This window comes from Micromonospora sp. NPDC049151 (genome assembly GCF_040648395.1).
Taxonomy (GTDB): domain Bacteria; phylum Actinomycetota; class Actinomycetes; order Mycobacteriales; family Micromonosporaceae; genus Micromonospora.
On sequence record NZ_JBEZDP010000007.1, the window covers coordinates 112,664 to 168,089 of the forward strand.

At 73.2% G+C, this 55,426-nt stretch carries 59 protein-coding genes and 1 riboswitch (2 of these 60 cut by a window edge); of the genes, 40 read left to right on the forward strand and 19 right to left on the reverse strand.

All coding sequences use genetic code 11. The annotated features are described in order from the left end of the window. From eccCa to AB0B20_RS10945, 7 genes are all read left to right on the forward strand, one after another. On the forward strand, positions 1–2,291 hold the 3' portion of the coding sequence (gene eccCa / locus AB0B20_RS10915; protein WP_357469901.1) for a type VII secretion protein EccCa. The gene continues 1,675 nt to the left of window position 1, outside the view; 2,291 of the gene's 3,966 nt are visible here — the last part of the coding sequence; the start codon falls outside the window, past its left edge; it ends in the stop codon at positions 2,289–2,291. 74 nt (positions 2,292–2,365) lie between these two features. Then, positions 2,366–2,776, forward strand: coding sequence for a YbaB/EbfC family nucleoid-associated protein (locus AB0B20_RS10920; protein ID WP_357469903.1), 411 nt, complete (start codon positions 2,366–2,368; stop codon positions 2,774–2,776). A gap of 18 nt (positions 2,777–2,794) precedes the next feature. Next, positions 2,795–3,088, forward strand: coding sequence for a hypothetical protein (locus AB0B20_RS10925; protein ID WP_357469906.1), 294 nt, complete (start codon positions 2,795–2,797; stop codon positions 3,086–3,088). Positions 3,089–3,119: 31 nt separating this feature from the next. Then, positions 3,120–3,848, forward strand: a complete 729-nt coding sequence (locus AB0B20_RS10930; RefSeq protein ID WP_357383260.1) for a hypothetical protein — start codon at positions 3,120–3,122, stop codon at positions 3,846–3,848. A 12-nt stretch (positions 3,849–3,860) separates the two neighbouring features. Then, on the forward strand, positions 3,861–4,130 hold the full coding sequence (locus AB0B20_RS10935) for a hypothetical protein (protein WP_357383262.1): 270 nt from the start codon (positions 3,861–3,863) through the stop codon (positions 4,128–4,130). Positions 4,131–4,342: 212 nt separating this feature from the next. Continuing rightward, positions 4,343–4,651, forward strand: a complete 309-nt coding sequence (locus AB0B20_RS10940) for a WXG100 family type VII secretion target (protein ID WP_354868205.1) — start codon at positions 4,343–4,345, stop codon at positions 4,649–4,651. Positions 4,652–4,679: 28 nt separating this feature from the next. Next, positions 4,680–4,961 carry a WXG100 family type VII secretion target gene (locus tag AB0B20_RS10945; RefSeq protein ID WP_013283773.1) on the forward strand — a complete coding sequence of 94 codons (282 nt, stop codon included), beginning with the start codon at positions 4,680–4,682 and terminating at the stop codon, positions 4,959–4,961. A gap of 60 nt (positions 4,962–5,021) precedes the next feature. Here AB0B20_RS10945 and mycP read toward each other — a convergent pair whose 3' ends face one another. After that, positions 5,022–6,260: a type VII secretion-associated serine protease mycosin gene (mycP, locus tag AB0B20_RS10950; RefSeq protein ID WP_357469909.1), complete on the reverse strand. Its 1,239-nt coding sequence runs from the start codon at positions 6,258–6,260 to the stop codon at positions 5,022–5,024. Positions 6,261–6,316: 56 nt separating this feature from the next. Further along, positions 6,317–6,658: a MarR family winged helix-turn-helix transcriptional regulator gene (locus AB0B20_RS10955; RefSeq protein WP_135243016.1), complete on the reverse strand. Its 342-nt coding sequence runs from the start codon at positions 6,656–6,658 to the stop codon at positions 6,317–6,319. A 165-nt stretch (positions 6,659–6,823) separates the two neighbouring features. On the opposite strand from AB0B20_RS10955, the gene AB0B20_RS10960 reads away from it, so the two are divergent. After that, entirely contained in the window at positions 6,824–7,477 is a 654-nt protein-coding gene (locus tag AB0B20_RS10960; protein ID WP_357469913.1) for a carbonic anhydrase, read from the forward strand. Positions 7,478–7,536: 59 nt separating this feature from the next. On the opposite strand, the gene AB0B20_RS10965 is transcribed toward AB0B20_RS10960, so the two are convergent. The 4 genes from AB0B20_RS10965 to AB0B20_RS10980 form a co-directional block, all read right to left on the reverse strand. Beyond that, complete coding sequence (locus AB0B20_RS10965) at positions 7,537–8,565, reverse strand: hypothetical protein (protein ID WP_357383271.1); 1,029 nt, start codon at positions 8,563–8,565, stop codon at positions 7,537–7,539. Positions 8,566–8,568: 3 nt separating this feature from the next. Further along, positions 8,569–8,700, reverse strand: a riboswitch (cyclic di-AMP (ydaO/yuaA leader). 154 nt (positions 8,701–8,854) lie between these two features. Continuing rightward, the gene (locus AB0B20_RS10970; RefSeq protein ID WP_357383273.1) at positions 8,855–10,129 is read right to left on the reverse strand and encodes a YibE/F family protein; all 1,275 of its coding nucleotides are present in this window, start codon (positions 10,127–10,129) and stop codon (positions 8,855–8,857) included. A gap of 149 nt (positions 10,130–10,278) precedes the next feature. Then, on the reverse strand, positions 10,279–10,488 hold the full coding sequence (locus AB0B20_RS10975) for an SHOCT domain-containing protein (RefSeq protein ID WP_210895789.1): 210 nt from the start codon (positions 10,486–10,488) through the stop codon (positions 10,279–10,281). Between the two features lie 126 nt (positions 10,489–10,614). Continuing rightward, complete coding sequence (locus AB0B20_RS10980) at positions 10,615–10,914, reverse strand: metal-sensitive transcriptional regulator (protein WP_013283780.1); 300 nt, start codon at positions 10,912–10,914, stop codon at positions 10,615–10,617. 80 nt (positions 10,915–10,994) lie between these two features. Here AB0B20_RS10980 and AB0B20_RS10985 point away from each other — a divergent pair, with 80 nt between their 5' ends. The 10 genes from AB0B20_RS10985 to AB0B20_RS11030 all read left to right on the forward strand — a co-directional run bounded on the left by AB0B20_RS10985 (position 10,995) and on the right by AB0B20_RS11030 (position 17,591). After that, entirely contained in the window at positions 10,995–11,201 is a 207-nt protein-coding gene (locus tag AB0B20_RS10985; protein WP_357383276.1) for a heavy-metal-associated domain-containing protein, read from the forward strand. Between the two features lie 37 nt (positions 11,202–11,238). Continuing rightward, a complete protein-coding gene (locus tag AB0B20_RS10990; RefSeq protein WP_357469917.1) occupies positions 11,239–12,219 on the forward strand; it encodes a hypothetical protein in 981 nt (326 codons plus the stop codon). Between the two features lie 17 nt (positions 12,220–12,236). Further along, the gene (locus AB0B20_RS10995; protein ID WP_357469920.1) at positions 12,237–14,492 is read left to right on the forward strand and encodes a heavy metal translocating P-type ATPase; all 2,256 of its coding nucleotides are present in this window, start codon (positions 12,237–12,239) and stop codon (positions 14,490–14,492) included. 67 nt (positions 14,493–14,559) lie between these two features. Then, entirely contained in the window at positions 14,560–14,733 is a 174-nt protein-coding gene (locus tag AB0B20_RS11000) for a CsbD family protein (RefSeq protein ID WP_116511121.1), read from the forward strand. Between the two features lie 175 nt (positions 14,734–14,908). After that, complete coding sequence (locus AB0B20_RS11005) at positions 14,909–15,325, forward strand: YbaB/EbfC family nucleoid-associated protein (RefSeq protein WP_357469923.1); 417 nt, start codon at positions 14,909–14,911, stop codon at positions 15,323–15,325. Then, positions 15,325–15,648, forward strand: coding sequence for a hypothetical protein (locus AB0B20_RS11010; RefSeq protein WP_357383285.1), 324 nt, complete (start codon positions 15,325–15,327; stop codon positions 15,646–15,648). The genes AB0B20_RS11005 and AB0B20_RS11010 overlap by 1 nt, the downstream gene beginning before the upstream one ends. A gap of 2 nt (positions 15,649–15,650) precedes the next feature. Next, entirely contained in the window at positions 15,651–16,145 is a 495-nt protein-coding gene (locus AB0B20_RS11015; RefSeq protein ID WP_357383287.1) for a hypothetical protein, read from the forward strand. A gap of 6 nt (positions 16,146–16,151) precedes the next feature. Continuing rightward, positions 16,152–16,676, forward strand: a complete 525-nt coding sequence (locus tag AB0B20_RS11020) for an EndoU domain-containing protein (RefSeq protein ID WP_357383289.1) — start codon at positions 16,152–16,154, stop codon at positions 16,674–16,676. Positions 16,677–16,681: 5 nt separating this feature from the next. Further along, on the forward strand, positions 16,682–17,116 hold the full coding sequence (locus tag AB0B20_RS11025) for a hypothetical protein (RefSeq protein ID WP_357383566.1): 435 nt from the start codon (positions 16,682–16,684) through the stop codon (positions 17,114–17,116). A 31-nt stretch (positions 17,117–17,147) separates the two neighbouring features. Continuing rightward, entirely contained in the window at positions 17,148–17,591 is a 444-nt protein-coding gene (locus AB0B20_RS11030; protein ID WP_357469926.1) for a hypothetical protein, read from the forward strand. Between the two features lie 10 nt (positions 17,592–17,601). Here AB0B20_RS11030 and AB0B20_RS11035 read toward each other — a convergent pair whose 3' ends face one another. The 3 genes from AB0B20_RS11035 to AB0B20_RS11045 form a co-directional block, all read right to left on the reverse strand. Then, positions 17,602–18,861, reverse strand: a complete 1,260-nt coding sequence (locus AB0B20_RS11035; RefSeq protein ID WP_357469928.1) for a sigma-70 family RNA polymerase sigma factor — start codon at positions 18,859–18,861, stop codon at positions 17,602–17,604. Then, entirely contained in the window at positions 18,858–19,217 is a 360-nt protein-coding gene (locus tag AB0B20_RS11040) for a YciI family protein (protein ID WP_357383568.1), read from the reverse strand. Before AB0B20_RS11040 ends, AB0B20_RS11035 begins: the two co-directional genes overlap by 4 nt. A 102-nt stretch (positions 19,218–19,319) precedes the next feature. Then, positions 19,320–20,510 (reverse strand): DUF2786 domain-containing protein, encoded by a 1,191-nt coding sequence (locus tag AB0B20_RS11045; RefSeq protein WP_357383295.1) that lies wholly within the window; start codon positions 20,508–20,510, stop codon positions 19,320–19,322. A gap of 126 nt (positions 20,511–20,636) precedes the next feature. Here AB0B20_RS11045 and AB0B20_RS11050 point away from each other — a divergent pair, with 126 nt between their 5' ends. Further along, the gene (locus AB0B20_RS11050) at positions 20,637–21,482 is read left to right on the forward strand and encodes a DUF3152 domain-containing protein (RefSeq protein ID WP_357383297.1); all 846 of its coding nucleotides are present in this window, start codon (positions 20,637–20,639) and stop codon (positions 21,480–21,482) included. Positions 21,483–21,495: 13 nt separating this feature from the next. Here the strand turns inward: AB0B20_RS11050 and AB0B20_RS11055 are convergent, their stop codons facing one another. Further along, positions 21,496–21,921: an ATP-binding protein gene (locus AB0B20_RS11055; protein ID WP_357383299.1), complete on the reverse strand. Its 426-nt coding sequence runs from the start codon at positions 21,919–21,921 to the stop codon at positions 21,496–21,498. 38 nt (positions 21,922–21,959) lie between these two features. Further along, positions 21,960–22,715, reverse strand: coding sequence for a class I SAM-dependent methyltransferase (locus tag AB0B20_RS11060; protein ID WP_357383301.1), 756 nt, complete (start codon positions 22,713–22,715; stop codon positions 21,960–21,962). 84 nt (positions 22,716–22,799) lie between these two features. Between AB0B20_RS11060 and AB0B20_RS11065 the strand changes: the two genes are divergently transcribed. Continuing rightward, positions 22,800–23,018, forward strand: a complete 219-nt coding sequence (locus AB0B20_RS11065; RefSeq protein ID WP_026267975.1) for a hypothetical protein — start codon at positions 22,800–22,802, stop codon at positions 23,016–23,018. A gap of 8 nt (positions 23,019–23,026) precedes the next feature. Here the strand turns inward: AB0B20_RS11065 and AB0B20_RS11070 are convergent, their stop codons facing one another. Both AB0B20_RS11070 and AB0B20_RS11075 read right to left on the reverse strand, forming a co-directional pair. Continuing rightward, the gene (locus AB0B20_RS11070; protein WP_357383303.1) at positions 23,027–23,737 is read right to left on the reverse strand and encodes a GAF and ANTAR domain-containing protein; all 711 of its coding nucleotides are present in this window, start codon (positions 23,735–23,737) and stop codon (positions 23,027–23,029) included. Between the two features lie 145 nt (positions 23,738–23,882). Next, positions 23,883–24,332, reverse strand: coding sequence for an STAS domain-containing protein (locus AB0B20_RS11075; protein ID WP_357383305.1), 450 nt, complete (start codon positions 24,330–24,332; stop codon positions 23,883–23,885). Positions 24,333–24,530: 198 nt separating this feature from the next. On the opposite strand from AB0B20_RS11075, the gene AB0B20_RS11080 reads away from it, so the two are divergent. The 10 genes from AB0B20_RS11080 to AB0B20_RS11125 all read left to right on the forward strand — a co-directional run bounded on the left by AB0B20_RS11080 (position 24,531) and on the right by AB0B20_RS11125 (position 36,275). Continuing rightward, entirely contained in the window at positions 24,531–25,235 is a 705-nt protein-coding gene (locus AB0B20_RS11080; protein WP_357383307.1) for a GAF and ANTAR domain-containing protein, read from the forward strand. A 313-nt stretch (positions 25,236–25,548) separates the two neighbouring features. Beyond that, on the forward strand, positions 25,549–25,638 hold the full coding sequence (gene kdpF / locus AB0B20_RS11085) for a K(+)-transporting ATPase subunit F (protein WP_357323899.1): 90 nt from the start codon (positions 25,549–25,551) through the stop codon (positions 25,636–25,638). After that, positions 25,638–27,293, forward strand: a complete 1,656-nt coding sequence (gene kdpA, locus AB0B20_RS11090; protein WP_357469931.1) for a potassium-transporting ATPase subunit KdpA — start codon at positions 25,638–25,640, stop codon at positions 27,291–27,293. The genes kdpF and kdpA overlap by 1 nt, the downstream gene beginning before the upstream one ends. A 20-nt stretch (positions 27,294–27,313) precedes the next feature. Then, positions 27,314–29,497 (forward strand): potassium-transporting ATPase subunit KdpB, encoded by a 2,184-nt coding sequence (gene kdpB / locus AB0B20_RS11095; protein ID WP_357383311.1) that lies wholly within the window; start codon positions 27,314–27,316, stop codon positions 29,495–29,497. Next, positions 29,497–30,378: a potassium-transporting ATPase subunit C gene (locus AB0B20_RS11100; protein WP_357383313.1), complete on the forward strand. Its 882-nt coding sequence runs from the start codon at positions 29,497–29,499 to the stop codon at positions 30,376–30,378. The genes kdpB and AB0B20_RS11100 overlap by 1 nt, the downstream gene beginning before the upstream one ends. Before the next feature lie 80 nt (positions 30,379–30,458). Then, a complete protein-coding gene (locus tag AB0B20_RS11105) occupies positions 30,459–33,005 on the forward strand; it encodes a DUF4118 domain-containing protein (protein ID WP_357469934.1) in 2,547 nt (848 codons plus the stop codon). Beyond that, on the forward strand, positions 33,002–33,682 hold the full coding sequence (locus AB0B20_RS11110) for a response regulator (RefSeq protein WP_357469937.1): 681 nt from the start codon (positions 33,002–33,004) through the stop codon (positions 33,680–33,682). Before AB0B20_RS11105 ends, AB0B20_RS11110 begins: the two co-directional genes overlap by 4 nt. 58 nt (positions 33,683–33,740) lie before the next feature. Further along, entirely contained in the window at positions 33,741–34,847 is a 1,107-nt protein-coding gene (locus AB0B20_RS11115) for a magnesium and cobalt transport protein CorA (RefSeq protein ID WP_357383319.1), read from the forward strand. Positions 34,848–34,935: 88 nt separating this feature from the next. Next, a complete protein-coding gene (locus tag AB0B20_RS11120) occupies positions 34,936–35,895 on the forward strand; it encodes an ion transporter (RefSeq protein ID WP_357383321.1) in 960 nt (319 codons plus the stop codon). 110 nt (positions 35,896–36,005) lie between these two features. Continuing rightward, positions 36,006–36,275, forward strand: a complete 270-nt coding sequence (locus tag AB0B20_RS11125; protein WP_357383323.1) for a GlsB/YeaQ/YmgE family stress response membrane protein — start codon at positions 36,006–36,008, stop codon at positions 36,273–36,275. 67 nt (positions 36,276–36,342) lie between these two features. On the opposite strand, the gene AB0B20_RS11130 is transcribed toward AB0B20_RS11125, so the two are convergent. From AB0B20_RS11130 to AB0B20_RS11140, 3 genes are read right to left on the reverse strand one after another with little or no spacing between them, the layout of a single operon-like run. Continuing rightward, positions 36,343–37,932: a DUF4139 domain-containing protein gene (locus tag AB0B20_RS11130; RefSeq protein ID WP_357383325.1), complete on the reverse strand. Its 1,590-nt coding sequence runs from the start codon at positions 37,930–37,932 to the stop codon at positions 36,343–36,345. 36 nt (positions 37,933–37,968) lie between these two features. Then, positions 37,969–38,805, reverse strand: coding sequence for a hypothetical protein (locus tag AB0B20_RS11135; protein WP_357383327.1), 837 nt, complete (start codon positions 38,803–38,805; stop codon positions 37,969–37,971). Next, on the reverse strand, positions 38,802–39,227 hold the full coding sequence (locus AB0B20_RS11140; RefSeq protein ID WP_357383570.1) for a SigE family RNA polymerase sigma factor: 426 nt from the start codon (positions 39,225–39,227) through the stop codon (positions 38,802–38,804). Before AB0B20_RS11140 ends, AB0B20_RS11135 begins: the two co-directional genes overlap by 4 nt. Before the next feature lie 298 nt (positions 39,228–39,525). On the opposite strand from AB0B20_RS11140, the gene AB0B20_RS11145 reads away from it, so the two are divergent. Then, positions 39,526–39,882 (forward strand): STAS domain-containing protein, encoded by a 357-nt coding sequence (locus AB0B20_RS11145; RefSeq protein ID WP_357383329.1) that lies wholly within the window; start codon positions 39,526–39,528, stop codon positions 39,880–39,882. Positions 39,883–39,885: 3 nt separating this feature from the next. On the opposite strand, the gene AB0B20_RS11150 is transcribed toward AB0B20_RS11145, so the two are convergent. Continuing rightward, entirely contained in the window at positions 39,886–41,130 is a 1,245-nt protein-coding gene (locus AB0B20_RS11150; RefSeq protein WP_357469940.1) for a PP2C family protein-serine/threonine phosphatase, read from the reverse strand. A gap of 203 nt (positions 41,131–41,333) precedes the next feature. Between AB0B20_RS11150 and AB0B20_RS11155 the strand changes: the two genes are divergently transcribed. The 5 genes from AB0B20_RS11155 to AB0B20_RS11175 are packed head-to-tail and all read left to right on the forward strand — an operon-like array spanning position 41,334 to position 46,476. Further along, positions 41,334–42,956, forward strand: a complete 1,623-nt coding sequence (locus tag AB0B20_RS11155; RefSeq protein ID WP_357469943.1) for an ABC transporter substrate-binding protein — start codon at positions 41,334–41,336, stop codon at positions 42,954–42,956. Next, positions 42,953–43,945 (forward strand): ABC transporter permease, encoded by a 993-nt coding sequence (locus AB0B20_RS11160; RefSeq protein ID WP_357469946.1) that lies wholly within the window; start codon positions 42,953–42,955, stop codon positions 43,943–43,945. Before AB0B20_RS11155 ends, AB0B20_RS11160 begins: the two co-directional genes overlap by 4 nt. Next, positions 43,938–44,804, forward strand: a complete 867-nt coding sequence (locus AB0B20_RS11165; protein ID WP_357383337.1) for an ABC transporter permease — start codon at positions 43,938–43,940, stop codon at positions 44,802–44,804. The genes AB0B20_RS11160 and AB0B20_RS11165 overlap by 8 nt, the downstream gene beginning before the upstream one ends. Beyond that, positions 44,801–45,769, forward strand: coding sequence for an ABC transporter ATP-binding protein (locus AB0B20_RS11170; RefSeq protein ID WP_357383339.1), 969 nt, complete (start codon positions 44,801–44,803; stop codon positions 45,767–45,769). Before AB0B20_RS11165 ends, AB0B20_RS11170 begins: the two co-directional genes overlap by 4 nt. Further along, complete coding sequence (locus AB0B20_RS11175; protein ID WP_357383341.1) at positions 45,766–46,476, forward strand: dipeptide/oligopeptide/nickel ABC transporter ATP-binding protein; 711 nt, start codon at positions 45,766–45,768, stop codon at positions 46,474–46,476. Before AB0B20_RS11170 ends, AB0B20_RS11175 begins: the two co-directional genes overlap by 4 nt. A 7-nt stretch (positions 46,477–46,483) precedes the next feature. Here the strand turns inward: AB0B20_RS11175 and AB0B20_RS11180 are convergent, their stop codons facing one another. After that, positions 46,484–46,924: a hypothetical protein gene (locus tag AB0B20_RS11180; RefSeq protein ID WP_357383343.1), complete on the reverse strand. Its 441-nt coding sequence runs from the start codon at positions 46,922–46,924 to the stop codon at positions 46,484–46,486. An 84-nt stretch (positions 46,925–47,008) separates the two neighbouring features. Continuing rightward, entirely contained in the window at positions 47,009–48,166 is a 1,158-nt protein-coding gene (locus tag AB0B20_RS11185) for a peptidoglycan DD-metalloendopeptidase family protein (RefSeq protein WP_357469949.1), read from the reverse strand. 179 nt (positions 48,167–48,345) lie between these two features. Between AB0B20_RS11185 and AB0B20_RS11190 the strand changes: the two genes are divergently transcribed. From AB0B20_RS11190 to AB0B20_RS11205, 4 genes are all read left to right on the forward strand, one after another. Continuing rightward, a complete protein-coding gene (locus tag AB0B20_RS11190; protein ID WP_357469952.1) occupies positions 48,346–48,822 on the forward strand; it encodes a TspO/MBR family protein in 477 nt (158 codons plus the stop codon). A gap of 404 nt (positions 48,823–49,226) precedes the next feature. Then, positions 49,227–52,100 (forward strand): AAA family ATPase, encoded by a 2,874-nt coding sequence (locus AB0B20_RS11195; protein WP_357383349.1) that lies wholly within the window; start codon positions 49,227–49,229, stop codon positions 52,098–52,100. Positions 52,101–52,251: 151 nt separating this feature from the next. Continuing rightward, positions 52,252–53,271 carry a hypothetical protein gene (locus AB0B20_RS11200; protein WP_357383351.1) on the forward strand — a complete coding sequence of 340 codons (1,020 nt, stop codon included), beginning with the start codon at positions 52,252–52,254 and terminating at the stop codon, positions 53,269–53,271. Positions 53,272–53,408: 137 nt separating this feature from the next. Then, positions 53,409–55,426: the 5' portion of a TOMM precursor leader peptide-binding protein gene (locus tag AB0B20_RS11205; protein ID WP_357383353.1), read on the forward strand. Its footprint extends 259 nt past the window's final position; 2,018 of the gene's 2,277 nt are visible here — the first part of the coding sequence; it begins with the start codon at positions 53,409–53,411; its stop codon lies off the right edge, out of view.

Consider the following 55,426-nt stretch of genomic DNA (forward strand, 5'->3'; position numbering starts at 1 on the left):
GGGCGGCGGGCAACTACGTCTCCCGGTACGACTACGAGAAGGCGCGGGCCGCCGGTGAGCAGCTGGAGCCGATGCCCAGCCTGCTGATCATCTGTGACGAGTTCTCCGAGCTGCTGGCGGCCAAGCCGGACTTCATCGACCTGTTCGTGATGATCGGCCGGCTCGGCCGGTCGCTCGGCGTGCACCTGCTGCTGGCCTCGCAGCGGCTGGAGGAGGGCAAGCTACGCGGCCTGGACACGCACCTGTCGTACCGGATCGGTCTGCGTACGTTCTCGGCGGTGGAGAGCCGGATCGTGCTCGGCGTGCCGGACGCGTACGAGCTGCCCAGCGCGCCCGGTCACGGCTACCTGAAGACCGACACCGCGACCATGCTGCGGTTCCGCGCCGCCTACGTGTCCGGCCCGTACCGGGCGCCGGGGCAGGTGCAGCGCTCCACCCGGGCGCAGGTGCAGCGCCGGATCGTCCCGTACGGCATCGACTACGTGCCGGCGCCCGCGACGCCCAGCCCGGCGGAGGCGACCCCGGAGCCGGAGCAGGCCGGCGACGGCAAGGCCGTGGCGATGCTGGACGTGCTGATCGGCCAGCTCAAGGGCCGCGGCAAGCCGGCGCACCAGGTGTGGCTGCCGCCGCTGGCGGAGCCGTCCGGGCTGGCCGAGCTGCTGCCGAAGTTGAGCGTGCACCCGACGTACGGCCTGACCACCGCCGACTGGCCGGGGCGGGGCCGGCTGGCGGTGCCGGTGGGCATCGTGGACCGGCCGTACGAGCAGCGCCGCGATCCGATGATGGTGGACCTGGCCGGGGCGGGCGGCAACGTGGTGATCGTGGGGGCGTCGCTGAGCGGCAAGAGCACGATGCTGCGGTCGATGCTGGCGTCGCTGGCGCTCACCCACACGCCGCGCGAGGTGCAGTTCTTCTGCCTCGACTTCGGCGGCGGCGCGCTGCGCAGCCTGGAGGGGCTGCCGCACACCTCGGGTGTGGCGGGGCGGCGGGACACCGAGGCGGTCCGGCGGACGGTGGCCGAGGTGGTCGCGGTGATCGACGAGCGGGAGAACCGGTTCACTCAGCACGGCATCGACTCGGTGGCCAGTTACCGGCGTCGCCGGGCGGCGGGTGAGTTCGCCGACGACCCGTTCGGTGACGTCTTCCTCGTGGTGGACGGCTGGAACACGCTGCGTCAGGAGTACGAGGAGCTGGAGCAGACGATCACCAACCTGGCGAACCGGGGCCTGGGCTTCGGTGTGCACGTGGTGATCACGGCGGTGCGGTGGGCGGAGATCCGGATCAACATGCGGGACCTGCTCGGCACCAAGCTGGAGCTGCGGCTCGGTGATCCGTCGGAGTCGGAGATCGACAGGCGGGCGGCGCAGAACGTGCCGGTGGGCGCGCCCGGTCGCGGTCTGACCCGGGACAAGCTGCACTTCCTGACCGCGATCTCGCGGATCGACGGCAAGCGTGACATCGAGGACCTGACCGAGGCGTCGGTGGCGCTGGCCGGTCACGTCGCGGCGAACTGGCCGGGACAGCCGGCGCCGAAGGTGCGGCTGCTGCCGCGCAGGCTGACGGTGACCGAGCTGGCGAAGGTGGTCGACAGGTCCGCCCCGGGCATCCCGATCGGCGTCAACGAGTCGGCGCTCGCCCCGGTCTACCTGGATCTGGCGGGGGAGCCGCACCTGACCGTGTTCGGCGACGCCGAGTGCGGCAAGACCAACCTGCTGCGGCTGATCGCCCGGGGGATCGCCGAGCGGTACACCCCGGCCCAGGCGCGGCTGGTCATCGCCGACTACCGGCGTGGTCTGCTGGGCGCGGTCGAGGGGGATCACCTGCTCGACTACGCGCCGTCGAACCAGGTGTTCAGCCAGGGGCTCGGGTCGATCCGCAGCGCCCTGCAGAACCGGCTGCCCGGCCCGGACGTGACCACCGCGCAGCTGCGCGACCGGAGCTGGTGGAAGGGCCCGGAGCTGTACATCCTGGTGGACGACTACGACCTGGTCGCCTCCGGTGGCAGCAACCCGCTCAGCGCGCTGCACGAACTGCTGCCGCAGGCGCGGGACATCGGCCTGCACCTGATCATCACGCGCCGGGTCGGCGGTGTCGCCCGGGCGCTGTACGAGCCGGTGCTGCAACGCCTGCGCGAGCTGGACTCGCCGGGCCTGCTGATGTCCGGCAGCCGGGAGGAGGGAGCGGTCTTCGGCAACCTGCGGCCGACCCCGCAGCCGCCGGGCCGGGGCACGCTCGTGCGCCGCCGCGACGGTCAGCAGCTCATCCAGACCGCGTGGACGGAACCCGCCTGACGGGACGGACGGCGGGAGTCCGGTCCGGTAGCGTCGGCCCGATCGATCGTCGCGAGTGGGAAAGGGGCGCGTAGGTGAGCAGCCCGTCGGGTTTCGGTGCGGCAATGGAGGGCCTGCTGCGCCAGGCGCAGGAACAGCAGCGCCGGCTGGCCGAGCTCCAGCGGCAGCGCACGGAGCTACGGGTCACCGGGGAGAGCCCGGACGGGCTGGTGCGGGTGACTGTGGACGGCGACATGAAGGTCGGCGACGTCGAGCTGAACGCGCGGGCGATGCGGCTGGACAGCTTCTCCCTGGCCGAGTCGATGCAGGCCGCGATCGACGCGGCGTACACCGCCTTCGAGCAGCGGCAGCGCGAGATGCTGAGCGAGATGCTCGGCGACTCCGAGATGGTCCGCCAGGCGCAGAACGGCACGCTCACCCCCGAAGACTGGTTCCGCCGCTTCGGGGTGGACCTGTCCGACCCGACCCGCAACCTGCGGCGCTGAACGAGAGGAAGGCCGACGATGCCGAACACCGTCGACGTCGACGCGATCCGGAAGGCCGGCCAGCGGCTCGACGCCCCGGACGGCCCGATCCAATACCTGCGCAACGTCGAGACGCTGCTGGCCGAGGTCAAGCTGCCCGGCACTGCGCTGAGCTGGTTCGGCACCGGGGCGGTGGAGCGGCACAACGCGGCTGTGGACGGGCACCTGGCCAACGTCCGCAGCGGTGTGGAGCATCTGCGCAGGGCCGCCGAGCAGCTCGAACAGAGCGCGAAGAACTGGGAGAAGTCGGATCAGCCCTGGGTGGTCAAGTGACCGGCCGGGTCCGCCACGGAAGGGACGCCTGATGCCACCGGAGATCCTCATCGCCAACGCCTCGGGGACGGTGACCGGCTCGGTGTCGGTCGCGCAGACCACGGCTCCGGTCCGCTCGGCGGCGGCCATCGCCAAGGGCAACCTGGTCTGGATCGCCGCCTCGGCGGCGCTGATCGGCACGATCCTCTATCTGGAGTCGTTCGACAACCAGCAGGTGAACGAGTCGATCAAGAAGTGGGACGAGGCGGCCCGCCTGCTCGGCGCGGACCAGTTCGGCGCGGCCATGGCGGCGGTTCCGCCGGACGCGGCGGAGTGGGACTTCGACGACCGGGACGCGTTCGACCTGTTCCTCCGCAAGCTCGGCGCGGAGATCAACTCGCTGGCCGAGGCGTTCGCCGCCAACCGGGACACGCTCACCGCGGCCCGCGACGCGTACAACGACGCGGTCTCCGGCCTGGCCCAGGCGCTCATGCCGATCCTGGTCGCGGTGATCGCCTCGATCGCGCTCCAGTTCTTTCCCGCCACCACGGCGCTGGCCCAGGCCATCGGCATCGCCGGCCTGGCCGCGACGGCCGCCATCCTGGTCCTGGTCTTCGGCGAGATCAGCGCGCTGCTGCACGCGCTGCTGGCCGCCTTCCACACCGACGACCGGTTCACCTTCACCGCGGACTCCCGTCCCGGCTGGGCGCCGACCGGCTCCGACCCGGACATCAAGGACATCAAGATCGACTGGGTGCGGGACTCCAAGTTCTACGGGTGACGGGAGCGACGCGTGGAAACCCTGCTCTTCTCGCTGTTGCTGTACGTGCTGCTGACCATCCCGGTCTTCGTGGTCCTGATGCTGTTCGCCGGGCTGACCCGCTCGGCGAAGCTGCGGCGGGCCGCCGAGGTGGTGGCGTTGAGCACCTGCGCGGCGCTGCTGGTGCTGGCGTTCCAGCGCGCGTTCACCAAGCCGGTGCTGTGGGTCGTGGTGGTGCTGCTGATCGCGGTGCTGGCCTTCGGCGTGTCGACGATCGTCAGATCCACACGGGAACGTCCCTGACCTCGGCGGCGACCGTCCACCTCGTACGGAGGACGCCGGATCGCGTTGCCGTTGAGGGCTGTCGGAATACGTCGATGGGTCATCAGGGCTGCGCGGGTTGGACGTCGTCCGCTACGGTTCGGATGAAGTGTCCGTCGGTGGGGTGTGTACGCCTTGCCGCGGGGGAGGGCGCGGCGGAACCGCCGCCACAAGATGACGGAAGGGTGTGAAGCATGGCGTTCGAGGTCAGTGCAGCGACTCTGCACACCGCCGCGAGTGACGTGCGGTCCACGCGCAGCGACGTCGACGGCGAGCTCAAGAAGCTGTGGAACGTGGTCGACGACCTGGCGATGGCCTGGAAGGGCCAGGCGTCCACGGGCTTCCAGGGCCTGATGAACCGCTGGAACGAGGACACGGCGAAGCTGCTGACCGCGATGGACAACATCGCGGACCTGCTCGACAAGTCGGGCACCACGCACCAGGTGAACGACGAAGAGCAGCAGCAGATGCTGGACAAGTTCCACGCTGCTCTCAACCCGTGATCCGCGAAGACAGGCAGAGGAGGAATCGATGAGCATCAAGGTTGATTACGCTGTTCTGGAGAGCAGCAACCAGCAGATGCAGGCCATCTCGCGGACCATCGACGAGAAGCTGGACACGCTGCGGGCGATGCTGACCAAGCTCGAGTGGGAGGGCCAGGACCGGGCCGCCTACCAGCAGCACCAGGCCCAGTGGGACGCCGCCGTGCGGGACATCAACAAGGTCCTGAACGAGATCGGTGGCGCGGTGGGCATCGCGCGCGAGAACTACATGACCACGGAGATGAGCAACTCCAAGGTCTGGGGCAACTGACCCCGACCGGTCCACAGCGGCTCCGCTCCGGCTCGTGCCGGGCGGAGCCGTCGTGCATCGTCAGGCGTCCTGCGGGACGTCGCGCCGGCCCGGCCGCCACCCGCGCCGCCGTCCGCGTACCAGGATGGGCCGCAGCGTCAGCAGGACGCCGGCCAGCAGCGCGCCCACGACGGCGACCCAGATCGCGACCGGGCGCTGCCAGGCCAGCGGGTCGGCCGGCGGCGCCGGTGGCGGCATCGCGCCCAGCGGCGGGTCGTTCCGGGTGCCGAGCAGGCTGGTGACCGCCCGGTACGGGTTGACCATCCCGTAGCCGACCTCGGCGTTGTGCCCGTCGGGCGGGTTGTCGGCGGTGCGGGTCAGCCGGTAGGCGACCTCCTCGGCGCTGATGTCCGGGTGGGCGGCCCGCACCAGCGCCGCCGCCCCGGACACGTACGCGCTGGCGAAGCTCGTCCCGCCCTGCGGCTCGGCCCGGTAGCCCGTTCCCTGCGGCGCGGGCCCGACGATGTTCAGGCCGGGGCCGGCGATGTCCACATAGTCGCCGCTGACCGAGCTGCCGACGTGCCCGCCCTGCTCGTCGATGCCGGCGACGGCGATGACACCCGGGTACGCCGCCGGGTAGGCCGGCCGGTCCTCCCGGTTCTCCTGCCGGTTGCCGGCGGAGGCGACGACGACCACGTCCTTGCCGAGCGCGTACTGCACGGCGGACTTCAGCGCCGGGTCGTCGAGCGTGACCAGAGACAGGTTGATCACGTCGGCGTCGTTGTCGACCGCCCAGCGGATCGCCTTGCCGATCTCGGCCGGCACGTTGGGGTCGAAGTTCTCCTTGTTCTCGGCCAGCACCCGCAGCGGCAGGATCTTCGCCTCCGGCGCGATGCCGGTGTACGGCGAGCCGGTGCCCTCCCGGCCGGCGATGATGCCCGCGACCATGGTGCCGTGGCCGACCAGGTCGCACTGCCCCTTCAGGCGGACGAGCTGGTTGAAGTCCTCACCCGGCAGCACCCGTCCCCGTAGCAGCGGGTGGGCCGGTGAGACCCCGGAGTCGATCACCGCGACGGTGATCCCGGCGCCCTTGCCGACCCGCCACGCGGCAGCCGGGTCGAGGCGGCTGATCGCCCAGGGCACCTCGGTGGGGGCGGGGCCGCCGGTCGGGCCGCACTTCGGGGCGGCCAGCGCGGGCGCGGGCACCGCGAGCGCGCCGCCGAGCAGGGCGGCCACCGCCGCTCCGGAGAGGACGGACCTGATCCGGTGTCCGGCCCGGACGCGTCCCGTGGTCGCGCCCGGCCGCAAGCTGTCGCGCACGCGCTGAGATTACCCGCCGCGCCCGCTCGCGCGGGCACACGTGGTGCCCGGCCGGGTCACCTGCCGGCGGTGGCGTCCCCGGCCGGCTCGGCGGCGAAGAGGGCCAGCAGGGCGCCGACCTGCTGGTCGGCCTCGGCCGGGTGCCGGAAGCGGCCCTTCGGGTTGATCGTGTACTCGTTGCGCCGTCCCACCCGCGTACGCCGCAGGTAACCCCCGGCCTCCAGGTCGGCGACGATGGCCTGGGCCGCCCGCTCGGTCACGCCCACCTCGTCGGCGACGTCACGCAGCCGGGCGGTGGGGTTGCGTGCGATAGCCAGCAGTACGTGGCCGTGGTTGGTGAGGAAGGTCCAGTTACGGCGGCTCCCGTCCTCAACTGGTGTGGTCGCCATGGTGGTCATGCTATGGCCACCGCCGCCACCTGCCGAATCGGCGCGGTCCGGAGGCGGGCGGCGACGGAAAGTATGAAATGCGTATCACGAATCTTGACGGCTCCCGAGGGGCGTGTGAACGTTGGTCGCGAGGCCGTCCGGCCTGGTAGTTCCCTGGTAGACGAGGTGAGCGACATGACGCCGAGGACCCCGGAGCAGGCACTTGCCGAACTGCGTGCCGGTAATCACCGGTTCGTCACCGGCGTCCCCCAGCATCCGAATCAGGACGCCGGCCATCGGGCGGCTGTCGCCGACGGCCAGCACCCGTTCGCGGTGATCGTCGGCTGCTCCGACTCGCGGCTCGCCGCCGAGATCATCTTCGATCGCGGCCTCGGTGACCTCTTCGTGGTGCGTACCGCCGGGCACACCGCCGGGCCGGAGGTGCTCGGCAGCGTCGAGTACGCCGTCACCGTGCTGGGCACTCCGCTCGTGGTGGTGCTCGGGCACGACTCGTGCGGCGCGGTCCAGGCCGCCCGCGAGGGGGTCCGGACCGGCGCCGCCCCGGCCGGGCACCTGGGCGCGGTGGTGGACGCGGTCTCGCCCAGCCTGCTGCGCGCCGCCCGCCAGGGCGTCGAGGACCTCGACGGCATCATCGACGTGCACATCGCGCAGACCGTGGAGACGCTGCTGGCCCGGTCCGGCGTGCTGGCCGAGCGGGTGGCGGCGGGGCGGTGCACGGTGGTCGGCATGTCGTACCGGCTCGCCGGCGGCGAGGTGCGGACCGTGGCGCAGGCCCCGGCCCCGCTGCCCGCCCCGGCGGCGCCCGCAGACCCGGCGCTGGCGAGCTGATCCACGGGGAAGACGAAAGGGGCCGCCCGAGGGCGGCCCCTTCTTCGTGGTGTCCGGCGTCAGAGCAGCGACATGTGGACGTGGTCGGTGTGGTTCGACGGCCCGCTGTAGGAGCGCCAGCCGGTGGCCGGGAACCAGATCTGCCGGTTCCAGATGACGTAGTAGATGCCCAGCCGGTCGGCGTTGCGGATGAGGAAGGCGGCCACCTCGTTGCCGTACCTGCGGGTGTCGTTGTTGTGCCAGGGTGCGAAGCCGCTGTTCTGCAGCGACCAGTCGCACGCCTTGCCCTTGGGGTGCTCCCACGGCCCGCCGGACCGGTAGCAGCCCACGAAGCGCTTGAAGCCCGCGCGCCGGACCTCCTTGTACGCGTGCAGCGTGCGCGGCGTGACGCAGCCCGAGGTGGTCGGGTCGTCCTCGCTGCACGACTCGGCCTTCCACCCGCCGTCGGCGGTGCGGCCGGGGGCGATCTTGGCGACCGGTGAGGTGGCGGAGACCAGTCCGCCGGTGAAGCCGAGGCCGCCGACGAGCTTCAGCGCGCGCTCGGCCTGCACCTTCTCGCGCTCCATCGCGTTCTTCTGCTTCTCCTGCTCGCGGACCTCGGCGTCCATCGCGATCTTGGCCTGCTCGGCGCGGGTCTTGACCGCGTTGATGGCGGCCAGGCGCTGCGCGTTGAGGAGGTTCAGCTCGTCCAGGGCGTTGACCCGGCGGACGAACGAGTCGGGGGAGTTGCTCTCCAGCAGCATCGCCATCGCGCCCATCCGGCCGGTCCGGTAGGACTGGGCGGCGAGCTGGTTGACCTGCGGGCTGAGCGCGTCGAGTTCGGCCTGTGCCGTCTTCACCTCGGCCGCCAGCCGCCGCTGGCGGTCCTGCGACTTGGCGAGCTTCGCCTTGGCCTGGAGGAAGTTCCGGTTGGCGGAGTCGATCGCCTCGGTGATGAGCGGCGGTTCGCCGTCCTCCTCGTGGCCCGAGGGGTTGCCGGGTGCCGCCGCGGCGGGGGCCGCGGTCGCCGGCGTCGGCCCGGCCAGCACGGCCAGTGAGGCCAGCACGGCCACCACGGGTGTCAGCCAGCGGCGCAGGGGTGCCGTCACAGTGTTCCCTTCCGTCGGCCGCCGACCGGGTTAGCTGACGGGTTCGGGACGGAAGTGGCCCCTACCGCTGTCGCGGATTCACCCCATGTACCTGGTTCCCCGGCTCGCCCGTGGGCGATTGGGCGGCGGCACCGCTGGCGCCGGTGCGCGCCTTCGGCGGTGACCGGCAGCGAGGTTACCCGACAGCACTCGTGAGGATCTACGTCCGGAAGCCGACCAATAGCGAGATTTCGCCGTGGCGCACCGTGACCAGCGTCGCGTTTGAAATCGATGGTCACGCTGCGGAGTCTCACCATGCGGCCTCCGTACTCCTTCCGCCGCCGAGCGCCTCCAGCGCGTCGTCCCGTCCGGCCGGCGGCCGGGGCGCGGGCGGCGCCGGCTCCGCGCCGCGCGGGCGCCGCCCGGCGGTGGTCACGATCGCGGCCAGGCCGGTGGTCAGCGGTACGGCGGCGATCAGGCCGAGCGTGGCCACCGCGCTGCGGACGATCTCCTGGGCGAGGAACTCGCTGGTGAGGATCTCGCTGACCGGGCGGGAGTCGGCGACCAGCAGGAGCAGCAGCGGCAGCGAGGCGCCCGCGTACGCCAGCACGATGGTGTTGACGGTGGACGCGATGTGGGCCCGGCCGACCCGGGTCGCCGCGCGGTAGAGCTGCCGCCGGGACAGCCCGGGGTTGGCGTGCGCCAGTTCGGTGACGGTGGCCGCCTGGGTGACCGTGACGTCGTCCAGCACGCCCAGCGAGCCGATGATGATGCCGGCCAGCAGCAGGCCGTGCAGGTCCACGTCGGCCTGGAACATGGACAGCGTGGTGGCGTCCTCGCTGCCGAAGCCGGTCAGGTGGGTGGCGGACGTGGCGAGCAGGCCGAGCACGCCGGTGATCACCAGGCTGCCCAGCGTGCCGAGCACCGCCACCGACGTCTGCGCGGTGATCCCGTGGGTCAGGTAGAGCACCACGAACATGATCAACGCGGCGCCGACGATCGCCACCAGCAGCGGGGGCTGGCCGGCGCCGATGCCCGGCAGCACGAAGCCGAGCAGGATGGCGAAGCTGGCCGCCAGGCCGGCGAGCGCGGCCAGCCCGCGCCAGCGGCCGAACGCCACGATCGCGGCGGCGAACAGCACCATCAGCCAGATCAGCGGTGTGCCGCGCTGGTGCTCGGCGATGTTGTAGGACTTCACCGCCGGGTCGGCCGGGTCGGTCAGCTCGACCAGGACCACCTCGTCGCCGACCGCGACCCGGGGCGCGCCGGGCCCGGCCGGGATCGGCGTCTCGACCTGGCGGCCCGCGTCCGGACCCTGCTCGGCGGTCACCGTCACGGTGCCGCAGGGGCCGCCCCCGCCGTCCGGGGCCTCCGGGGTCGGCGGGCAGGGCTCGGTGACCACCCGGGTCACCGTGCCGTGGTAGCGGGGGACGTCCGCGCCGCCCACCGGCTCCCGGTCCTGCCGGGGCCAGAGGACCAGCGCCGCGATCACGGTGAGTGCGAACAGCGGCACCACCACTGCGACGAGCAGCCGGCGTACGCCCGGCGGCGCGGCGGGTGCGGGGCGGGTGTGGTCGGCACCCATGGCGTCTCCCAACGGTCGGGGCGACGCCTGGTCCGCCGGACCGGTCTGGTCACCCGGGCGGCGCGGACGTGTCGACCACGTCCGGGTCGTCGCCCGGCCATGGTAGGCAGCCTGACCTCACCGGGACCGGTGACGCTCGCCTCGCGTGATCAGGTCAGACCGGCCCGGCGTCGCCGGTACTCGTCCTCGTCGATCTCGCCGCGCGCGTACCGCTCGTCCAGGATGCGCCGGGCCGTCGTCGGGCCCAGGTACTGGGGGCCGGTCCACCGCACGGCCGCCCAGACGAGCCCCGCCAGCACCGCGAGCACCAGCAGGGACCAGATCCACATCCAGCCCATCATCGGGCTCTGCCACATCATCGGGCCGCCCTCCGTCCGTCGCCGCGGGTCCGCCGGGGTCGGCCTGCCCGCCACTTCGACGGTACGACCGGCCCGACGCGTCGGCGCGGGTCGATGTGCCTGGTTCCGGGGGCCGGAGGTCCCCGCTCAGCCGCGCTTCATCAGGCGGCCGACGGCGGCCATCATCTCGGTCGCCATCTCGTCGGCCCGGCCCTCGGCGGCGCCCTCGTGCATGCAGTGCCGGGCGTGGCCGTCGAGCAGGCCGAGGCCGACCTTGTCCAGCGCCGCCTGGATGGCCGAGATCTGGGTGAGCACGTCGATGCAGTAGCGGTCGTCCTCGACCATCTTCTCGATGCCACGGACCTGACCCTCGATCCGGCGGAGCCGGGCGAGGAGTTGGTCCTTGCTGGCGGTGTAGCCCCGGGTCGGGCTGGACGGCGCGGTCATGGAAACGAGGATAGCGTACCCCTCGGGGGTATGCTAACGTCTCGAACGTACCCCTGGGGGGTATAAGATCGGAGGGCGAGATGGAGAGCACCTACCAGGTGAGCGGCATGACCTGCGGGCACTGCGTCAACTCGGTGAGCACCGAGCTGAGCGCGCTTCCGGGCGTCACCGACGTCCAGGTCGACCTGGCCGGCGGCCGGGTCACCGTCACCAGTCAGGACCCGCTGGACGTGGACGCGGTCCGCGCGGCGGTCGACGAGGCCGGCTACGACCTCGTCGGTGCGTGACGGGTCCGACGGACCCGCGGAAACCGAGGAGACACCAATGAACACGGCGACGAAGCTCAGTGGCTTCGCCCTCGGCCTCGTGGCGGTGTTCGGCGCGGCGTACGGGATCGGCAACCTGGCCGATCCCGTCGCCCCGGCCGCCGAGACCCGCCACGACGACAGCGACAGCGACCACGGGGCCGGCGACGCCGGCCACGGCGACGAGAGCCAGGCGGGCGGCGCTTCCGCGCACCTGCCCGGCGGCCTGCTCGTCTCCGAACGCGGCTACACCTTCCAGCCCGCCGCCGCCCCGGCGGGGCAGTTCGCCTTCCGGATCACCGGCCCGGACGGCGCACCCGTCACCCGCTACGAGGTGGCCCACGACAAGCGCATGCACCTGATCGTCGCCCGGCGGGACCTCTCCGGCTTCCGGCACGTCCACCCGGAGATGGACGGCGACGGCACCTGGCGCGTCGCCTCGCCGGTGGACGGCCCCGGCGTCTGGCGGGCGTTCGCCGACTTCACCCCGGGCGGCGGGGAGCCGCTCACCCTCGGCCTGGACGTCACCGTCCCCGGCGAGCTGGCCGCCCGGCCACTGCCGGCACCGGCGACCAGCACGACTGTCGACGGCTACACGGTCACCCTGACCGGCACGCCGGAGCCGGGCCGGACCAGCCGGCTCACGCTCTCCGTCAGCCGCGACGGGCGGCCGGTCACCGATCTTCAGCCCTACCTCGGCGCGTACGGGCACCTGGTGGCACTGCGGCAGGGCGACCTGGCGTACCTGCACGTGCACCCGGAGGGCACGCCCGGCGACGGGCGCACACCCGCAGGCCCGGCGGTCACGTTCGCCGCCGAGGTGCCGTCGGCCGGGGCGTACCGTCTCTACCTGGACTTCCGGCACGGCGACGCGGTGCACACCGCCGAGTTCACCGTCCTGGCCGGCGACCAGACCGCGCCTGCGCCCGCCGCGCCGGCATCCACCCCCGCACCGACCCCGGACGCCGGACACGGCACCCCGGGGCACGGGCACAGTTGAGCGCCGGAGGTGCCGCGATGACTGCCACGGGAAAGGCGCTGCCCACCGCGCCGAACCTGATCGAACTGGCGATCGGCGGGATGACCTGCGCGTCCTGCGCCGCCCGGATCGAGAAGAAACTCAACCGGATGGACGGCGTCGAGGCGACGGTGAACTACGCCACCGAGAAGGCCACCGTCCGGTACGCCGACGACATCGCGCCGGCCGACCTGATCGCCACGGTCGAGAAGACCGGCTACACCGCAGTGGTGCCGCCGCCGCCCGAGCAGGCGGAGGCGGCAGCGGCCGGGGAGCCGGTGGACGAGCTGCACGCGGCGCGTACCCGGCTCTGGGTCTCCGCCGTGCTCACCGTGCCGGTGATCGTGCTCGCCATGGTTCCGGCCTGGCAGTTCGACTACTGGCAGTGGGCCTCGCTCACGCTGGCCGCCCCGGTGGTGGTCTGGGGCGGGCTGCCGTTCCACCGTGCCGCGCTGGTCAACCTGCGGCACGGCGCGGCGACCATGGACACGCTCGTCTCGCTCGGCACGCTGGCCGCGTTCGGCTGGTCGCTCTGGGCGCTGTTCCTCGGCGACGCCGGCATGCCCGGCATGAAGCACCCGTTCAGCTTCGACATCACCCGCGGCGGCGGCGCCGGCAACATCTACCTGGAGGCCGCCGCCGGGGTGACCGTGTTCATCCTGGCCGGCCGGTACTTCGAGGCCCGATCCAAGCGCACCGCCGGCTCGGCGCTGCGCGCCCTGCTCGAACTCGGCGCCAAGGACGTGGCGGTGCTGCGCGGCGGGCAGGAGACCCGGATCCCGGTCGGGCAGCTCGCGGTCGGGGACCGGTTCGTGGTCCGGCCCGGCGAGAAGGTCGCCACCGACGGTGTGGTCGAGGAGGGCACGTCGGCTGTCGACGCCAGCATGCTCACCGGCGAGTCGGTGCCGGTCGAGGTGGGGCCGGGCGACGCCGTGGTCGGCGCGACGGTGAACGCCGGCGGCCGGCTGGTGGTGCGCGCCACCCGGGTCGGCGGGGACACCCAGCTCGCCCAGATGGCGCGGCTGGTGGAGCAGGCACAGACCGGCAAGGCGGCGGTGCAGCGGCTCGCCGACCGGATCTCCGGCGTCTTCGTGCCGATCGTGATCGCGCTGGCCGCCGGCACGCTCGGCTGGTGGCTCGGCACCGGCTCCGGTACGACCGCCGCGTTCACCGCCGCGGTGGCCGTGCTGATCATCGCCTGCCCGTGCGCGCTCGGCCTGGCCACCCCGACCGCGCTGCTGGTCGGCACCGGGCGCGGCGCGCAGCTCGGGGTGCTGATCAAGGGGCCGGAGGTGCTGGAGTCCACCCGCCGGGTCGACACCGTGGTGCTGGACAAGACCGGCACCGTGACCACCGGGCGGATGGCGCTGGCCGAGGTGCTGCCCGCCGACGGCGAGGACGCCGCCGAACTGCTCCGGGTGGCCGGCGCGCTGGAGGCCGCCTCCGAGCACCCGATCGCGCGGGCCGTCGCCGAGGCCGCGGCCGAGGCCGGGCCGCTGCCGCCGGTCGGGGGTTTCGCCAACGCCGAAGGGCTGGGCGTGACCGGCACCGTCGACGGCCGGACCGTGGTGGTCGGCCGGGCGCGGCTGCTGCGGGAGCGGGGTCTCGACGTACCCGAGGAGGTCGTGCGGGCCGCGACCGGCGCGGAGGCCGCCGGGCGGACGGCGATCCTGGCCGGCTGGGACGGGCGGGCCCGGGGCGTGCTCGCGGTGGCCGACGCGGTGAAGCCGACCAGCCGGGCAGCCGTCGCCCGCCTGCGTGAGCTGGGCCTGAAGCCGGTGCTGCTCACCGGCGACAACACCACCGTGGCGAAGGCGGTGGCCGCCGAGGTCGGCATCGACGAGGTGATCGCGGAGGTGCTGCCCGCCGACAAGGTCGCGGTGGTCGAGCGGCTCCAGGGCGAGGGCCGGGTGGTCGCCATGGTTGGCGACGGGGTGAACGACGCCGCCGCGCTGGCCCGGGCCGACCTCGGCCTGGCCATGGGCACCGGCACCGACGCGGCCATCGAGGCGGCCGACCTGACGCTGGTCCGGGGCGACCTGATGGCCGCCGCGGACGCGATCCGGCTCTCCCGGCGGACGCTGGCGATCATCAAGGGCAACCTGTTCTGGGCGTTCGCCTACAACGTCGCGGCGCTGCCGCTGGCGGCGGCCGGACTGCTCAACCCGATGCTCGCCGGGGCGGCGATGGCGTTCTCGTCGGTCTTCGTGGTGGGCAACAGCCTCCGGCTGCGGCGCTTTCGCCCGATCGGGTGAGGGGATTACGCGGACCGGCGACGGGGTAACCAGTTGTCGTCAGGCAACCGCAACAGTGGAGGTCATCATGGGTCTCGACGACAAGATCGACAACACGTCGCAGGACGCCGCGGGCAAGGTCAAGGAGGGCGTCGGCCGGGCGACCGACAACGAGCGCCTCGAGGCCGAGGGCCGCAACGACCAGGCTGGCGCCAAGCTCAAGCAGGCCGGCGAGAAGATCAAGGACGCCTTCAAGAGCTGAGTACGCGACGCACACACATCACCGGGTCGGCCCACGGGCCGGCCCGGAGTGCTGTGTACGGACGGTGACGTTCCAGAGTGGCGGAGGCCACCGTCCACATCGATCCGGCGGGACCACCGGTGTCGGCTCCGGTGCATAGGATGCGAAGCGACCTCGAATGGGAGGAGCGTCGCGGATGGCCGATCCCGCCGACCCGTCCGGCTTCGGCCGGGTGCTGTCCGAAACCATGGCCGCGCTCCAGCGGCAGACCGCCGCGGGCGAGCAGGTGGCGCCGCCGGAAGGCGTGGGCGAGGCCGCCGACGGCCTGATCCGGGTCACCGCCGGCCCACCCGGGCAGGTCACCGGGCTGACGCTCGACCCCCGCGTGATGCGGATGGCCAGCGAGGCACTCGCCGAGGAGATCGAGGCGGCCGTCAACGCCGCTCTCGCCGACCTGCGGGAGCAGGCCGCCACCGTTCCCGGCGAGGTCGATCTGGGTTCGCTCGGTGAGCAACTGCGCCGCATCCAGGCCGACGCGGGGCGCCAGTTCAGCATGTTCACCGATGCCCTGATGCAGGCACAGGACCGGCTCGCCCGCCAGGACGGGCGCTGATGCCGGTCGAGATCGATCCGGAGCGGCTGGGCGCCTCCGGGTCGGCGCTGGACTCGGTCGCGACCCGGTTTGGTGCGGCGCTCACCGCCTTCCGGGCCGAGCTGGCCGGCTTCGGCCGCCCCTGGGGTTCCGACGACATCGGCTCACTCATCGGCGCCGCCCACGACGAGGTCTCCGCGTTCGCGTTCGAGTGCTTCGACGGCGCGCTCAACGAGATCGCCGCAGCCGGCGCCGACCTCGGCCGGATGGCCGTCAGCTACGCCGAGACCGAGGCGGCCATCACCCGCAACCTCGACGGCCTGCGGCGGATGCTGGGAGGCTGAGCATGGGCATGGAGCTACCCGGCGAGTTGCGGTCGCTGCTCGGCGTTCTCGGCTACACCTGGCCCGAGGCGGACGAGACCAAGCTCTTCGAGATGGGCAACGCCTGGATCCGGTTCTCCGACACCCTCTCCGGGGTGGTGAGCGAGGCGAACACCGGGGCGGCCACGGTCTGGACCCAGCACATCGGCCAGGACATCACCGCGTTCCAGACCTGGTGGAACAAGGAGGACAGCCCCGCCGACAGCCTGCGCGACGGTGTCACCGCCGCCGTGCTGACCGGCACCGGCCTGATCATCTGCGGCGCGATCGTGCTCGCCCTCAAGGTCGCCGTCATCGTGCAGCTGGTCATCCTGGCCGTGCAGATCGCGCAGGCCGTCGCCACCGCGGCGGTCACCTTCGGGGCCTCGCTGCTGGAGATCCCGATCTTCCATACGCTGGCCCGGACCATCGTCGGCAACCTCGTCCAGGAAGCCCTCTGGAAACTCGTCGACGGGTGAGGTGACATGGGCGGCGGTAAAGCAGGCGGCCGGTTGATGCGCGCCGCGTTGCGCTTTCTCAAGCGGACCAAGACGCGCAACCGGCCCGACCGGATGAATCCGCACTTCACCGAGCACGTGTTCGGCGGCCACGTGAAGCCGGGCATGCCCAAGGGGTCGGGCTACCACTACCGGCCCGGCGGTGAGGACTTCCCCGACCGGCGGATCAAGCCGGGCACGACCCAGCGTGACACCCGCACCGGCGTCTACACCGCTGAACCCGAGTTCTTCGACCCCACACTGGACCCGCCGAACGGAAGGTGGAAGGCCAAGGCGGGCAACGGCGGCGTCAGCACGTTCTTCCCCGACCACTGGACTCCGGCACAGGTCGACAACGCCATCCCCGCAGCCTTCCAGAATGCCGTTCCGGCCGGCCCGAACAAGTGGCGCGGGACGTACAAGGGGGTAACGATCGAAGGCTTCTACAATTCGTCCGGCGGGTTCACCCACGGATGGCCTGTCTTCCCGACGGCAGGAGGTGGTCACCCGTGAGCTTCATGCGGTTCGCATACGATCAGTTCGGACTCCCGGTCTTTCAGGCCGGCGACAAGCGCTTCGACGCGCTGGGCTCATGGCTCACCACCGACATCTCCACCCATGCCCTGGTCGCCCTGGACGCGTTGGCCATGCTGGCGGACGTGGCTCAGGGCCGGCCGCCGTTCGAGGAGTGGAGCAGCGATAACTACGAGGTGACCTTCGAGCCGGGGGGCGTCTCCATCAGCAACCAGTGGGTCGACAGCGAGCACGGCCGGTACCCGCTCCCGGAGTTCCGAGAGGCGCTGGAACAGTACTGGGCGTTCCTGCGCAACAGCCCCGACAATCCGCACGTGGTGCGGGAGTTCCACCCCGACCTGCCGCATTGGGAAGCGGCGTTGCTGCGCTGGGAGGAGAAGTGGGGCCGGCCGCACCCGGACCGGGGACGGTTGTTCTGAGCAGGCGGGTCGGGACGGCTCGGCCGCTGCCGTGAGTCCGCTCGCGTTCTCCGACGACGAGTTCCGGTTACCGCTCTATCACGCGGACGACGCACGGTACGAGGCGTTGGGAGCGTGGTTGATCACCGAGATCTCGGTCTCCTTCAACGCCTGCCTTGCCGCGTTGGCCCTGGTCGACGACGCGTCGAACGGCGGGGTTCCCGGCGAGGAGTGGGACAGCGAAGGTTTCGACGTCCAGGTGGACGGCTGTCGCATCAGGTTCCAGAACCAGGTGCTCAAGTCCCAGCACGGCGAGTATTCCGTTCCGGAGGTTCGCGATGCGGTCGAGCGGTACTGGGGCTTCCTGGTCGACAGGCCGGAGCACGCCGACCTGATCCGCGAATATCGCCCGGATCTTCCCTGGTGGCAGGCGGAACTGCTCCAGTGGGAGGAGCGGTGGGGCCGGCCGCATCCGTACCGGGGACGGTTGTTCTGATCGACGCCGGTCAGCCCGGCCGGACTGCGCTGTCGTCGGCCAGGCGCGCCGCGCGTACCTCAAGATGACGCCGCTCCGGCAGGCTCGTGGTGGCCCGCGCGGCGGCCAGGTAGGCGGCCCGCGCCTCCGCGCGGTCGCCGGCCATGTCGAGCAGGTGCGCGCGGACGGCGGTGAGCCGGTGGTGGCCCGAGGTCCGGCCGTCGGCGTCGAGCGTTGCCAGCAGCGCCAGCCCGGCACGCGGCCCGTCCACCATGGCCACCGCGACCGCCTGGTTGAGCGTGACCATCGGGTTCGGCGCGACCCGGGCCAGCACCCGGTAGAGCGCGACGATCTGCCGCCAGTCGGTGTCCCCGGCGGTGGGCGCCTCCGCGTGGACAGCGGCGATCGCCGCCTGCACCTGGTACGCGCCGGGCGCCGACCAGGTGAGCGCTTCGGTCACCAGCGCCACCCCCTCCGCGACGGCGTCCCGGTCCCAGCGGGTGCGGTCCTGCTCGGCCAGCGGCACCAGTTCGCCGTCCGGCCCGGTACGGGCGGCCCGGTGCGCGTCGGTGAGCAGCATCAGTGCCAGCAACCCGGCCACCTCGCCGTCGTCCGGGAGCAGCCGGCGCAGCTCCCGGGTCAGCCGGATCGCCTCGGCGGTCAGCTCGGCCCGGTGCAGCGCCTCGCCGCTGGAGGCGGTGTAACCCTCGTTGAAGATCAGGTAGAGCACGCGCAGCACGGCGGCGAGCCGATCGTCGCGGTCGGCCGGTGACGGCAGCGTGAAGCGGGCGCCGGCCGCCTCGATCCGCTGCTTCGCACGGCGGATCCGCTGGCTCATCGTCGCCTCCGGCACCAGGTACGCGCGGGCGATCTCGGCGGTGCTCAGTCCACCCACGGCGCGCAGCGTGAGCGCCACCTGCCCGCTCACCGGCAACGCCGGATGACAGCAGAGGAACAGCAGCCGCAACGTGTCGTCGGCGCCCGGCGGGTCCTCGTCGGCGGGTGGGGCGACAGTGGCGTACGCCGGCTGCCGCACCGCCACCGCCACCTCGCGTTCCCGGCGGGCGTGCTCGCTGCGCCACTCGTCGGTGAGCCGACGCGTGGCGACGGTGACCAGCCAGGAGCGGGGACGGTCGGGCAGGCCCTGTGCCGGCCACTGCACGGCGGCGGCGAGCAGCGCCTCCTGGACGGCGTCCTCACAGGCGTAGAACTGGCCGTGGCGGCGGACGAGCACGCCGAGGACCTGCGGCGCGAGCGTACGCAGCAGGTCCTCGACCGCAGGTGCCGTCACATCTCCGTCCCTGCCTGATCCATCACCGCGCGCACCTCCAGCACGCCGAAGCCGTGCCGTACGTCCGGCCAGCGCGCGGCGATCTCGGCGGCTCGTTCCGGGGTCTCGCAGTCGACGGTCAGATAGCCGGCGAACTGCTCCTTGCTCTCCATGAACGGCCCGTCGGTGATCTCGACGCCACCGGCGGCCGGGCGGGCCGTGCGGGTCTGCGAGGGGTGGGCCAGCGCCTCGCCGCCGACCAGCTCGCCGGACTCGGTCAGCTCCTTCATGATCTCGTCGACCTCACCGAAGATCGCGGTGCGTTCCGCCTCGGTCAGCTCCTCCACGAAGCCGGGCCGGTTCCAGATCAGCAGCATGTACTTCACTGTGCACTCCTCGGGTGGGGGCCACCGGCGGTGGCGCCTCGCAGACGGGTCGGAGCCGCTCCGCCCGATCCGACATCATCCCCCGGGAGAAGTTCAGCGGCCGCCACGCAGCGGACGGCGTGCCGGGCGGTCGGGGTCGAGCGAGGCGCGGTCCGCCGCGCTGGTGCCGGAGACCCAGCCCTGCTCGTCGCGCACCTGGAGCCGGTGCCGGGTGGTGCCGGGAAAGAGCTGGTCGACCCGCTCCCGGACGGCGTCCGAGCGGGCCGCGAGCACCGGCAGCAGCCGGTCGTCGTCGAGTTCGTCCGCCGCCGCCGCGCTCGCCTCCCGCAGCCGGTCGCCGATGCGCAGCGCGAACGCGTTGAGGAACGACTCGTCGTAACCCTTGGTGCGCCGCCCGCCGGCCCGGCCGCGTTCGCCCCGGCCGCGCAGCATCGCGGCGGTGGCCTGCACGAGCAGCGAGGTGTGCAGCAGCTCGACCGCCGCCAGGTCGGCCGGGAAGCCGAGCACTGTGGCGAAACCCAGGTCGTCGGACCAGACCGACTCGCACCGGTTCGCCGCCGCCACCTCCTGGATGAGCAGCGCCTTCGCGGCCGCGTACGGGGCGTCGACGCCGATCCGCACCCCGCCCGGGGCGCCGGACCGCTCGGCCCCGGCGTCGAGCAGCGCCGCGTCGATGCTGTGCCGGGCCATCAGCTCCTGCGCCTTGGCGGTGAACGCCTCCGCCTCGGCCGGGTAGCCGGTCGACTCGGCCTTGGCGAGCAGCGCGCGTACCCGGTCGAGCATCCGGGAACCGCTCGGTGTCGCGGCGGCGAGTGCGGTGCCGGCCGAGCCGGGTGGCGGCCGGAGCGCCGCGATCGGCGGCAGACCCGCCACCAGCACGACCGCGTCGACCGCGTCCCGCAGCGCGGTGATCCGGTCACCGTCGGCGCGCCGGTCCAGCCAGCCCGCGTCGTCGTCCCAGCGGGCGCCGGTCTCGGCGAGCTGCTCGTCGAACCAGGCCGGTACCGGGGCGGGCAGTGTGCGCCGCTGCGCGGCCATCGCGTCGCGCAGCAGCCGGGCGCCGCGTGGGGTGAGCCGCCGGATGGCGAGCCGGTCCAGGTCGGCGGGCTGCCAGCCACGCGGCCAGAGCCGGCCGACGTCCCGCGTCAGCCGGGCGAGCAGCGCCGCGTCCACCGCCGCGCCGTCGGCCACCACGAGCCCGTCGAGGGCTCGCTCGGCAGCGCGTACGTCGGTGCCGCGCGTGGTCGCGACGGCGGCGTCGAGCAGTCGCTCGGCTGGTGACACGGGTGGCTCTCCCTGGACTCCGACAGGCGGCAGGTCGCCCACCCCGGCACCGACGGTACCCGGCCCACCAGTTCAACCGTCCGGGCCCGCCATCCGTACCCTTGCCCGGAGCGGGCGGCGCGACGGATGGAGATCGACGTGGGTGGGCACGGGCGAGGGCTGCACCGGCGGCGCAGGTCGCGATCAGGGCGGATCCTGGCGGTGGCCCTGGTCGGTGCCGTGCTCGCCACCGGCGGGTACGCCGCGCGGCACCCGGACCTGCTGGGCCGCACCGAGGCGCCGACCGTGTCGGCGGCGGCGAGCGCGCCCGCGCCGGACGCCCGCCGCTCGCCGACTGTCGCGCCGGTCCCGGCGGCCGGCCGGGTGGCCCCCGCCATCGTCTACCCGGCCCGGGGCGCGGGCACGTTCCGCACCGCAGGCACGGCCGGCGCGATCGCCGGGCGCTCCGGTGAGCTGCTGCGTTACCGGGTCGCTGTCGAGGACGGCATCCGGAACGTGGACGTGGAACGCTTCGCCCGGGACGTCGCGGCCACCCTCGCCGACCGCCGGGGCTGGACCGGCGACGGCCGGTGGCGGCTGCAACGGGTGGGCCGCGACGACGCGGCCGACTTCACTGTGCTGCTCACCACGCCGGTGACCCGGGGGCGGCTCTGCGACGACCCGAGCGACCGCTACACGTCCTGCCGCAACGGCGACCAGGTCGTGATCAACGTGGCCCGCTGGGTGTACGGGGTGCCGCACGTGACCGATCTCGACCTCTACCGGCACTACCTGCTCAACCACGAGGTCGGTCACCGGCTGGGCCGCGGCCACGAGCGCTGCCCCCGGGGCGGCGGACCGGCGCCGGTCATGGTGCAGCAGACGCTCGGCCTGCACGGCTGCACCCCGAACGCGTGGCCGCTGGTGGGCGGCGAACCGCTGGCCGGGCCGCCCGGCCAGTACGACGACCCGATCCCGGCCGGGGATCACTGAGCCGGCCGGGCCGTCACCGGGAGAACGAGGCCCAGATGTTCTTGGTCTTGTCGGTGCCGTACCAGCCCACGTCGAGCGAGACCGACTGGGCCAGGAACAGGCCCCGCCCGCCCGAGTCCGTCGGACTGATGTCGGTCAGCTCCGGCACCGAGCTCACGTCGTGGTCGGCCACGTCGAGCAGGAACCGGTCGTCGGTGGCGAGCAACGTGACGATGGTGGGCGGGCGGCCGTGCCGCAGCGCGTTGCTGGCCAGCTCGGTGGCGACGAGCACCACCAGATGCGGCACCTCGTCCAGGTGCTCGCCCTGCACCAGCCCGTGCCGGTTCAGCGCGTCGCGCAGCGAGGCGCGCAGCTCACGGAGATCCTCGGGACTGTCGAGCACCCACTGCTCCAGCTCAGTGGCCTGTGGCGGCGGCGGCGAGGTGCGCAACTGTCCCATGATCTGGCTTTACCCTGCGTAGCCGTTCGTTAAGCAGGTCAGCGCCGCAGAAGCGCGAAGACGCCCCACCCCATGTGTTCACGCTGGAAGCGGACGTAGCGCAGCGGGTCGTCGGTCAGCTCCCGCCGCAGTTCCGGGGCCAGTTCGTCGTCCGGGTTGGCGTCCAGCCAGCGGCGCAGGTTCAGCCAGTGCGCGGCGGCGTACCGGTCCCAGCTGTCCTGGTCGGCGAGGACCATCTCGACCAGGTCCCAGCCGCACTCGCCGAACGACTCGACCAGGCCGGGCAGGTCGCGGAACTCGTCGCGGGACCGGGCGTGCGAGCCGGTGACCGTCTCGTCGTCCGGCGGGTCGCGCCGCCAGTAGGGCTCGCCGACGAGCGCCATGCCGCCGGGCCGCAACGCGCGGCCGAGCAGCTCCAGCGTGCCCGGCACGCCGCCGCCGATCCAGGTCGCGCCGACGCAGGCGGCCACGTCGACCTGCCGCTCCGGGGTGTACGCCCCGGCGTCGCCGTGCACGAAACGTACCCGGTCGGCCACGCCCAGTTCGGCGGCGCGTTCCCGGGCGGCGGCGGTGAAGACGGTGCTGATGTCGACCCCGGTGCCGGTGATCCCGTGGTCGCGGGCCCACGTGCAGAGCAGTTCACCCTTCCCGCTGCACAGGTCGAGCAGGTCGTCGCCGGGCCGCAGCCGGATCGCGCGGCCCAGCGTGGCCAGCTTGACCTCGTCGAACGGGTTGAGGACGCGCAGGTCGCCCTCGCGAATGGTGAACTGGCGCGGCAGGTCCGGTGAGGTCATCCGGGCAGCGTGCCGCCGTACGGCGGGCAGCGGCAACCGATTTGCGTCTGGGCCGTTGCAGGTCTCCTGGGGTACGGTCACGGCATGGTGGTCGAGGAACACTGGTGGAACGGCGTCAGCAACCCTCGCGGACGGCGTGACGTCTACATCCGCACTGACGGAAGCCAGTGGCAGGTCCAGGCGCAGATCGGTGGGGCATCCGGCCGATCCAAGATCCAGCAGTGCCCGAGCCGCGGCTCGGCGAGCATCCTCGCCGGCGCGTGGCGTGCGAGCGGTTCCGGCTGGCGGGCGATGCCGCGCTGACCGCACGCTCAGTCACGAGGGCCGTGCACGGCGCGGTCGACGAGTGACTCGGCGACCTCCCGCAGCTTGCGGTTGGAGTCCTGCGACACCCGGGCCAGGATGGCGAACGCCTCGTCGGCCGAGCAGCGCCGCTGCCCCATGATGATGCCCTTCGCCTGCTCGATCACGGCCCGGCTCTGCATCGCCTCCTGCATCTGCTGCGCCAGCGTCGCCGTGCTCTCGTAGAGGTGGACGTTCGCGAGCGCGATGGCGGCGTACCCGGCCAGCGTCTGCGCGAGATCGACCTGCTGGTCCAGGACGCCGGGGGACGCGCCGTAGATGTTGAGCGCGCCGACCATCGCCTCCTGGATGGGCAGGCCGATCGACAGCGAGCTGGCCGCGCCCGCCTCGTGCGCCCGGGCCGCCCACTCCGGCCAGCGGCTCTCCGCCGCCATGTCCGGCACCAGCATCGCCGCGCCGGTGGTGGCCGCGTCCAGGCACGGGCCGCGGCCCTGCGCGTACTGCCACTCGTCGAGGGTCAGCGCCAGCTCACCGGTGTACGCGGCGGTGTGCGCCTCCGTGCCCTGCACCAGGGTGACCGAGACTTCGGCGGTACCGGGCAGGGTGTCCTTCGCGACCTGGGCGATGGTCGACAACACCACGTCGAGGTCGACTTCGTCGTACTTGATCCGACCGAGTCTGATCAAGGCAGCGGCGAGGTCGGGGTGGGCCTGCGGCATGAGCGGTGACGTCCTTGTGGGAAGCGGCGGGGATCGGCCCGTGGTGACGGGCCAGCGCCCCGATTCCGGCATGGATCGGGACCGGCGCCGCTTCTTGACGCACGTTGGTGACGCCCCGGACGGGACGTCGGCTACCCGGACAACTCTACGACCCGGAGCGGGTGGGTACGACGGGACGTGCCGACCGATCGCCGGCGGCCGGTAGCGCCGGTCGATCGACGACCTCGAACGCGGCGAGCGTGCCGGTGACGGCGAGGACGCGACGGGCCACCGGGGAGGGCCGGTACAGGACCAGCCGCCGGCCGTTTTCGGTGAGCACCCGCCGCGCCAGCACCAGCGCGCTGATGCCGTACGCGCCGAAGAAGGTGACCTCCGACAGATCGATCACCACGAGCGGGGCGGACGCCGCGACGGCGGTCCGCACGAGTTCGGTGAGCAGGTGCGCGTTGCTGAGGTCCACCTCGCCGGCCACCGCGATCCGGGTCACGTCCGCCCCTATGTCGCAGCTCAGCCACATGATCGGCTCGTCCGGCCGGAACGCTCCGGACGCCGTGGGAACCTGATGACAGCCGAAGACCGGCCGTTCGCCCGACATGTCACCTCCGACCTCGGCGTTTCGAGGACGCCCCCGGCGAGACGCGCGGCGAGCGGGAGGGCACATGTCTTGACCCGTTACCAACATACGTCGGCCGGGTGGAGCACGCAGCGTGGGACGCGTTCCGATCCGGCCGTCCCGGGTACCGTCAGCGGAACGGACCGATGCCGACGATCTCCGCCAGGAGAGGATCCCCGCATGGAAGCCCCCCGTATCGACCCCGGTGAAGCGCTCGCGGAGCTGAGCCGGATCCGGCTCGACGAGGTGGCACTCGACGACGTCCTGGCGCGCGTCGCCGACTTGGCGAACCGGGCGGTCCCGGGCAGCGCCGAGGTCTCCGTCTCCCTGGTGCAGGCCGGCGCGAACCGGGCCATCGCCTACACCAGCGACCTGGCCCGCAGCCTCGACGAGTGGCAGTACGCGCACGACGACGGCCCCTGCCTGGACGCCTCGGTCAGCGCGGTGAGCCTCTGCCTGCCCGACCTGGCCGACGAGCCGCGCTGGCCGGGCTGGGCCGCACGGGCCCGCGCGGCGGGGGTGTGGAGCTCGCTGTCGATCGGGCTGCCGATCCAGGAGGCGGTCACCGGGGCGCTGAACATCCACGGCAGCGTCCCGCACGCCTTCGACAAGGCGTCGATCGAGCTGGCGGAGGAGTTCGCCGCGTACGCGGCGGTCGCGCTCGCCAACGCCCACCTCTACGACAGCACCGCGACGCTGGCGCGGCAGATGCGGGAGGCGATGCGCAGCCGGGCCGTGATCGAGCAGGCGAAGGGCATCATCATGGGCCAGCGGCGCTGCACGGCCGAGGAGGCGTTCACGCTGCTGGCCAAGCTCTCCCAGGACTCCAACCGCAAGCTGCGCGAGGTGGCCGAGGCGCTCGTCTCCCGCGCCGCCGCCCGCTGACTCACGCCTCACCGCTCGCCGGGTTCCGCCACCTCCGGGGGATCGCCGCCGCGTCCGACCCGGTGGCCGGGATCACCGGCTCCGGAGGCGGCGTGAAAAGCGCGTCAAGAAACCGCGCTCGCGCGTGATGGTCCCGTCAAAGCCCCTGTCCGTACCGCAGGACCTGGCGTTGTGATTGGCCGGCGCGGCCGGGAGGCGGTCGCGAGGACATCTTCCGCTAGGAGAGATCAGCCGTGTCTGACGTGCTGTTCGTGATGCTGACGGTGGGGCTGTTCGCGGCGCTCGCCCTCGTGGTGAGGGGCGTGGAGAAGCTGTGAGCGCCGTCAACGCCGTCGGCCTGGTGCTGGCGGTCGGCCTGGGCGTGTTCCTGGTCGTCGCCCTGCTGTTCCCGGAGCGCTTCTGATGAGCACGACGACAGCCGGCGTGCTCTTCGTCCTGTCGCTGGTGGTGGCGCTCGTCGCCGTGCACCGGCCGTTCGGCGACCACATGTACCGCGTGGTCGCCGGAACCCGGTCGTCCCGGATGGAGCGGGGAATCTACCGCCTGGTCGGGGTCAACCCGGCCGCCGAGCAGACCTGGGGCGTGTACGCCCGCTCGGTGCTGGCCTTCTCGGCCGTCTCCCTGCTGTTCCTGTACGCGTTCCAGCGCCTGCAGAACCACCTGTGGCTCTCGCTGGGCTTCGACCCGGTGGTGCCGCACGGCGCCTGGAACACCGCCGTGTCGTTCGTGACGAACACGAACTGGCAGTGGTACTCGGGTGAGTCGACGATGGGCCACCTGGTGCAGATGGCCGGTCTGGCGGTGCAGAACTTCGTCTCGGCCGCCGTCGGCATCGCCGTGGCGGTAGCGCTGGTCCGGGGCTTCGCCCGCGGCCGCACCGGCGAGCTGGGCAACTTCTGGGTCGACCTGACCCGGGTCACGCTGCGGATCCTGCTGCCGATCGCGGTGCTCGGCGCGCTCGCGCTGATGCTCGGCGGCGTGGTGCAGAACCTCTCCGGCGGCACCGACGTCACCACGCTGACCGGCGGCGCGCAGACGATCACCGGCGGGCCGGTGGCGAGCCAGGAGGTCATCAAGGAGCTGGGCACCAACGGCGGCGGCTTCTACAACGCCAACAGCGCCCATCCGTTCGAGAACCCGACCGCGTGGACGAACTGGCTGGAGATCTTCCTGATCCTGGTGATCCCGTTCAGCCTGCCCCGGGTCTTCGGCCGGATGGTCGGGCAGAAGCGGCAGGGGTACGCGATCGTCGCCGTCATGGCGATCCTGGCGCTCGCCAGCATCGCCCTCACGAACGTCTTCGAGCTGACCGGCCACGGCACGGTGCCGCAGGCGGTCGGCGCGGCGCTGGAGGGCAAGGAGGTGCGCTTCGACGTGTCGAACTCGGCCACGTTCGCGGCGGCCACCACGCTCACCTCGACCGGCGCCGTCAACTCGTTCCACGACTCGTACACCGCGTTGGGCGGCATGATGACGCTCGGGAACATGATGCTCGGCGAGGTCGCCCCCGGCGGTGTCGGCGCGGGCCTGTACGGGCTCCTGATCCTCGCGGTGATCACGGTGTTCGTGGCCGGCCTGATGGTCGGGCGCACGCCGGAATACCTGGGCAAGAAGATCGGCTCACGCGAGATCAAGTTCGCCTCGGTGTACTTCCTGATCACCCCGGCGCTGGTGCTCTGCGGCACCGCCGCCGCGTTCGCCACCGGCAACGCCTCGACAGCGCTCAACGTCGGGCCGCACGGGCTGTCCGAAGTGCTCTACGCGTTCACCTCGGCGAGCAACAACAACGGCTCCGCGTTCGCCGGCATCACAGTGAACACGCAGTGGTGGAACACCGCGCTCGGGCTGTGCATGCTGCTCGGCCGGTTCCTGCCGATCATCTTCGTGCTCGCGCTCGCCGGCTCGCTGGCCCGCCAGCAGCCCACACCCGCCTCCGAGGGCACCCTGCCGACCCACCGGCCGTTGTTCGTCGGCATGGTCGTCGGCGTCACTGTGGTCCTCGTCGCGCTCACCTTCCTTCCCGCACTCGCGCTCGGCCCGCTGGCCGAAGGGCTGTGACCACCATGAGAGACAAGGACATGACCGCACCTGTGCAGACCGCCGACGCGCCGGCCCTCGGCGAGACACCGGCCCCCGGCACGCCGGGCCGCCGGGTCGGCGGCGGGCTGCTCGACCCTCGCCAGTTGATCGCGTCGCTGCCGGACGCGCTGCGCAAACTCGACCCGCGCACGCTGTGGCGCAACCCGGTGATGCTGATCGTGGAGATCGGCGCGCTGTTCACCACTGTGCTCGCGGTGGCCGACCCGTCGGTCTTCGCGGTCTCGATCACCGTCTGGCTCTGGCTCACCGTGATCTTCGCGAACCTGGCCGAGGCGGTCGCCGAGGGACGCGGCAAGGCGCAGGCCGACACGCTGCGCCGGGCCAAGCAGGACACCGTCGCCACGCGACTCGTCGGCTGGACGCCGGGCGCCGCCGCGAACGCGTACCGGGACGAGGCGGTGCCCGCGCCGCAACTGCGGCAGGGCGACGTCGTCCTGGTCGAGGCCGGGCAGGTCATCCCGGGCGACGGCGACGTGGTCGAGGGCATCGCCAGCGTCGACGAGTCGGCGATCACCGGCGAGTCCGCCCCGGTGATCCGGGAGTCCGGCGGCGACCGCAGCGCGGTCACCGGGGGCACCCGGGTGCTCTCCGACCGGATCGTCGTCCGGATCACCCAGAAGCCGGGCGAGAGCTTCATCGACCGGATGATCGCGCTGGTCGAGGGCGCCAACCGGCAGAAGACGCCGAACGAGATCGCGTTGAACATCCTGCTGGCCGCGCTGACGATCATCTTCCTGCTCGCCGTCGTCACGCTCCAGCCCATGGCGATCTTCGCGAAGGGCTACCAGGCCGCGGCGCCTGACACCGCCGCGATCACCGACTCCGGCGTCACCGGCGTCGTACTCGTGTCGCTGCTTGTCTGTCTCATCCCGACCACCATCGGCGCGTTGCTGTCCGCGATCGGCATCGCCGGCATGGACCGGCTCGTGCAGCGCAACGTGCTGGCGATGAGCGGCCGGGCGGTCGAGGCGGCCGGCGACGTCAGCACGCTGCTGCTGGACAAGACCGGCACGATCACGCTCGGCAACCGGCAGGCCGCCGAGTTCCTGCCGGTGACCGGCGTGGACGCGGCCACGCTCGCCGACGCGGCGCAACTGTCCAGCCTGGCCGACGAGACCCCCGAGGGCCGCTCGGTGGTGGTGCTGGCGAAGAACGGGTACGGGCTGCGCGAGCGCGAGCCCGGCCTCATCCCGCACGCCACGTTCGTGCCGTTCACCGCGCAGACCCGGATGAGCGGCGTCGACCTGGACGCCGACGGCGGCGTCCGGCACGTCCGCAAGGGCGCCGCCGCCGCGGTGACGAAGTGGGTACGCGAGAACGGCGGCCACCCGACCGAGCAGGTGGGCGAACTGGTCGACGCGATCAGCGGCAGCGGCGGCACGCCGCTCGTGGTGGCCGAGCACACCGCCGGGGAACCGGCCCGGACGCTCGGCGTCATCCACCTCAAGGACGTGGTGAAGGCCGGGATGCGGGAGCGCTTCGACGAGATGCGCCGGATGGGCATCCGGACCGTGATGATCACCGGCGACAACCCGCGTACCGCGAAGGCGATCGCCGACGAGGCGGGCGTGGACGACTTCCTCGCCGAGGCCACGCCGGAGGACAAGCTCGCCCTGATCAAGAAGGAACAGGAGGGGGGCCGGCTCGTGGCGATGACCGGCGACGGCACGAACGACGCGCCCGCGCTGGCCCAGGCGGACGTCGGCGTCGCCATGAACACCGGCACGTCGGCCGCGAAGGAGGCCGGCAACATGGTCGACCTCGACTCCGACCCGACCAAGCTGATCGAGATCGTGGAGATCGGCAAGCAACTGCTGATCACCCGGGGCGCGCTGACGACGTTCAGCATCGCCAACGACATCGCGAAGTACTTCGCGATCATCCCGGCCATGTTCGCCGGCATCTACCCGTCGCTGGACCGGCTCAACATCATGCGCCTGGAAAGCCCCGAGTCGGCGATCCTCTCCGCAGTCGTCTTCAACGCGGTGGTCATCGTGGCGTTGATCCCGCTGGCGTTGCGCGGCGTGCGCTACCGCCCGGCCGGCGCCTCCACGTTGCTGCGCCGCAACCTCCTGCTCTACGGCCTCGGCGGCATCGTGGTGCCGTTCGCCGGCATCAAGCTCATCGACCTGCTCGTCCAGTTCGTCCCGGGGATCTCGTGATGCGCCTTCCCAGTTGGCTCTCCCAGCACCTGGCCGCCCTGCGCGCGGTGCTCGTCTTCACCGTGCTGCTCGGCCTGGTCTACCCGCTCTCCCTGGTCGCCGTGGGCCGGCTCCCCGGCCTCGACGGCAGGGCCGACGGCTCGCTGCGCACCGTCGGCGGACGGACCGTCGGCAGCTCGCTGATCGGCCAGTCGTTCACCGACGCGGACGGCAACCCCGTACCGCGCTACTTCCAGTCCCGCCCGTCGGCCGCCGGGGACGGCTACGACCCGACCTCGACGGCGGCGGGCAACCTCGGCCCGGTGAGCGTGGTGGACACGCTCACCGGCGACCCGGAGACCTCGGCGCAGAGCCTGCTCACCCAGGTCTGCGCCCGCAGCAAGGCGGTCGGGGAACTGGACGGCGTGGACGGGCGGCGCCCGTACTGCACGCCGGACGGGGTGGGCGCGGTGCTCGCCGTGTTCCGCGCCGACGGTCTCACCGGCCGGATCACCCGCGTGGTGAGCGTCAACCAGGCCGCATCCGCCACACCGTTCGTCGCCACGTGGCAGGGCGTGCCGGTGGAGGCGGCCCGGCCCGGCCACGACTACGTGGCCGAGGGCGGCATCGTCACACCGGTACGCGGGGACGGTCCGGCCCGGCCCGCCGTGCCGGCCGACGCGGTCACCGCCAGCGGCAGCGGCCTCGACCCGCACATCTCCCCGGCGTACGCGGAGATCCAGGTGGCCCGGGTGGCGCGGGAGCGCGGCGCGGACCCGGCTGCGGTACGGCGGCTGGTCGCCGAGCACACCACCGGCCGGGCGCTGGGCTTCATGGGCGAGCCCGGTGTGAACGTGCTGGAACTCAACCTCGCGCTGGACGAGGCGTTCCCGGCGCGCTGACGGAGGCGTTAAGAAGGGCCCCCTTCACCTCGCGAGGCGTTAACAGGGGGCCCTTCCTTGCGCTCAGGGAGGATGGGGGCGTGGGCAGGGGTGAACTGCGGATCTATCTCGGGGCCGCCCCGGGCGTCGGCAAGACGTACGCGATGCTGGAGGAGGCCCAGCGCCGGGCCGAGCGCGGCACCGACGTGGTGATCGGCCTGGTCGAGACGCACGGCCGCCGGCACACCGCCGAGATGATCGGCGACCTGGAGACGGTGCCGCGCCGGTCGACGACCTACCGGGGCGTCGAGTTCACCGAGATGGACCTGGACGCGGTGCTGGCCCGGCGGCCCGAGGTCGTGGTGGTGGACGAACTGGCCCACACGAACGTGCCCGGCTCCCGTCACGACAAGCGCTGGCAGGACGTGCGGGCGTTGCTCGACGCCGGGATCAGCGTGCTCTCCACCGTCAACGTGCAGCACCTGGAGTCGCTGAACGACGTGGTCGCGCAGATCACCGGCACCACCCAGCGGGAGACCGTGCCGGACCAGGTGGTCCGGGCCGCCGAGCAGGTCGAGCTGGTGGACATGACGCCGGAGGCGCTGCGCCGCCGGATGGCGCACGGCAACATCTACCGGCCCGACAGGATCGACGCCGCGCTGGGCAACTACTTCCGGGTCGGCAACCTCACCGCGCTGCGCGAACTGGCGCTGCTGTGGCTGGCCGACAAGGTCGACGAACAGCTCGACGCGTACCGCGCCCAGCAGGGCATCTCCGACACCTGGGAGGCGCGGGAACGGGTGGTCGTCGCGCTGACCGGCGGCCCGGAGGGCGAGACGCTGATCCGCCGGGCCGCCCGGATCGCCGCCCGCAGCAAGGGCGCCGACCTGCTCGCCGTGCACGTCGCGCGCAGCGACGGGCTGGCCGGCGCCGACCCGGCCCAGCTGGCCCGGCAGCGGGTGCTGGTGGAGAGTTTGGGCGGCACGTACCACCAGGTGCTCGGCACCGACATCCCGGCGGCGCTGCTCGACTTCGCCCGGGGTGTCAACGCCACCCAGCTCGTGCTCGGCGCGAGCCGCCGGGGCCGGTTCGCGCAGGTGTTCGCGCGGGGCGTGGGGGTGACCACCACCGCGCTGTCCGGCCCGATCGACGTGCACCTGGTCACCCACCCGCAGGCGGGGCGCGGGCGCCGGGGCACGGCGGTGCCCGCCGCGCTGTCCCGGCGGCGACGGCTGATCGGGTACGCGCTCGCGCTGCTCGGCATGCCGGCGCTCACGCTGCTGCTGCGGACGCTGCCCGATCTCACCCTGACCAACGACATCCTGCTGTTCCTCGCCGGTGTGGTGGGCGTGGCGCTGGTCGGCGGGCTGTGGCCGGCGCTGGTCGCCGCGCTCGGCGGCTCGCTGCTGCTCAACTGGTTCTTCACCCCGCCGTACCGGACGCTCACCATCGCCGAGGCGGACAACCTGCTCGCCCTGGGTGTGTTCGTCGGCGTCGCCATCGCGGTGAGCTGGGTGGTCGACGTGGCGGCCCGGCGTACCCGGGAGGCGGCCCGGGCCTCCGCCGACGCGCAGACGCTGGCCACCGTCGCGGGCAGCGTGCTGCGCGGCGAGCGACCGCTGCCCGCGCTGCTGGACCGGCTGCGGGAGACGTTCGGGCTGCGCGCGGTGAGCGTGCTGGAGCTGACCGACGAGGGCGGGGGCCGCCCGGCGCGTGCCCGGGAGGCGGACGCCTGGCGGGTGGTGGCGAGCGTCGGCGACCGGCCGCCTGGCAGCCCGAGCGCGGGGGAGACGGTGGTGCCTGTGGACGACCGGCTCAGCGTGGTGCTCGCCGGGCGGCGGCTGGAGGCGGCCGACCGGCGGGTGGTCGAGGCGTTCGCCGCGCAGGCCGCCGTCGCGCTGCGCCAGGAACGGCTGGCCGAGGAGGCCGCCACCGCCCGCCCGCTGGCCTCCGCCGACCGGATGCGGACCGCGCTGCTCGCGGCGGTCAGTCACGACCTGCGTACGCCACTGGCATCCGCCAAGGCGGCGGTGAGCAGCCTGCGCAGTCACGACGTCGAGTTCGACGCGGACGACCGGGAGGAACTGCTCGCCACCGCCGACGAGTCGCTGGACCGGCTGGGCCGGCTGGTGGCGAACCTGCTCGACATGAGCCGGTTGCAGGCCGGCGCGCTGGGCGTGCGCGCCACAGCGATCGGGCTGGAGGACGCCGTACCCCTGGCGCTCGACGAACTGGGTGCGGCGGCGGCCGAGGTGACCACGGACATCCCGGCCGACCTGCCGGCGGCGCTGGCCGACCCGGGCCTGCTGGAGCGGGTGCTCGTCAACATCGTGGCGAACGCGCTGCGGCACAGCCCGCCCGGGCGGCCGCCGGCGATCACCGGCAGCGCGCACGCCGGACAGGTCGAGCTGCGGGTGATCGACACCGGGCCGGGCATCCCGGCGGACCAGTGGGAGCACGTCTTCCTGCCGTTCCAGCGCCTCGGCGACCGGGACAACCAGACCGGGGTGGGTCTGGGGCTGGCGCTGTCCCGGGGACTGGCCGAGGCGATGGGTGGCAGCATCACCCCGGAGACCACGCCCGGTGGCGGTCTCACCATGGTGCTGCGGCTGCCGGCCGCCAGCCAGCCGGAGGGGCAGCGGGAATGACCCGGATCCTGGTCGTCGACGACGAGCCGCAGATCCTGCGCGCCCTGCGGATCAACCTGCGCGCCCGGGGCTACGACGTGCAGGTGGCCGACAGCGGCGCCGCCGCGCTCAAGGCCGCCGCCGGGCACCCGCCGGACCTGGTGGTGCTCGACCTCGGCCTGCCCGACCTGGACGGCACCGAGGTCATCCGGGGCCTGCGCGGCTGGACCGGTGTGCCGATCATCGTGCTCTCCGGCCGGGCCGGCAGCGAGGACAAGGTGGCCGCGCTCGACGCGGGCGCCGACGACTACGTGACGAAGCCGTTCGGGGTGGACGAACTGCTGGCCCGCATCCGCGCGGTGACCCGACGGCTCGCCGCCGCCTCGCCCGCCGTGCCCGCGCTGCGGATCGGCCGCCACACCGTCGACCTGGCCGACCGGACCGTCACCCGGGACGACGGCGTCGAGGTCAAGCTCACCCCCACCCAGTGGGCCATGCTGGAGAAGCTGCTGCGCAACCCGGGCAAGCTGGTCAGCCAGCGCCAGTTGCTGCACGACGTGTGGGGACCGGAGTACCACCACGAGACGAACTACCTGCGGCAGTACATGGCCCAGCTGCGGCGCAAGCTGGAGGACGACCCGGCCCGGCCCCGGCACCTGATCACCGAGCCGGGCATGGGCTACCGCTACCGCCCCTGACGTTTGCGCGGGCGCCGGCGGGGGATTCGGCGAGCCGGTCGGGCGGCGGGGGAGGGGCATGGCGGACAACCGGTCCTCGGAGGGGTTCGGCCGGCAACTGGACGAGCACGCCATCGACGCCGGCGTGGCCGAACCGGAGCGCCCCGACGGGCTGGTCGACAGCGGCGTCTACGTCGGCGGCGTACGCCGGGCGTCGCCGGTCAGCCTCGCCGACACGTTCCGCTGCCTGCAACAGCTCGACGACGCGATGGCCTGGATCGGGCTGCGCCGGCCGGGCCGGGAGGAGGTGGCCACGCTGGCCGCCGAGTTCCAGCTCCCCGACCTGGCCGTCGAGGACGCGATCAACGCCCACCAGCGTCCCAAGCTGGAACGCTACGGCGACACCCTGTTCGTGGTGCTGCGCGCCGCCCGCTACCTGGACGCGCGGGACGCGGTCGAGTTCGCCGAGCTGCACCTGTTCCTCGGCCCCGGTTTCGTGATCACCGTGCGGCACGGCGGCACGCCCGACCTGGCCGGCGTACGGCGGCGGCTGGAGGCCGAGCCGGAGGTGCTCGCGCTCGGCCCGGAAGCCGTGCTCTACGCCGTGCTGGACCGGGTGGTGGACGGCTACGCGCCGGTGGTGGCCGGGCTGGAGAACGACATCGACGAGATCGAGACCGAGGTGTTCGGCGGCGACCCGAACGCCAGCCGCCGCATCTACGAGCTGAGCCGCGAGGTGATCCAGTTCCAGCGGGCCGCCCGGCCGCTGCTGAAGGTCGTGGACGAGCTCACACACGGCTTCGACAGGTACGGCACGGACGAGGAACTGCGCCGCCGGCTGCGTGACGTGGCCGACCACCTGACCCAGGTGGTGGAGCGGGTGGACGGGTTCCGGCATCTGCTCCAGAACATCCTCACCGTCAACGCCACGCTGGTGTCGCAGGCGCAGAACGAGGAGATGCGCAGCCTGACCGCGGCGAGCTTCGAGCAGAACGAGGAGATCAAACGGGTCTCCGCGTGGGCGGCGATCCTGTTCGCGCCGACCCTGATCGGCACCGTCTACGGGATGAACTTCACCCACATGCCGGAGCTGGGCTGGCGGTACGGCTACCTGTTCGCGATCGTCCTGATGCTCGCCGTCTGCGGCGCGCTCTATCTGCTGTTCAAGCGCCGCGGCTGGCTGTGAGCCGGGCCGGGCCGGAGCACCGGTCATCGGTGATCCACTAAAGTGTCCGGGTGGCTACCCCCTGTCGTTCGCGTGTCCTCCGGCCTCGGTGCTCCGGAGCGGAACGCTGATCGGGGACACGGTTCCGGCGCCGCGCGGCGGACGCCGGACCAGCGACGGAAGACGAGGGCTGGCCGGCCACTGTGCCCGGCTCGTCGCGTCCCGGCCGTTCGAGGTGGCCATCGTGGTGCTCATCATGGCCAACGGGATCGTGCTGGGCATCGAGACGTACCCGAACCTCGGCGCCGCCGAGCCGGTGCTGCGGTGGACGGAGTGGACGTTCCGGGCGATCTTCGTCGTGGAGATCACCATCCGGGTGCTCGCGTACGGCCGCCGCCCGCAGGACTTCTTCCGGCACGGCTGGAACGTCTTCGACCTGCTGGTCACCGCGGCCATCTTCATCCCGGGCCTGCGCGGCGACTCGGCGGTGCTGCGGTTCATCCGGGTCGCCCGCGTCCTGCGTCTGGTCCGCTTCTCACCCGGTCTGCGGACCATCGTCAACGCGCTGTGGCGCAGCCTGCCCGGCGTCGCGGCCTTCCTCGCGCTCGCCGCCGTCACGCTCTACGTGTACGGCATGGCGGGCTGGCTGATCTTCGGTGACCGTTACCCCGAGCAGTACGGCGACATCGGCCGCTCGCTCGTCACGCTGTTCGTGCTGCTGTCCCTGGAGACGCTGCCGGACCTGCTGGAACAGGGTCTGGAGGTGTCGCCGTGGACGCTGCTCTACTACGTCAGCTTCGTCATGATCGCGGTGAACCTCCTGCTGAACATCCTCATCGCCGTCATCGTCAACTCGATGGAGGAGGCGCGCCGGCTGGAGATGACCGAAGGGCTGGCCCCGGACTACGACGAAGACGGCGACGGGATCCCGGACGAGGTGGACCGGATCGCGATCAGCCAGCGCCTGGACGACCTCCGCATGGTGATCGCCGAGCTGGAACGGGAACTGCGCATCGACCGGGAGGAGCCGCCGGGCGCTGCCCGCCGCCGCCAACACTCGGACCACTGATCAGTGGCGGTCATGACAGTTCCGTGACGAAAGCGGCTTCCGGGTTTGGTCGAGTGGTTGATCTGGGCAACCAGCCAGTCGCCAACACATCCGAGGGAAGGACGGCTCTCGTGGAGGTCACGGGTTTCTTCACCGCGCTCATCATCGGTCTCATCATCGGTGCGCTCGGGCGCCTGGTGGTACCGGGCAAGCAGAACATCCCGATCTGGCTGACCCTGCTCATCGGTGTGGTCGCCGCGATCGTCGGCACCCTGGTGGCCGGCGCGTTCGGTGTCGACGACACCGCCGGCATCGACTGGATCGAGCTGGCGCTCCAGGTCGGCTTCGCCGCCATCGGCGTCGCCATCTTCGCCGGCGCCTACGGCCGCCGTCGCCTCTGAGACCGAAGGAAGGGCCCCTTCTTAACGCATTCCGCATAAGAAGGGGCCCTTCTTAACGCGTGCGCGGCTACTCCCGCCAGCCGGTCAGCTCGACGCCCTTCGCCAGTTCCACCCGGAAGCCCAGGACGATCTCGCCGCTCTCGCCGGGCGCCAGCGACAGCCGCCAGGTCAGCTCGCCCAGCTCCGTACGCTCGACCGGCGGCGGCGTCAGCGTGGTCTCGCGTACCACCACCGCCTCGTCCCGGGACACGGGTAGCTGATCGCGCACCTCGACCGTGGCCGCCCGGGGCGTGTGGTTCGCCACCGTGATCCGGTACTCCACCTCCCGCCGCCGCGTCGACCCGAGCGTGGCCCTGCTCTCGGTGCGCCGGGACAGCTTCCGCTCCACCCGCAGCCGGTCGTCCACCCCGAGCGCCAGCTCGGTCTCCTCGCCCGGCGCCCACGTCGTCAGCCGCGTCGCCGCCACGAAGTCCGCGCCGTGGAACACCGACGCCCGGCCGGGCAGCAGCGTGTGCTCCGACGTGTTGCGTACCGTCGCCCGCAGGTGCGCCTCGGCGGCGCGCACCGGCACGGTCACGTGGTCCAGCCGGGCCGGCAGCTCCAGCACCGCGATGGTGACCCGGTGCGTGCCGCCGTCGGCGGGCACCGCCACCGGCCGGGCGGGCCGGTAGGTAGCCGCCGTCACTCCCTGCTCGGCCTCGGCGACGCTCTCCCGCACCGCGGGCCGGGGCGCCGCGGCCCGCGCCGTCTCCGGACGGCCCGCCGGCGCCGCGCCGGGCGCCGGCGGCGGCACCATGCCGCCGAACGACGCGGCCGACATGGCCATCGGCGGCTGCGGCCGGAGCCGGTCGAGATACCAGGGCGACAATTCGGGTACGCCGCTGGCCGCCGCCGGGCGGGCGGTGGAGAGCTGGAGCTCGCACTCCGGCCAGTCCTCCCCGGTGCCCTGGCTGACCAGCCCGAACCAGGTGACGGTCATGGTGTCCCCGACCAGCCGCAGGTCGTAGGAGGGCGTCCAGCGGGCGCCGTCCACCAGGTACGTCAGCTCCAGCTCCACCTCGGTGTCGTCCGCGTCCACCGAGACGGAGACGTCGGCCGCCAGCCGGTCCGGCTCCCGCTTGCCACGCGTCGCGTCCAGTTCCCGGTCGACAGCGGCCAGTTCCTCGGCCAGCTCGGTGCGCCGCCGGGCCAGCCCGCGCCGCCGGGCGCGTGACTCGGCGAGCTGACCGGACACCGAGTCGGTGAAGGCCGCGACGTCGGCCGGGGCCGCGTCGCCGGCGGCCAGCGCCCGGGCGTACGTGCCACCCGCGCGCTCGGCCAGCCGGGTGAGGAACTCACCGCGCTGGTCCTCGATCGCGTCGGTGTCACCGACCTCGGCCAGCTCGTCGGCGAGTTCCCGGCGCCGCCGTTCCAGCTCGACGACCTGGGCGTCGGTGCTGCGCGCCCGCCGCCACGCGGTCACGTCCACCCCGAGCACCGTCACCGCGCCCCGGCCACCCACCCGGATCGAGTCCCGGCGCAGGCCCGGCGGGAGCGGGGCGACGCGTACCCGGTGGTCGCCGGCGGCCAGGCGGACGCCGCCGCGGCGGGTGACCCGGGCGCGGTCCGGGTAGACGGTCACGCCGACGACAGGCGCATCGATCTCCACAGTGTCCACCGCGGCGAGGGTAGTTCAGGCGCGCCCGTGCGGCGGCTACCGCAGGTGCAGCCGTTCGTCGACCGCGAGAGCCGCCAGTTCGTGCGCGGTGAACGGCAGCGGCGCGGCGGGCGTCTGCCTGTCGTACGAGCCCTGCGCGACGAAGACCACCACGCCGTCCGGGTGCCGGTAGGCGGCCCACTGGTCGAACCGGTCGTCCGCGCCGGGCCGGACCACCACGCCCACCGTCGCGTCGCCGACGGTCACCGGCTGGCACTCGCCACCCATGCGCCAGAACTCACGGGCCAGGGCGCACGGTTCGGCCGGCAGCCGGTTCCCAGGCGTGTGCACCTCGGTGAGCAGGCGTCCCTTCCACGTCCCCTTTGCCACGTCGACAGAGGCCATGTAGCTCCACACCTCGACGCCGTCGACCCGGCCGGTGAAGTCCGCCTGATGCGTCCCCGGCGTCTTCTCGCCGGTCCCGCCGGGCGTGGTCTTCTCGGCGGTGTAGCCGGCGGGCACCCCGGCGAGGAGCCGGTCGAGCAGCAGGGCGCCCTGGTCGTACCGGGTGCCCGCCCGTGCGGTGCGGTCCTCCTGCGGCAGGCCGTCGGGCCCGGTCGGCATCGGTTCGGCGCTTTTGTCCGCCGACGGCGGCGGGGCGGCCTGCGGCAGCGCGGCCGGTGGGCGACGATCGCCGCCGTCCGGGGTGGAGATGGCCACGACGCCCGCGACCGCGAGAACCGCCGTCGCCGACCCGGCGCACGCCCGGACGGCTCGCCGCCTGTTGCGAGCCCGCCGGGCGGTACGCAGCATGCCGTCGACGCTGAGTCGCGGTGCCGTGGCGACGCTGAGCATCTCGTCGCGAAGAGCCTCGCGCAGCTGTTCTCCGTTCATCGTTGCCCCTTCTCGCTCGGTGAGTGCACGGGTGACAGGAGACCGCGCAACGTGTCGAGGCCGCGGGCGGACTGGCTCTTCACCGTTCCCGGCGAGCAGTCCAGCAGCGCCGCCACCTCGTCGATCGGCAGGTCCTCCCAGTAGCGGAGGACCAGGACGGCCCGCTGCCGGGGCGGTACGGCGGCGAGCGCCTGGAGCATCACGAGCCGGTCCTCGTGCGGACTCGCCGGCATCGGCGAATCGGCGTCGGGCGTGCCCACCCGTTCCCGCCGCCACCAGCCCCGCCGCCGTTCGTCGAGGAAGGACCGGACGATGATCTGGCGCAGGTAGGAGTCGAGCACCTCGTGCCGGGCGATCCGGTCCCAGGCCAGGTACAGCTTGGTGAACCCGGTCTGGACCAGATCCTCCGCGCGCGGTGCCAGTCACCGCAGAGCAAGTACGCGGTGGCGCGCATGGCGTGGTGCCTCGCCGAGAAGTACTCGGCGAACGCCGTGTCGCGATCACTCATTCGGACCTCCGATCAGATTCGGGATAGTCACGTCGGTTGTGGCGCCCGAGGTTGCTCGGAAGGCGGAACAATTCGATACGTGACCGGCACCGGCGTGTCCTGCGCCACCCGGCGGGCGGCCGCCGTGACTTACCCGGACCCACGGGAGGCGATCGGAGCCGACTTCTGGCACCGTGGATGGGACCAGCCATACCGGCTAGCGTCGAGGGGGATTGGTGGAGTTCTCGCTGACGACCAGGCAGGGGCCTGTCGGCCCGGTGATCGAGGTCGCCGGTGATCTGGACATGGCCAGCGCGCCGCAGTTGCGTGACCGGTTGCTCGAGGTGGTGGAGGCCGGTGCGGGGGCGGTGGTCGTCGACCTGACCCAGGTCGGGTTCGTGGACTCCAGCGGCCTGGGCGCACTCGTGCTCGCCTACAAGAGCCTGCGGGAACGCGAGGGCTGGATGGGTCTGGCCGGCGTGCGCCAGCCGGTACGCAAGGTTTTCTCGATCACCTCGGTGGACCGCGTCATCCCACTTTTCGAGACGGTGCGAGAGGCGGAGGAGGCCTCACCGGCGGCGGTGCGCTGAGCGTCACTCGTCGGGGCTGACGCGGGCGGGGTCGGCGCCGGCGGTGGTGTTCCGTGGCCCGTGACCGTCGTACCAGTCGATGACGAGCATCGTGGCGTCGTCGTCCAGGACCGGCCCGGCGGCTGCCAGCACCGCGTCGGACAGCGCTCGCACCGCCTCGCGGGGGTGCAAGTGGGCGAGGCGGAGCAGGGTGGCGGGCAGGTCGACGTCGGCGGCGTTGCGGTCCCGCATGCCGTCGGTGACCAGCACCAGCCGGTCGCCGGGCAGCAGGGACAGCTCCCCGCTGCGGAAGCCCTCCTCGGGGAACATGCCGAGCGGGAAGTTGGCCGGCAGGTCCACCGGCAGGACCCGGCCGCCGCGGACCAGCATCGGTGGGATGTGACCGGCGTTGAGCAGTTCGCACCGGCCGGTGGGCAGGTCGACGCGGCCCAGCACGGCTGTGACGTACGCGCCGCGCACGTTGGCGTGCTGGGCGATGGCCCGGTTGGCCTCCTCGGCCTGGGCGACGAGGCTGCCGCCGCGCCGCCGCGTGTTGCGCAGGCTGCCGACGCCGAGGGTGGCGGTGAGCGCGCTCGCCACGCCGTGCCCCATGGCGTCGGTGACGCTGAGGTGCAGGACGTCTCGCGCCAGGCTGTAGTCGAAAGTGTCCCCACCGACGCTGGCGGCCGGCTCCAGCCAGCCGGAGAGCGTGAAGGCGCCGGCCTCGCAGGTGAACGAGGCGGGCAGGAGCCGGCGTTGGATCTCGGCGGAGAGGCTGAACGGCGTGGTGCGCTGCCCCCACTCGAACAGGTCGGTGTGCCGGCGGTTGGCGATGACGACGAACGCCAGCGCGTGCGCCGTACGGGCGATCCGGGCGACCGCCGCGTCGTCCGGCTCGCCGGGCAGGTCGATCTCCAGAAGGCCGATCGCCTCTCCTCGCTCGGTGACCGGCGCGACCACCGTCCACCGGCCGTGACCGGGGATCACCCGGGCGGTCTGCTGGCGTAGTGCCTGCTCGTAGGGCCCGCCGTCGAAGGGGAGGACCTCGGCGGCCTCCTCGTCCTGTCGACGGCCGGGACCGTCGTCAGCCGGCTGATGGGTCAGCCGGACCAGCGCGCGACCGCTGAGGTCGGCGATGAGCAGCGAGACGCTCAGTGCGTTCAGGGCTGCGGCGATGGTGGCGGTGACGGCCTCGACCGCCTCCACCGGTGCGCCGTCCTCGGCCGCCTGCAGTATGCCGGCCACTACCGCCCGTTCGCTGTTCTCCACCAGTCGAGCATATTCAGCCTGCTCGCGGGTCGCCTGGCGAGCGGGACGCCGGAGGCCGTGGCCGTCGACGCGGCTCTATTGCATAAAATTTGCAACTACAGGATGCTGGCAGCAACGGGTGGGTGCCCGGGCACGCGATGATCTGATCTTCGCCGGGGCACCCGCCCGGTTGCTGCCGGGACGACGGTCCGAAGGAGCTGCCGGTGGGGATCAGGCCCATGCCCGTACGCGTGGCGGCGGTGCTCGCCGCCGCCCTGCTCGCCGCCGCCCTGCTCGCCGCCGCCCTGCTCGCTGCCGCCTGCTCGTCGCCGACGGCGTCGACCGGCACGAGCGGGGCCGGCACGGTGGTGGTCGCCACCGCCGGTGAGCCGGACACGCTCAATCCGGTGCTCAACTACGGGGTCGACGGCGCGTCGTTGATCTTCGACGGGCTGGTCGCCCGGGACGCCCGCAACCAACTGGTGCCGGCGTTGGCCCGCGAGCTGCCCACCGTCTCGGCGGACGGGAAGACGGTCACCGCGAAGCTGCGCGAGGGCGTGCGGTTCCACGACGGCAGCCCGCTCACCGCGCAGGACGTGGTCTTCACCTACCAGGCGGTGCTCGACCCGAGGGTCGACTCCACGCTGCGTTCCGATCTGGACATGCTCGCCTCCGTCGCCGCGCCCGACCCGGCGACTGTGGTGTTCACCCTGAAGTACGCCTACGCGCCGTTCCCGCAACGGCTGGCGCTGGGGATCGTCCCGGCGAAGGCGTTCGCCGGACAGGACGTCAACAAAGCCGCCTTCAACCGCAAGCCGGTCGGCACCGGCCCGTACCGGTTCACGTCCTGGACCCCCGGCGACCGGCTCGTGCTTGCGGCGAACGAGGCGTACTGGGACGGCAAGCCGGCGAACTCCGGCGTGGTGGTGGCGTTCGTCGCCGACGACAACGTCCGGGCCCAGCGGACGCGGGCCGGTGAGTTCGACGCGGCGGAGCTGGCGCCGAAGCTCGCCTCCGGCTTCGAGAGCCGCGACGGCTACCGGGTGCACAAGGTGCCGACCGCCGACTACCGGGGCGTCATGCTGCCGATGGGCAACCCGGTCACCGCCGACCTGGCGATCCGGCGGGCGCTGAACGTCGCGGTGGACCGGCAGGCCATGGTGACCGGTGTGCTCGGCGGCGCCGGGGAGCCCGCGTTCGGGCCGGTGCCGCCCACGTCGGAATACGCCGAGCCGTCGATCGTCGGCAAGCCGGCCGCCGACACCGCCGCGGCGACCGCCGCGCTGGACGCCGCCGGGTGGAAGCCCGGCCCGGACGGCATCCGCGTCAAGGACGGGCGGCAGGCCGCGTTCACGATCCTGTACCCGGCCACCGACAGCCTGCGCAAGGAACTGGCCCTGGCCGTCGTCGCCGACGCGAAGAAGGTCGGCATCACTGTCACGCCGGAGGGCCTGACCTGGGACGCGATCACCCCGCGGATGAAGACGGACGCGCTGATCATGGGCTACGGCACGCCGTACGACCCGGACTTCGTCTCCTACAAGCTGTTCAGCTCGGCCTTCGCCGGGCAGGGCTTCTTCAACCCCGGCTCGTACCGCTCGGCGGTCACCGACGCCGCGTTGCAGGCCGGCCGGGACAACGCCGACCCGGCCGCCCGCAAGGCCGCGTACGCCACGTTCCAGAAGCAGCTCGCCGCCGACGTGCCGTGGGTGTTCCTCACCTACCTCCAGCACACCTACGTGCTGAAGGACTCCGTGACCGGGGTGACGCCGCGGGTCGAGCCGCACGAGCACGACGTCGCCAACAGCATCTGGTGGAACGTGCACACCTGGACGAAGAAGTCGTGACCGGCCGGCGGCGGCTGGCCGGGGCAGGCGTCGTGGTCCGGCGCCGGCTGCTGGTCGCAGTACCGGTGCTGGCCGCGACAAGCATGGGCATGTTCGCCCTCGGCGCCGCCTCCCCGATCGACCCGGCCCAGCAGTACGCGGGCGCGGCGGCGTTCACCACCAGCGAGGAGAACCTGGCGCAGATCCGCGCCAACTGGGGCGTCGACGACCCGCTGCCGGTGCGGTACGCCCGCTGGGTCGGCAACCTGCTGCGTGGCGACCTGGGCTGGTCGACCAGCCGGCACGAACCGGTCACGTCCGTGCTCGCGTCCCGGGCCGGCTGGACGCTGCTGCTCGTCGGCACCGCGCTGGCCCTGGTGCTGGTGGCGAGCGTGCTGCTGGGCACGCTGGCCGCGTACCGGCGGGGTGGCTGGTTCGACAGGGCGCTGCGCGCCGTCGCGTACGCGGTGCAGTCCATGCCGGTGTTCTGGATCGGTCTCGCGGCCATCGCCGTGTTCGCCCTCACCCTCGGCTGGTTGCCCGCCGGGGGGCTCACCGACATCACCGCCACCGGCACCGACCCGGCCGACGTGGCCCGGCACCTGGTGCTGCCGGTGACAGTGCTGGCGATCTCCCAGGCCCCGTGGTTCGTGCTGTTCGTCCGAGACGCGGTCGCCGAGAGCCTGCGCGACGACCACGTCCTGGCCGCCCGCGCCCGAGGGCTGCCCGGCCGGGTCGTCCTGTTCGGACACGCGCTGCGTACCGCGCTGCTGCCGTTCCTCACCCTGGTCGGCACGCACCTGCCCGAACTCGTCGGCGGCGCGGTCCTGGTGGAGACCGTGTTCTCCCTGCCCGGGCTCGGCGCGGTCACCGTCGAGGCGGCGCTGGGCGCCGACTTCCCGCTGCTCGCGGCCACGACGCTGGCCACCGCCGTCGTGGTGCTGACCGCGAATCTGCTCACCGACCTCGCCTACGCCGCCGCCGACCCCCGGGTACGCCTCGATGACTGACCTCGCCCTCCCCGCGCGCGTCCGGCGCCTGCGCCGTCCCGGCAGCGTGGGCACGACAGTCGCCGTCGTCATGCTCGCCGGTGTCGTGGCCGCCGCGCTGCTCGCCCCGGTCCTGTGGCCGCTGGACCAGAGCGCCGTCGACCTCTCCCGTACCCGGCTCGCGCCCTCGCCGGAGCACCTGGCCGGCACCGACGACCTCGGCCGCGACGTGGCTGTGCGCAGCCTCTACGGCCTGCGCGTCTCGCTGCTCGTCGGCGCGGTCGCGGCGCTCGTCGCCGCCGTCATCGGCGGCCTGGTCGGCGCGCTCGCCGGCAGCGTCGGCGGCTGGGTCGACAGGGCGCTCATGCGCGTCGTGGACACCGTCGCCGCGCTGCCGCACCTGCTGCTCGGCATCTTCATCGTGGCGATGCTGCGTCCCAGCCTGGGCGCGGTGATCGCGTCCATCGCGCTGACGCACTGGCTGTCCACCGCCCGGATCGTCCGCTCCGAGCTGCTCAGCCTGCGTAACCGGCCGTTCGTGGACGCCGCGATCTCCGGCGGCGCGAGCCGGGCCCGGGTGCTCACCCGGCACCTGCTGCCGCACGTGCTGCCGCGCCTGGCGCTGGCGACCACGCTCATGGTGCCGCACGCCGTCTGGCACGAGACCGCGCTGTCCTTCCTCGGCCTCGGCCTGCCGCCGCACCTGGCCTCGATCGGCAACATGATCAACGACGGGCAGCGGTCCCTGCTCACCGGCGCCTGGTGGGCCAGCATCGTCCCCGGCCTCCTGCTCGTGGCGGCCACGCTGGCGCTCGCCGCGCTCACCGGCCGCTGGCGCGACCGCCTCGACCCGCGCGTACGGGCGGAGCTGCACCTGTGACCGCCCCGGCGCTGCTGACCGTTGACGGGCTGACCGTCCGCTTCCGGCTGCGGGACGCCGTCGTGCACGCCGTCACCGACCTGAGCCTCACGCTGCGGCCCGGCGAGCTGCTTGCCGTGGTCGGCGAGTCCGGGTGCGGCAAGTCCGTCCTCGCGCACGCCCTGCTCGGCCTGCTGCCGCGCAACGCCACAGTCACCGGGCGGGCCGACCTGCGCGCGCCGGGCCGGGACGAGGTCGATCTGATCGGCGTCGGGGAACGGCACCTAGCCCGGCACGTACGCGGCCGGGCCGTCGGCCTCGTCCCGCAGAGCCCCGCCACCGCGCTCACCCCGGTGCGGACCGGCCGGAAGCTGCTGGCGGAGACGCTGCGCGCGCACGGGCACACCCGCCGCGACGCGCCCGCCGCCGCCGACCGGATCGCCGCCGACGTCGGTCTCGACCCGGCCGCCCTCGACCGGTACCCGCACGAGCTGTCCGGCGGCATGGCGCAGCGGCTCGCCACCGCGCTCGCCCTCGCGCCCGACCCGCCGGTGCTGCTCGCCGACGAACCCACCACCGGCCTCGACCGGCCGCTCGTCGACCACACCCTCGACCTGCTGCGCCGCCGCTGCGACACCGGCGCCGCCGTCCTGCTCATCACGCACGACCTGGCCGCCGCGCGCCGCGTCGCGGACACCGTCGCGGTGATGTACGCCAGCCGCATCGTCGAACACCGCCCCGCCGAGGCGTTGTTCGACGACCCGGCCCACCCGTACACCGCCGGGCTGCTCGACGCCCTGCCCGACCGCGCCTTCGTTCCGGTGCCGGGCCACCCGCCCGCGCTCACCGACCTGCCCGGCGGCTGCGCCTTCGCCCCGCGCTGCGCCCGCGCCACCGACACCTGCGCGACGCTGCCCCGTCTCGCCGCCGACGGCGCGGGCCGGGTCGCCTGCCACCACCCGCTTCGCGAGGAGGTACCGGCATGACGGTCACGGTTCCGGACGCCACCGACGCCGCCGCCCGGGGCGCCGCGCCGGCCGGCGGGCTCGCCGCGCACCAGGTCTGCGTCGCGTACGGCGGGCAGCGCGTCCTCGACCGGGTAGACCTGCACATCGCCCCCGGTGAGACGGTCGGGCTGCGCGGGCCGTCGGGCAGCGGCAAGTCCACGCTCGCCCGCGTCCTCGCGCTGCTGCACGCCCCGGACAGCGGGCACGTCACGATCGACGGGCAACCGCTCGACGGTGTCCGCCATCGCCTGCCGGCGCAAGTGCGCACCCGCGTGGCGATCCTGTTCCAGAGCCCGCGCGCCGCCACCGACCCGCGATTGAGCCTCGCCGACATCGTCGCCGAGCCGCTACGCGCCACCGGCACACCGCGCGAGCGGGCGGCCGCCCGTACGGCGGAGCTGGCCGAGCTGGTCGGACTCACCGCCGACCTGCTGACCCGCCGCCCGCACGCGGTCAGCGACGGGCAACTGCAACGCGCCTGCCTGGCCCGTGCCCTGGTGCACCGGCCGGACTACCTGCTCTGCGACGAGGCCACCGCGATGCTCGACGCCTCCACCCAGGCACACGTCGCCGCCGTCATCGGCGACTACCAGCGCCGGCAGGGCGCCGGGGTCCTGGTCATCACCCACGACCCGGCGCTGATGGCCCGCTGGGCCACCCGGGTGGTGGACCTGCCGGCGGCGTGACGTCGCGTCACTCCTCGACGGGTCGGCGTACGGCGCCCACCGCCCCGGCGACGACGGCCCCGAATCCGATCGCCATGAGCGGCATCCCCATCTCGAAGGGCAGTTCACCGACCCAGTCGATGCTGTCGCGCTCCGGCAGCGCGTCCAGGCTCACCGCGACCACGGCACCGGCGAGGAACATCCCGGCCACCGCCGCGCCGACCGCGAGCTTGGCGCACGCCACGCTCCGGCCGGCCCAGAGTCCGGCGAGGACGGCGATCGCCAGGGACACCACGACCAGCCAGGTCCAGCCGCCCTCGGCCTCCAGGTAGGTCCAGCCCGAGTACGACCACTGGTGGAGGCGGCTGGCGCGGAACCAGGGGATCAGGTAGCCGAGCAGCGCGGTGGCGCTGCCGACCAGGAGCAGCAGGTCGGGGGCCGGGCGGTACCAGCGAGGGGAGTCGTCCATGCGTCCGGAAGGTAGCAGCCACCCTGATCCACTCGCACGGGTGGCGGTTCCGGGCCGCGCGCGGTCGCACGCGGCCCGGAGTGGTCAGCACCAGCCGTTTATCGGCCCGTTGACGCCGGTGGAGAGGTAGGCGTCGGACACCCAGCTGCCGTCGCTGAGCCGGTCCCACAGCGCTGTGGTGCCGTACCGGCCGGTGTGCGAGGTGCCGTTGGCGGAGCAGGCGATGGTCACTGTGGCGCCGTCGGCGACCGACCCGAGGGCGCCGTACCCCGTTCCGGGACCGGACCGCCGGGTCAGCGTGCCGCCGCCGTTGGCGTCGACGACTCCCTGGTTGAGCCCGAGCGCGCCGTAGTTGTAGAGGGCGCCGCCCACGCCGGCGAAGGCGGACCCGTGCCGGGCGCCACCCTGGTACTCACCGGCGCCGTTGGCGATGTCCCACTTCCCGATGCCGTGACCGGCGATCGGGACGTAGGCCGAGTTCTGCCGCAGCCCGAAGTGCACGTGCCGGCCGGTGGCGGAGCCGCCGCAGGTGACGTCGGTGCCGGTGTAGCCGAGGTACGCGCCCTGCGCGACGGCGGCGCCGTTGACGGAGATGCTGCTCCACAGGTGGTAGTAGTCGGTCGAGTACCCCCGGTCGTGGATGACCCGGATCCACCCGGTGCACATCGTGTACGCGGTTCCGCCCCGCGCGGCTCGGACCACCTGGTCGCCGCCGGAGAGGTCGATCGAACTCCACGGCGCGCCGCCGCCCCAGCCGTGCGGCCCGCCGGTGAGCGTCCACGTCTGCCCGACCGCGAACGGCAGCGCCATTCCGGTCCGGAAGTCGCTCCCGGCGTACATCGGGGTGACGGGCGTGCGGAACACCGCCTTCTCGTCCTGGCTCACCAGCGGTGACGCGGCGGCCAGGTCACCGAACGCGGCCTCGCCGTCGAAGGCGACGGTCCAGCCCTTGGCGCCGGCCCGCGCGAGGAAGACCGACCCGGTGGGGTGCGCGTCGGCGGACCGGTCCGCCAGCAGCACTGCGGTGCCGAACGCCCACCCGCCGTTCGCCCGGGTGACGGTGACCCGGGTCCGCTGCGGCCCGGCGGTCCGGGCGGTGGCGTCGGCCTGGCCGAGGAGTTTGGCGGTCACCGCGTCGGTGACGGGTGCCGGTGCCGGGCGGGGTGCGGCCGAGGCCGGCGCCGGCGCCACGGTCCAGGCGCCGATCGCCGCCAGAGTGAAGGAGAGCACGAGCCGTCGCATGGGGCCTCCTATCGACAAGCATCACTGAATGGCGAGGCTATCGAAGGGTGTGAAAATTGTCTACGACTCACGCGTGCTCCGATGAAGGATCTGTGCGCCGGGAGGGTGCCCGGAACGGATCGCGGACGAAGGCGGCGCACCCGCGGGTTGATCCGAGGCTGACCGGGTAGCTGAGCGGTATGCGAGTACCGACCCTGGTCAAGACCGCGGCGGCGGTGGCCGCGACCGCAGCCGCGGGTACCGCCGTCACCTCGTCCGCCACCTCCTCGCGCTGGTACCGCGGCCTGCGCAAGCCCGCGTGGCAGCCGCCGTCCACCGCGTTCCCGCTCGTCTGGACCCCGCTGTACGGGCTGATCGCGGTCGCCGGCGCCCGGGCGCTGGACCGCTCCGAAGGGCCCGAGCGGGCCTCCTTCGCGCGTGGCTACGCGCTCAACCTGGCGCTCAACGCCGGCTGGTCGGCCCTGTTCTTCGGTGCCCGGAGACCGGCCGCCGCGCTGGCCGAGATCGCCGCGCTGAACCTGTCCAACCTGGCGCTGCTGCGCCGCGCGGCGCGCACCGACGGTCCGGCCGGAGCCGCACTGGCCCCGTACGTTGCGTGGACCCTCTTCGCCACCGCGCTGAACGGCGCCATCGTCCGTCTCAATCGCGGCAGGTGAGCCCGGTGCTCCCGCCGGGCTGGGCGAGGGCTGGGCGGAGCGTCCGTTTCCGCTGGCCGTGCTCCGCCCGTTTCCATGGGGTGGGAACCCCGCGCATTTTCCATTTCGTCTCCCAGGTGCCCGTCACCCGCCTCGGCCTCGCCGAAATTGGCGGAAGTCGGCGATATCGGTTTCGGGCCGGTTCGCATGGCCGCGCATAATCATGGCGATATCGGTATCGTTCCGCCCTTGTAGTGACCAGTCCCTTCTGCGGGCTGTGGTGCGGTCTCGGAAAGAATCGCCGTTCCGGCACTTCGATGAAATAAGGGCCCGACCGCCTCAGGGCCCGTGACATTCGGCGGCGCTCCGCCGCTATAGTTCGACCATCCCCTATGGAGTGTGCCGGAAAGCGTCTGATCTGCGTGATGACACCTGGGCTGGGAAATGCGTCAACGGGCCCGTGCTTCGCCGGGCGGGAATCGCAGTTGGCGCGTATCGGGAAAGTCCGGGACGCGGCATTCGGCCAGGGCCGGCAGATGGTGTGTGAAGTGGTCGGCGAGCCGGGTGTCGGCAAGACCCGCCTGGTCCACGAGGCCCTGCGACGATGCGCCCCCGCCGTCGTCTGGGCCGTCGGGACGTGCGCACCGGACGAGCGGGGAGTTCCCTTCCACGTGTTCCGGCACGCCCTCACGAAGGGCCAGCCACCTCGGCGCGGGCTGCGGTCCGGGCGACCCGCGGAGAACTGGGCGGAGGCCGCCGCGCCGCCACCGGCACCGGAGCGGGCGTCGGACGTCAGGCGGTTCCGGACCTACCAGGCGGCCCGCCGGCTGATCGGGCTGGCTGCCCGGGACGGACTGGTGCTGGTCCTCGACGACCTGCACTGGGCGGACGCCTCCTCCGCCGGCCTGATCGCCCACCTGCTGCGGTATCCGGTGCCGGCGCCGCTGCTGCTCGTGCTCGTCTACCGCCCGAGGCAGACGGCGACCCCGATGCCGTTCGGCCCGCCGGAATCCGACGAGAACGCCGATCCGGAGCCGGCGTCCCACGACCGGATCGAACTCTTGCCGCTCAGCCTCGCCGAGGTCGCGCTCCTGCACCCCGACGCCGATCCGGCGGAACTGCGCGCCCGGTACGACCTGACCGGCGGCAACCCGGGTTACCTGGCGGCGCTTCCGGGCGGACCCGCTCCGGCCGGCACCGACCCGATCCGCGACGCGCAGAGCGCCCGGCTGCCCGACGCGGCGGTGGCCGCCCTGCGCCGCGAGTGGGCCGACCTGCCGCCCGTCGAGCTGGCCTGCCTGCGGGCCGGGGCGATCGTCGACGCGCCCTTCGCCCCGGAGCTGCTGGCCGAGGTGGCGCAGGTGCCGACGGCACAGGCGGTCGAGGCCGCTTGGCGGCTGGCCCGGCTCGACCTGATCCGCCGCGTACCCGGCACCGGACGGTTCGCCCTCCGGCACCCGGTGCTGCGGATGGCGGTCGCCCAGGACACCGACCCGGCGTGGCGGGTGGAGGCCTGCGCGCGGGCGCTCACCGCGCTCGTCGATCTCGGCGCGCCGCCGGTGGACCAGGCGCGCTACGCGGAACGCCTGCTCGCCCTGCCGAACGGCCGTTGGGCCGAACGCTGCGCCGACGTGCTCTCCCGGGCCGCACAGGAGATCCGGCGTGAGGCGCCGGATCTGGCCGTCCACTGGCTGCGGCAGGCGTTGCGGGCGCTGCGGCCGACGGCCGGTTCGACCCAGCGCCGCCGCGACGTGTCGCTCGCGCTGGCCCAGATCACCGGCGAGGCGGGCAACCTGGCCGAGAGCCGGGCCCTGCTCCAGGAGATCGTGCCGTTGTTCCCCGCCGACGAGGAGGGACGACGGGCCCGCGCGGTGGCGCTGTGGGCGCGGGTGGAACGCCTGCTCGGTAACTACGCGGAGGCGGCGGCGATCAGCCGGCGCGAGCTGGCCGCCCTGCCGGCCGGCACCGGGCCCACCGGCGGCTACCGGCTCGCCACCGAGATCGGTGTCGCCGGCATCCTGGCCGGCCGCCCCGTGACCGCGCTGCCCGACGCGCTCACCGCGGATCCGGGCGGCTCGGGCGTCGACCGGGCCGGCCTCCTGGCCGTACGCAGCCTGGCCGCCGTGCACGACGGCGCGCTCGACGAGGCGCGTGGGCTGCTCGACGCCGGAAGCCGCATCGTCGACTCGCTCCCAGACCGGGACCTGCGCGACCACCCCGACTGCCTCACCGCGCTCGGCCTGAGCGAGTCGTACCTCGAACGGCCGGCCGACGCGGTGCGGCACCTCGACCGTGGGCTGACGCTCGTCCGCGCCTCGCACCGCGACGACGGGCTCTGCCAGCTCCTGCTCGCGCGCAGCCAGGTGGCGTACCACGCGGGCCTGCTGGGCACGGCCATCGGACTGGCCACCGAGGCGGGCATCGTCGCCCGGCGCATCGGCAGCCACCACCTGCTGAGCTTCGCCCTGGCGTCCGAGGCGGAGGCGACGGCCTGGCGCGGCGACCCCCGGGACGACGACCGGGCGGTGGCGCTGGGCCGCAGCGCCGTCGGAATCGCCACCGACCCGGCCACCTGGTGCGGCCGTGCCGCGGCGACCGCCCTGGCGACTGCCGCGTTGCTGGCCGGTGACCCGGCGACCTGCGCCGAACTGGTGCACTCGGCCGGCGGTGACAGCCGGCTGAGCCGCCTCCAGCCCGCCGTCCGGCCGATGTGGCACGAACTGCTCTGCTCCGCCGCGCTCGCCGCGGGCGACGTGGCCGGCGCCGAACGGCAGGCGCGGCTGGCCATGGCCGAGGCGGAGCAGGTGGGCCTGCCCGGGCAGCGGGGCTTCGCCGAGTCGGCGTACGGCGAGGTGCTGCTCGCCCGCGGCGAGATCACGGCGGCGCAGCTCCACCTGGAGACCGCTGTCGACCTGTTCCGTTCCGGCGGCATGGCCCTGCGGCGCAGCCTGGCGCTGGCCTCCCTGGCCCGGGCGGCCGAAGCCGCGGAACAGCCCGGCCCGGCGGCGCGGGCCCGCCGCCGCGCGCTGGAACTGGCCGGATGGTGCGGAACGGAACGGGTCGGCCTGCGACTGGCCCGGCCGGTCGGCCCGCGCGCGGCTGCCGCCCTCACCGACCGGGAATGGCACATCGCGCGGCTGACCGCGACCGGAGTCACCAGCCGGCTGATCGGGCGGCAGCTCAACATCAGCCCGCGCACCGTGGAGGCGCACCTGACCCGGATCTACCGCAAGGCCGGCGTCACCTCCCGGTCAGGGCTGGTCGCCTGGGTCGCCCGGCTCGATGACACCGATCGGTGACCGCTGCCCGCGCGGGATGACGTCGTTCCGTGCAACGCCCACGGGCCGGGTAGCACGAGGCCGCGCCGCCACCGGCAGGGGCCGACCGCCGCTCACATACTCGACTGCACCGGGCGCGATTCCCGTGCACCGGTTGTGGATGGAGGACGAGATGCTGGGCAGAAGATCCGTCAGGGGCCCGCGTATCCTCGCCGTGCCGGCGATGCCGTTCGCCGCCGCCACAGTGGCGCTGCTCGTCCTGACCGGCTGTGGTGGTGAGCCGGTGGACGCGGCGACCCCGGCCCCCGACGACCCGGCCGCCTTCGGCCGGGACCGGGCCGCGCTGGTGCTCACCGCCTTCGACCAGGCAGACTCGGCCGCCTCGGTGGCCGGCGACGTCGAGACGCTGCGGACCCAGGAGGTCCCGCCCTCGCTCGACCTCAGCATCGCAGCGGTCCGCCGGGCCGCCTACAACCAGCAGACGCAACCGTCGTTCCAGCACATCAACCCGGCGTTCGCGGTGCCGCCCGGCGACCCGTCCTGCTTCCTCGTCACCGCCACCCTCAAGCTGGCCGGCTCGGAACTGGCGCCCACCGACGTCAGCCAGTTCGTGCTCGGCGCGGACGGCCAGTGGAAGCTCAGCCACAACGTCCAGGTCACCCAGTCCGCGCTGGTGGCCGCCCGGAGCATCGACGGGCGGGCGGCCACGGCGGGCGGCGCCGCCCTGGACGAGACCAGCCGGCGGGCCCTCGCCGCCGAGGTCTTCGCGCGCAGCATCGGGTCGACCACCGGCAACCGGTCCCTGCTCGCGTCGAGCCCGCTGCTCGACGGTCAGTTCGCCGGCGGCTGGGAGGTCTACGGGCAGCAACTCGCCGGTGCCGGTGCGGGGGTCCGGCGGACCCTGGACCGGGCGAAGTGGTCGGACTGCGCGGTCACCACGCCGGCCGGCACGCTGACCTTCCTGACGATCCACGCCGCCGACACGCTGAGCCCGGCGCCCGGCGGCCCGGCCACCGTCCAGATGGTCCCGCAGAGCCCGGACCTGATCGCCACCGGCCACCGTACGGCGGTGCGCGGCAAGTCGATCCGGGTCACCCGGGTGGAGACCTTCCTGCTGCTCGTACCGGCGCAGGCCACCGGCACCTCGGTGCTGGGACTCAACGACACCGCGCTGACAGTCACCGCCGGCTGACCGGGCACCGTCCCGCCGACGGCTGAAACCGGTGGCATCACGCGGGATCGGACGCTCCGAACGCGACGATGGCAGCAACCGTGATCGCCGGCGGGGCCGGCGGTGCCGCGCTCCGGCCACCAGGCTCGGGAGGAACCATGTGGCGTCCGCGCTTCCGATCGGACTACCTGCCGGTGCGACTGCCCGACGGCCCGCTCGTGGTGCTGGGCGAGACCCGAAGCCTGCTGGTCGACGATCCGGTCGCCGCGGACCTGGCCGGCCAGCTCGACGGCGCCGCGCCGCTGGCCGACGTGGTGGCCCGGCTCGCCACCCGGCACCCGGTCGCCGCCGTCGCCGCCGCCCTCGCCCGGCTGCGCGACCACGGCCTGCTGGCGTCCGGCCCGGCGCACACCTCGCCGGCCGAGGCCGCCGGCTGGGACGCCCGGGGGGTCCCGCCCGAGGCGGGGCGGCGGTGGATGGCCGGCGGCCAGGTCACCGTCGTGGACCTCGGGGCGCCGCGGGTGGCCGAGACGGCCGACGCGCTGCGTGCCCTCGGGCTCGCCGTGACGGTGGCCGGGCCCGAATCGGCCGACCTCGGCGATGACGACGCCCAGGTGCTGGTGCTGCCGTCGTCGATGCTCGACCCCCGGCTCGCGCCGATGAACGACCGTCACCTGGCCGCCGGCCGCGCGTGGACACTGGCCCGGCCGCACGGAAACGTGATCTTCCTCGGCCCGCACCTGGTGCCGGGCCGTACCGGCTGCTGGGCCTGCCTGAGGCAACGCTGGCAGGAGAACGAGCAGGTGAACGCCTTCCTCGGCGCCCAGGACCCGGCCGGCCCGCTGCCGCAGCCCGGACGGGCGGTCCTGCCCGGACTCGCCACCACGGCCGCCGGCCTGCTCGCCGCCGAACTCGCCGTGCTCGCCGTGCTCGGCACGTCGCCCCGCCTCACCGGCCGGATGGTCGCCCTGGACACCCGGGACCTCAGCACGGAGAGCCACCGGCTGGTGCGCCAACCACAGTGCCCCGCGTGCGGCGACCCGGACCTCGTCCGCAAGGCCGAACCGCGCATCGACCTGCCGCCGAGCGGCGCCCAGCCCAGCCGGTCCGGGGAGTCCCGCACCCGGGACGCCGCCGAGACGTACGCGGCACTCGTGCACCACGTCAGCAGGTACCTGGGCGTGGTGAGCCGGCTGACCCCGCTGGAGGCCACCGACAACGGCGTCACCCACACCTACTCCGCCGGGCACAACTTCGCCCAGCCCAGCCGGCTCGACGGCCTGCGCCGCAACCTGCGTGGGCAGAGCGGTGGCAAGGGCCGGACCGACCTCCAGGCCCGGATGAGCGCGATCGGGGAGGCGGTCGAGCGCTACTGCGGGGTGTGGCGCGGCGACCGTCCGGTGCACCGGGCGGCCTACCGGCAGCTCGGTCCGGACCGCGCGGTGCACCTGCGGGAGCTGCTGCTGTTCTCGCAGCGGCAGTACGCCGACCGGAACCGGCTCAACCGCGACCTCGGCCACCTGCACCGGGTTCCCCGCCCGTTGCCCGACGACGTGGAGCTGGACTGGACCACCGGCTGGTCGCTGACCCGGCGGCAGCCGCGCGAGCTGCCCGCCGCGTACTGCTGGTACGGCCATCCGGAGCTGACCGGGCTGGGCGTGTGCTCGGCCGACTCGAACGGCTGCGCGGCCGGCGGCAACCTGTCCGAGGCGATCGTGCAGGGCTTCTGCGAACTCGTGGAGCGGGACAGCGTGGCCCTGTGGTGGTACCACAGGTCCCGGATGCCCGGGGTGGACCTCGCCTCGTTCGCCGACCCGTGGGCGGTGGCCTGCGCCGACCACCACGCCCGAGTCCTCAACCGGGAGCTGTGGGCCCTCGACCTGACCGCCGACCTCGGCATACCGGTGTTCGCCGCGGTGTCCCGGCGGGTCGACGGCGGGCCGGAGGACGTCCTGGTGGGCTTCGGCGCGCACCTGGACGCGCGGGTCGCGCTGACCCGCGCGCTCACCGAGGTGAACCAGTTCCTGCCCGCCGTCGGCGGGCCCGGCTCCGGCCCCAACCGGTACGGCGTCGGCGACCCGGACACCACGCGCTGGTTCGGCACCGTACGGGTCGCCGACCAGCCCTGGCTGTCCCCGGATCCGGCCAGACCGTCGCGCACCCTCGCCGACCATCC

Bases quoted from the DNA above. Each gene is read 5' to 3' on its own strand.
- AB0B20_RS10925 (WP_357469906.1), top strand. From the start codon at position 2,795: ATGCCGAACACCGTCGACGTCGACGCGATCCGGAAGGCCGGCCAGCGG.
- AB0B20_RS10930 (WP_357383260.1), top strand. From the start codon at position 3,120: ATGCCACCGGAGATCCTCATCGCCAACGCCTCGGGGACGGTGACCGGC.
- AB0B20_RS10940 (WP_354868205.1), top strand. From the start codon at position 4,343: ATGGCGTTCGAGGTCAGTGCAGCGACTCTGCACACCGCCGCGAGTGAC.
- AB0B20_RS10945 (WP_013283773.1), top strand. From the start codon at position 4,680: ATGAGCATCAAGGTTGATTACGCTGTTCTGGAGAGCAGCAACCAGCAG.
- AB0B20_RS10955 (WP_135243016.1), bottom strand. From the start codon at position 6,658: ATGACCACCATGGCGACCACACCAGTTGAGGACGGGAGCCGCCGTAAC.
- AB0B20_RS10960 (WP_357469913.1), top strand. From the start codon at position 6,824: ATGACGCCGAGGACCCCGGAGCAGGCACTTGCCGAACTGCGTGCCGGT.
- AB0B20_RS10970 (WP_357383273.1), bottom strand. From the start codon at position 10,129: ATGGGTGCCGACCACACCCGCCCCGCACCCGCCGCGCCGCCGGGCGTA.
- AB0B20_RS10975 (WP_210895789.1), bottom strand. From the start codon at position 10,488: ATGATGTGGCAGAGCCCGATGATGGGCTGGATGTGGATCTGGTCCCTG.
- AB0B20_RS10980 (WP_013283780.1), bottom strand. From the start codon at position 10,914: ATGACCGCGCCGTCCAGCCCGACCCGGGGCTACACCGCCAGCAAGGAC.
- AB0B20_RS10985 (WP_357383276.1), top strand. From the start codon at position 10,995: ATGGAGAGCACCTACCAGGTGAGCGGCATGACCTGCGGGCACTGCGTC.
- AB0B20_RS10990 (WP_357469917.1), top strand. From the start codon at position 11,239: ATGAACACGGCGACGAAGCTCAGTGGCTTCGCCCTCGGCCTCGTGGCG.
- AB0B20_RS10995 (WP_357469920.1), top strand. From the start codon at position 12,237: ATGACTGCCACGGGAAAGGCGCTGCCCACCGCGCCGAACCTGATCGAA.
- AB0B20_RS11000 (WP_116511121.1), top strand. From the start codon at position 14,560: ATGGGTCTCGACGACAAGATCGACAACACGTCGCAGGACGCCGCGGGC.
- AB0B20_RS11005 (WP_357469923.1), top strand. From the start codon at position 14,909: ATGGCCGATCCCGCCGACCCGTCCGGCTTCGGCCGGGTGCTGTCCGAA.
- AB0B20_RS11010 (WP_357383285.1), top strand. From the start codon at position 15,325: ATGCCGGTCGAGATCGATCCGGAGCGGCTGGGCGCCTCCGGGTCGGCG.
- AB0B20_RS11015 (WP_357383287.1), top strand. From the start codon at position 15,651: ATGGGCATGGAGCTACCCGGCGAGTTGCGGTCGCTGCTCGGCGTTCTC.
- AB0B20_RS11020 (WP_357383289.1), top strand. From the start codon at position 16,152: ATGGGCGGCGGTAAAGCAGGCGGCCGGTTGATGCGCGCCGCGTTGCGC.
- AB0B20_RS11025 (WP_357383566.1), top strand. From the start codon at position 16,682: ATGCGGTTCGCATACGATCAGTTCGGACTCCCGGTCTTTCAGGCCGGC.
- AB0B20_RS11040 (WP_357383568.1), bottom strand. From the start codon at position 19,217: ATGCTGCTGATCTGGAACCGGCCCGGCTTCGTGGAGGAGCTGACCGAG.
- AB0B20_RS11050 (WP_357383297.1), top strand. From the start codon at position 20,637: ATGGAGATCGACGTGGGTGGGCACGGGCGAGGGCTGCACCGGCGGCGC.
- AB0B20_RS11055 (WP_357383299.1), bottom strand. From the start codon at position 21,921: ATGGGACAGTTGCGCACCTCGCCGCCGCCGCCACAGGCCACTGAGCTG.
- AB0B20_RS11060 (WP_357383301.1), bottom strand. From the start codon at position 22,715: ATGACCTCACCGGACCTGCCGCGCCAGTTCACCATTCGCGAGGGCGAC.
- AB0B20_RS11065 (WP_026267975.1), top strand. From the start codon at position 22,800: ATGGTGGTCGAGGAACACTGGTGGAACGGCGTCAGCAACCCTCGCGGA.
- AB0B20_RS11070 (WP_357383303.1), bottom strand. From the start codon at position 23,737: ATGCCGCAGGCCCACCCCGACCTCGCCGCTGCCTTGATCAGACTCGGT.
- AB0B20_RS11075 (WP_357383305.1), bottom strand. From the start codon at position 24,332: ATGTCGGGCGAACGGCCGGTCTTCGGCTGTCATCAGGTTCCCACGGCG.
- AB0B20_RS11080 (WP_357383307.1), top strand. From the start codon at position 24,531: ATGGAAGCCCCCCGTATCGACCCCGGTGAAGCGCTCGCGGAGCTGAGC.
- kdpA (WP_357469931.1), top strand. From the start codon at position 25,638: ATGAGCACGACGACAGCCGGCGTGCTCTTCGTCCTGTCGCTGGTGGTG.
- kdpB (WP_357383311.1), top strand. From the start codon at position 27,314: ATGACCGCACCTGTGCAGACCGCCGACGCGCCGGCCCTCGGCGAGACA.
- AB0B20_RS11100 (WP_357383313.1), top strand. From the start codon at position 29,497: ATGCGCCTTCCCAGTTGGCTCTCCCAGCACCTGGCCGCCCTGCGCGCG.
- AB0B20_RS11110 (WP_357469937.1), top strand. From the start codon at position 33,002: ATGACCCGGATCCTGGTCGTCGACGACGAGCCGCAGATCCTGCGCGCC.
- AB0B20_RS11115 (WP_357383319.1), top strand. From the start codon at position 33,741: ATGGCGGACAACCGGTCCTCGGAGGGGTTCGGCCGGCAACTGGACGAG.
- AB0B20_RS11135 (WP_357383327.1), bottom strand. From the start codon at position 38,805: ATGAACGGAGAACAGCTGCGCGAGGCTCTTCGCGACGAGATGCTCAGC.
- AB0B20_RS11165 (WP_357383337.1), top strand. From the start codon at position 43,938: ATGACTGACCTCGCCCTCCCCGCGCGCGTCCGGCGCCTGCGCCGTCCC.
- AB0B20_RS11175 (WP_357383341.1), top strand. From the start codon at position 45,766: ATGACGGTCACGGTTCCGGACGCCACCGACGCCGCCGCCCGGGGCGCC.
- AB0B20_RS11180 (WP_357383343.1), bottom strand. From the start codon at position 46,924: ATGGACGACTCCCCTCGCTGGTACCGCCCGGCCCCCGACCTGCTGCTC.
- AB0B20_RS11185 (WP_357469949.1), bottom strand. From the start codon at position 48,166: ATGCGACGGCTCGTGCTCTCCTTCACTCTGGCGGCGATCGGCGCCTGG.
- AB0B20_RS11190 (WP_357469952.1), top strand. From the start codon at position 48,346: ATGCGAGTACCGACCCTGGTCAAGACCGCGGCGGCGGTGGCCGCGACC.
- AB0B20_RS11195 (WP_357383349.1), top strand. From the start codon at position 49,227: ATGACACCTGGGCTGGGAAATGCGTCAACGGGCCCGTGCTTCGCCGGG.
- AB0B20_RS11200 (WP_357383351.1), top strand. From the start codon at position 52,252: ATGCTGGGCAGAAGATCCGTCAGGGGCCCGCGTATCCTCGCCGTGCCG.